59 protein-coding genes and 2 tRNA genes (2 of these 61 cut by a window edge) are annotated in these 55,841 nt (G+C 59.6%); 18 read left to right on the top strand and 43 right to left on the bottom strand.

What is annotated here, in order from left to right:
• The 3 genes in view from BP869_RS11795 to BP869_RS11785 are tightly spaced (each overlapping or abutting the next) and all read right to left on the bottom strand, a layout consistent with a single transcriptional unit that may run on beyond the window.
• Positions 1–114, bottom strand: partial view of a sugar phosphate isomerase/epimerase gene (locus BP869_RS11795; protein WP_342679894.1) — the start only. The gene continues 621 nt to the left of window position 1, outside the view; only the first 114 of its 735 coding nucleotides appear in the window; its start codon is at positions 112–114; its stop codon lies beyond the left edge, outside the window.
• Positions 111–1,379, bottom strand: coding sequence for a heme ABC transporter ATP-binding protein (locus tag BP869_RS11790; RefSeq protein WP_342679893.1), 1,269 nt, complete (start codon positions 1,377–1,379; stop codon positions 111–113). Before BP869_RS11790 ends, BP869_RS11795 begins: the two co-directional genes overlap by 4 nt.
• Positions 1,376–2,302, bottom strand: a complete 927-nt coding sequence (locus BP869_RS11785) for a FecCD family ABC transporter permease (protein WP_342679891.1) — start codon at positions 2,300–2,302, stop codon at positions 1,376–1,378. The genes BP869_RS11790 and BP869_RS11785 overlap by 4 nt, the downstream gene beginning before the upstream one ends.
• A 503-nt stretch (positions 2,303–2,805) precedes the next feature.
• On the opposite strand from BP869_RS11785, the gene BP869_RS11780 reads away from it, so the two are divergent.
• The 8 genes from BP869_RS11780 (at position 2,806) to BP869_RS11745 (ending at position 13,570) form a co-directional block, all read left to right on the top strand.
• On the top strand, positions 2,806–5,007 hold the full coding sequence (locus BP869_RS11780) for a PQQ-binding-like beta-propeller repeat protein (RefSeq protein ID WP_342679889.1): 2,202 nt from the start codon (positions 2,806–2,808) through the stop codon (positions 5,005–5,007).
• Positions 4,992–6,587, top strand: coding sequence for a DUF4430 domain-containing protein (locus BP869_RS11775; protein ID WP_342679887.1), 1,596 nt, complete (start codon positions 4,992–4,994; stop codon positions 6,585–6,587). Before BP869_RS11780 ends, BP869_RS11775 begins: the two co-directional genes overlap by 16 nt.
• 1 nt (position 6,588) lies before the next feature.
• Entirely contained in the window at positions 6,589–8,559 is a 1,971-nt protein-coding gene (locus tag BP869_RS11770; protein WP_342679885.1) for a helical backbone metal receptor, read from the top strand.
• A complete protein-coding gene (locus BP869_RS11765; protein ID WP_342679883.1) occupies positions 8,556–9,629 on the top strand; it encodes a WD40 repeat domain-containing protein in 1,074 nt (357 codons plus the stop codon). The genes BP869_RS11770 and BP869_RS11765 overlap by 4 nt, the downstream gene beginning before the upstream one ends.
• A 39-nt stretch (positions 9,630–9,668) precedes the next feature.
• Complete coding sequence (locus tag BP869_RS11760; RefSeq protein WP_342679881.1) at positions 9,669–9,854, top strand: hypothetical protein; 186 nt, start codon at positions 9,669–9,671, stop codon at positions 9,852–9,854.
• 81 nt (positions 9,855–9,935) lie between these two features.
• On the top strand, positions 9,936–10,499 hold the full coding sequence (locus BP869_RS11755; protein WP_342679879.1) for a LemA family protein: 564 nt from the start codon (positions 9,936–9,938) through the stop codon (positions 10,497–10,499).
• Positions 10,500–10,510: 11 nt separating this feature from the next.
• The gene (locus BP869_RS11750; RefSeq protein ID WP_342679877.1) at positions 10,511–12,328 is read left to right on the top strand and encodes a DUF2207 domain-containing protein; all 1,818 of its coding nucleotides are present in this window, start codon (positions 10,511–10,513) and stop codon (positions 12,326–12,328) included.
• 261 nt (positions 12,329–12,589) lie between these two features.
• Positions 12,590–13,570, top strand: a complete 981-nt coding sequence (locus BP869_RS11745; protein WP_342679875.1) for a flavodoxin domain-containing protein — start codon at positions 12,590–12,592, stop codon at positions 13,568–13,570.
• On the opposite strand, the gene BP869_RS11740 is transcribed toward BP869_RS11745, so the two are convergent.
• Complete coding sequence (locus BP869_RS11740; protein WP_342679873.1) at positions 13,509–14,105, bottom strand: phosphoribosylanthranilate isomerase; 597 nt, start codon at positions 14,103–14,105, stop codon at positions 13,509–13,511. The two genes, BP869_RS11745 and BP869_RS11740, sit on opposite strands and share 62 nt — an antisense overlap.
• 76 nt (positions 14,106–14,181) lie before the next feature.
• Here BP869_RS11740 and BP869_RS11735 point away from each other — a divergent pair, with 76 nt between their 5' ends.
• Both BP869_RS11735 and ftsA read left to right on the top strand, forming a co-directional pair.
• A complete protein-coding gene (locus tag BP869_RS11735; RefSeq protein WP_342679872.1) occupies positions 14,182–14,541 on the top strand; it encodes an NUDIX domain-containing protein in 360 nt (119 codons plus the stop codon).
• Between the two features lie 462 nt (positions 14,542–15,003).
• Complete coding sequence (gene ftsA, locus BP869_RS11730; protein ID WP_342679869.1) at positions 15,004–16,353, top strand: coenzyme F390 synthetase; 1,350 nt, start codon at positions 15,004–15,006, stop codon at positions 16,351–16,353.
• A gap of 192 nt (positions 16,354–16,545) precedes the next feature.
• Here the strand turns inward: ftsA and BP869_RS11725 are convergent, their stop codons facing one another.
• Positions 16,546–16,965, bottom strand: a complete 420-nt coding sequence (locus BP869_RS11725; protein ID WP_342679867.1) for a hypothetical protein — start codon at positions 16,963–16,965, stop codon at positions 16,546–16,548.
• Between the two features lie 71 nt (positions 16,966–17,036).
• Here BP869_RS11725 and BP869_RS11720 point away from each other — a divergent pair, with 71 nt between their 5' ends.
• The gene (locus BP869_RS11720) at positions 17,037–17,306 is read left to right on the top strand and encodes a YwbE family protein (protein ID WP_394339042.1); all 270 of its coding nucleotides are present in this window, start codon (positions 17,037–17,039) and stop codon (positions 17,304–17,306) included.
• Here BP869_RS11720 and BP869_RS11715 read toward each other — a convergent pair.
• Complete coding sequence (locus BP869_RS11715) at positions 17,235–18,161, bottom strand: AEC family transporter (RefSeq protein WP_342679863.1); 927 nt, start codon at positions 18,159–18,161, stop codon at positions 17,235–17,237. The two genes, BP869_RS11720 and BP869_RS11715, sit on opposite strands and share 72 nt — an antisense overlap.
• Positions 18,162–18,420: 259 nt before the next feature.
• Here BP869_RS11715 and BP869_RS11710 point away from each other — a divergent pair, with 259 nt between their 5' ends.
• Positions 18,421–18,657 (top strand): hypothetical protein, encoded by a 237-nt coding sequence (locus BP869_RS11710; RefSeq protein WP_342679861.1) that lies wholly within the window; start codon positions 18,421–18,423, stop codon positions 18,655–18,657.
• An 846-nt stretch (positions 18,658–19,503) separates the two neighbouring features.
• Here BP869_RS11710 and cmk read toward each other — a convergent pair.
• From cmk to BP869_RS11570, 28 genes are all read right to left on the bottom strand, one after another.
• On the bottom strand, positions 19,504–20,031 hold the full coding sequence (gene cmk / locus BP869_RS11705; protein ID WP_342679859.1) for a (d)CMP kinase: 528 nt from the start codon (positions 20,029–20,031) through the stop codon (positions 19,504–19,506).
• On the bottom strand, positions 20,032–20,625 hold the full coding sequence (locus BP869_RS11700; protein WP_342679857.1) for a DUF106 domain-containing protein: 594 nt from the start codon (positions 20,623–20,625) through the stop codon (positions 20,032–20,034).
• A 2-nt stretch (positions 20,626–20,627) separates the two neighbouring features.
• Positions 20,628–21,200 carry an adenylate kinase gene (locus BP869_RS11695; RefSeq protein ID WP_342679855.1) on the bottom strand — a complete coding sequence of 191 codons (573 nt, stop codon included), beginning with the start codon at positions 21,198–21,200 and terminating at the stop codon, positions 20,628–20,630.
• Entirely contained in the window at positions 21,201–22,634 is a 1,434-nt protein-coding gene (gene secY, locus BP869_RS11690; RefSeq protein WP_342679853.1) for a preprotein translocase subunit SecY, read from the bottom strand. It abuts the gene before it with no gap.
• A 23-nt stretch (positions 22,635–22,657) separates the two neighbouring features.
• Positions 22,658–23,083, bottom strand: a complete 426-nt coding sequence (locus tag BP869_RS11685; protein WP_067052896.1) for an uL15m family ribosomal protein — start codon at positions 23,081–23,083, stop codon at positions 22,658–22,660.
• Between the two features lie 5 nt (positions 23,084–23,088).
• Positions 23,089–23,550, bottom strand: coding sequence for a 50S ribosomal protein L30 (locus BP869_RS11680; RefSeq protein WP_067048256.1), 462 nt, complete (start codon positions 23,548–23,550; stop codon positions 23,089–23,091).
• A complete protein-coding gene (locus BP869_RS11675; protein ID WP_300164631.1) occupies positions 23,550–24,167 on the bottom strand; it encodes a 30S ribosomal protein S5 in 618 nt (205 codons plus the stop codon). Before BP869_RS11675 ends, BP869_RS11680 begins: the two co-directional genes overlap by 1 nt.
• A 1-nt stretch (position 24,168) precedes the next feature.
• Positions 24,169–24,696, bottom strand: a complete 528-nt coding sequence (locus BP869_RS11670; protein ID WP_342679849.1) for a 50S ribosomal protein L18 — start codon at positions 24,694–24,696, stop codon at positions 24,169–24,171.
• Between the two features lies 1 nt (position 24,697).
• Entirely contained in the window at positions 24,698–25,150 is a 453-nt protein-coding gene (locus tag BP869_RS11665; RefSeq protein ID WP_300164638.1) for a 50S ribosomal protein L19e, read from the bottom strand.
• Positions 25,147–25,587, bottom strand: coding sequence for a 50S ribosomal protein L32e (locus tag BP869_RS11660; RefSeq protein ID WP_342679848.1), 441 nt, complete (start codon positions 25,585–25,587; stop codon positions 25,147–25,149). Before BP869_RS11660 ends, BP869_RS11665 begins: the two co-directional genes overlap by 4 nt.
• Positions 25,587–26,111, bottom strand: a complete 525-nt coding sequence (locus BP869_RS11655; protein WP_067048243.1) for a 50S ribosomal protein L6 — start codon at positions 26,109–26,111, stop codon at positions 25,587–25,589. Before BP869_RS11655 ends, BP869_RS11660 begins: the two co-directional genes overlap by 1 nt.
• 9 nt (positions 26,112–26,120) lie before the next feature.
• Positions 26,121–26,513, bottom strand: coding sequence for a 30S ribosomal protein S8 (locus BP869_RS11650; RefSeq protein WP_067048239.1), 393 nt, complete (start codon positions 26,511–26,513; stop codon positions 26,121–26,123).
• A gap of 10 nt (positions 26,514–26,523) precedes the next feature.
• On the bottom strand, positions 26,524–26,682 hold the full coding sequence (locus tag BP869_RS11645) for a 30S ribosomal protein S14 (RefSeq protein ID WP_342679846.1): 159 nt from the start codon (positions 26,680–26,682) through the stop codon (positions 26,524–26,526).
• On the bottom strand, positions 26,682–27,191 hold the full coding sequence (locus tag BP869_RS11640; RefSeq protein WP_342679844.1) for a 50S ribosomal protein L5: 510 nt from the start codon (positions 27,189–27,191) through the stop codon (positions 26,682–26,684). Before BP869_RS11640 ends, BP869_RS11645 begins: the two co-directional genes overlap by 1 nt.
• Positions 27,191–27,913, bottom strand: a complete 723-nt coding sequence (locus BP869_RS11635) for a 30S ribosomal protein S4e (protein WP_342679842.1) — start codon at positions 27,911–27,913, stop codon at positions 27,191–27,193. The genes BP869_RS11640 and BP869_RS11635 overlap by 1 nt, the downstream gene beginning before the upstream one ends.
• On the bottom strand, positions 27,914–28,279 hold the full coding sequence (gene rplX / locus BP869_RS11630) for a 50S ribosomal protein L24 (RefSeq protein WP_067048227.1): 366 nt from the start codon (positions 28,277–28,279) through the stop codon (positions 27,914–27,916).
• Between the two features lie 11 nt (positions 28,280–28,290).
• Entirely contained in the window at positions 28,291–28,689 is a 399-nt protein-coding gene (locus BP869_RS11625) for a 50S ribosomal protein L14 (RefSeq protein ID WP_342679839.1), read from the bottom strand.
• Position 28,690: 1 nt separating this feature from the next.
• A complete protein-coding gene (locus BP869_RS11620; protein WP_067048220.1) occupies positions 28,691–29,011 on the bottom strand; it encodes a 30S ribosomal protein S17 in 321 nt (106 codons plus the stop codon).
• Between the two features lie 10 nt (positions 29,012–29,021).
• On the bottom strand, positions 29,022–29,297 hold the full coding sequence (locus tag BP869_RS11615; protein ID WP_300164663.1) for a ribonuclease P protein component 1: 276 nt from the start codon (positions 29,295–29,297) through the stop codon (positions 29,022–29,024).
• Positions 29,294–29,506 (bottom strand): 50S ribosomal protein L29, encoded by a 213-nt coding sequence (gene rpmC / locus BP869_RS11610; RefSeq protein ID WP_067048215.1) that lies wholly within the window; start codon positions 29,504–29,506, stop codon positions 29,294–29,296. The genes BP869_RS11615 and rpmC overlap by 4 nt, the downstream gene beginning before the upstream one ends.
• A complete protein-coding gene (locus tag BP869_RS11605; RefSeq protein ID WP_067048213.1) occupies positions 29,506–30,222 on the bottom strand; it encodes a 30S ribosomal protein S3 in 717 nt (238 codons plus the stop codon). Before BP869_RS11605 ends, rpmC begins: the two co-directional genes overlap by 1 nt.
• A gap of 1 nt (position 30,223) precedes the next feature.
• Complete coding sequence (locus BP869_RS11600; protein WP_067048209.1) at positions 30,224–30,685, bottom strand: 50S ribosomal protein L22; 462 nt, start codon at positions 30,683–30,685, stop codon at positions 30,224–30,226.
• 5 nt (positions 30,686–30,690) lie between these two features.
• The gene (locus tag BP869_RS11595; RefSeq protein WP_342679833.1) at positions 30,691–31,104 is read right to left on the bottom strand and encodes a 30S ribosomal protein S19; all 414 of its coding nucleotides are present in this window, start codon (positions 31,102–31,104) and stop codon (positions 30,691–30,693) included.
• Between the two features lie 9 nt (positions 31,105–31,113).
• Positions 31,114–31,830, bottom strand: a complete 717-nt coding sequence (locus BP869_RS11590; protein ID WP_342679831.1) for a 50S ribosomal protein L2 — start codon at positions 31,828–31,830, stop codon at positions 31,114–31,116.
• A 10-nt stretch (positions 31,831–31,840) separates the two neighbouring features.
• Positions 31,841–32,089, bottom strand: a complete 249-nt coding sequence (locus BP869_RS11585) for a 50S ribosomal protein L23 (RefSeq protein ID WP_342679829.1) — start codon at positions 32,087–32,089, stop codon at positions 31,841–31,843.
• Between the two features lie 2 nt (positions 32,090–32,091).
• Complete coding sequence (gene rpl4p, locus BP869_RS11580) at positions 32,092–32,835, bottom strand: 50S ribosomal protein L4 (protein ID WP_342679827.1); 744 nt, start codon at positions 32,833–32,835, stop codon at positions 32,092–32,094.
• A 7-nt stretch (positions 32,836–32,842) separates the two neighbouring features.
• Positions 32,843–33,856 carry a 50S ribosomal protein L3 gene (locus tag BP869_RS11575; RefSeq protein WP_342679825.1) on the bottom strand — a complete coding sequence of 338 codons (1,014 nt, stop codon included), beginning with the start codon at positions 33,854–33,856 and terminating at the stop codon, positions 32,843–32,845.
• Between the two features lie 579 nt (positions 33,857–34,435).
• Entirely contained in the window at positions 34,436–34,840 is a 405-nt protein-coding gene (locus BP869_RS11570) for a Tfx family DNA-binding protein (RefSeq protein ID WP_342679823.1), read from the bottom strand.
• A 133-nt stretch (positions 34,841–34,973) separates the two neighbouring features.
• Between BP869_RS11570 and BP869_RS11565 the strand changes: the two genes are divergently transcribed.
• Positions 34,974–35,816 (top strand): F420-dependent methylenetetrahydromethanopterin dehydrogenase, encoded by an 843-nt coding sequence (locus BP869_RS11565; protein ID WP_067048183.1) that lies wholly within the window; start codon positions 34,974–34,976, stop codon positions 35,814–35,816.
• Positions 35,817–36,194: 378 nt separating this feature from the next.
• Here the strand turns inward: BP869_RS11565 and BP869_RS11560 are convergent, their stop codons facing one another.
• Positions 36,195–37,115 (bottom strand): galactose-1-phosphate uridylyltransferase, encoded by a 921-nt coding sequence (locus BP869_RS11560; protein WP_067048179.1) that lies wholly within the window; start codon positions 37,113–37,115, stop codon positions 36,195–36,197.
• A gap of 126 nt (positions 37,116–37,241) precedes the next feature.
• Positions 37,242–38,231, bottom strand: a complete 990-nt coding sequence (locus BP869_RS11555) for a 5,10-methylenetetrahydromethanopterin reductase (protein WP_342679818.1) — start codon at positions 38,229–38,231, stop codon at positions 37,242–37,244.
• 391 nt (positions 38,232–38,622) lie between these two features.
• On the opposite strand from BP869_RS11555, the gene BP869_RS11550 reads away from it, so the two are divergent.
• Positions 38,623–40,470, top strand: coding sequence for a tubulin/FtsZ family protein (locus BP869_RS11550; protein ID WP_342679816.1), 1,848 nt, complete (start codon positions 38,623–38,625; stop codon positions 40,468–40,470).
• On the opposite strand, the gene BP869_RS11545 is transcribed toward BP869_RS11550, so the two are convergent.
• Together BP869_RS11545 and BP869_RS11540 are read right to left on the bottom strand one after the other, a co-directional pair.
• Complete coding sequence (locus BP869_RS11545) at positions 40,463–41,416, bottom strand: DUF128 domain-containing protein (protein WP_342679814.1); 954 nt, start codon at positions 41,414–41,416, stop codon at positions 40,463–40,465. The genes BP869_RS11550 and BP869_RS11545 overlap by 8 nt on opposite strands.
• Positions 41,413–41,850, bottom strand: coding sequence for a dCTP deaminase (locus BP869_RS11540; RefSeq protein WP_342679812.1), 438 nt, complete (start codon positions 41,848–41,850; stop codon positions 41,413–41,415). The genes BP869_RS11545 and BP869_RS11540 overlap by 4 nt, the downstream gene beginning before the upstream one ends.
• Positions 41,851–41,985: 135 nt before the next feature.
• Here BP869_RS11540 and BP869_RS11535 point away from each other — a divergent pair.
• Positions 41,986–42,057: transfer RNA gene (locus BP869_RS11535), tRNA-Arg, on the top strand.
• A 23-nt stretch (positions 42,058–42,080) separates the two neighbouring features.
• On the opposite strand, the gene BP869_RS11530 is transcribed toward BP869_RS11535, so the two are convergent.
• The 5 genes from BP869_RS11530 to BP869_RS11510 form a co-directional block, all read right to left on the bottom strand.
• Positions 42,081–45,149, bottom strand: coding sequence for an Ig-like domain-containing protein (locus BP869_RS11530; protein WP_342679811.1), 3,069 nt, complete (start codon positions 45,147–45,149; stop codon positions 42,081–42,083).
• A 233-nt stretch (positions 45,150–45,382) separates the two neighbouring features.
• Positions 45,383–48,394 (bottom strand): Ig-like domain-containing protein, encoded by a 3,012-nt coding sequence (locus BP869_RS11525; RefSeq protein WP_342679810.1) that lies wholly within the window; start codon positions 48,392–48,394, stop codon positions 45,383–45,385.
• 238 nt (positions 48,395–48,632) lie between these two features.
• Positions 48,633–50,042 carry a carboxypeptidase regulatory-like domain-containing protein gene (locus BP869_RS11520; protein WP_342679809.1) on the bottom strand — a complete coding sequence of 470 codons (1,410 nt, stop codon included), beginning with the start codon at positions 50,040–50,042 and terminating at the stop codon, positions 48,633–48,635.
• Complete coding sequence (locus BP869_RS11515; protein WP_342679808.1) at positions 50,032–51,579, bottom strand: AMP phosphorylase; 1,548 nt, start codon at positions 51,577–51,579, stop codon at positions 50,032–50,034. Before BP869_RS11515 ends, BP869_RS11520 begins: the two co-directional genes overlap by 11 nt.
• Before the next feature lie 119 nt (positions 51,580–51,698).
• Entirely contained in the window at positions 51,699–54,080 is a 2,382-nt protein-coding gene (locus tag BP869_RS11510) for an MEMAR_RS02690 family S-layer glycoprotein (protein ID WP_342679807.1), read from the bottom strand.
• A gap of 318 nt (positions 54,081–54,398) precedes the next feature.
• Here BP869_RS11510 and BP869_RS11505 point away from each other — a divergent pair, with 318 nt between their 5' ends.
• From BP869_RS11505 to BP869_RS11495, 3 genes are all read left to right on the top strand, one after another.
• Positions 54,399–55,124, top strand: coding sequence for a thymidylate synthase (locus BP869_RS11505; RefSeq protein ID WP_342679806.1), 726 nt, complete (start codon positions 54,399–54,401; stop codon positions 55,122–55,124).
• Positions 55,125–55,174: 50 nt separating this feature from the next.
• Positions 55,175–55,247, top strand: a tRNA-Gln gene (locus BP869_RS11500).
• 46 nt (positions 55,248–55,293) lie between these two features.
• A protein-coding gene (locus BP869_RS11495; RefSeq protein ID WP_342679805.1) for a TIM barrel protein crosses the window boundary here: on the top strand, positions 55,294–55,841 show its 5' portion. 283 nt of this gene lie beyond the right edge of the window; only the first 548 of its 831 coding nucleotides appear in the window; the start codon lies at positions 55,294–55,296; its stop codon lies off the right edge, out of view.

Below are 55,841 nucleotides of genomic sequence, written 5' to 3'. Positions count from 1 at the left end.
TGAGGAGTCGGAAAGAATTTCGACGAGGGGGACGGCACGGGCAAGAGTCTCCAGAGCCTCGCCGAGGGGTCTGTCCATCAGGCAGTACGTCGAGGCACCGACAGGGACGGTCATTCCCGGGCCGCCACCAGGTCTCCCAGTTTTTCGAGGAGTTCGGGCACGCTCCTGACCATCAAGGCGCCGTCCCGGCAGAGGGTCATGAAGATGGAGGTCGCCTCGCCCCCCGTATAGTCACGCACAGAAAAGGGCGTCCCCGAAGCGGAGAGCACGAAGATGGGAAGGCCCTGCCGTCCGGTGAGGGCCCTGAGATTGGCGATATTCCCGGGCCCCACCGGCATCTCGGTGACGACGACGGCGTCGGCGGTCCTGAGGATATCGGCAAGGGACGCAAGGGAAGCAGACGAGACGGGGGCGAAGGGGGATTCCTTCACGACGTCGATGCCGAGGGCCTCGGCGGCGATACAGTCTGAGTCGTTGGCCGAAAGAACGCCTGCCGTAAGATGATGTCCCCGGGCGGAGAGGGCGTACATCGTCTCGGCCCCGGTGGCCCCGCCGCAGACGACATGGATGTGCAGACCGCCGCCATCCCCGGTCAGGGCAGGTTCATACCGCGGGACGAGGTACGGCCGGCCGGTGAGGGGATGCGTCCTGACCATCATCCCGACCCCGAAGACCCTGCGGATGGTCTCGTCGGTGAGCACCTCTGCCGGTACACCGGCGGCGACGACCCGGCCCTTCTCCATCAGGACGATCCTGTCGCAGAAGCAGGCCGCAAGGTTGAGGTCGTGGAAGACGCCGATGACCGTGACACGGGGGGTCAGTTCCCTGATGATGGAGAGGATCTCGATCTGGTGGCTGATGTCGAGGTGGGAGGTGGGTTCGTCGAGGAGGAGGACCTTCGGTTGCTGGGCGAGGGCGCGGGCGATGAGCACCCGCTGGCGTTCGCCCCCGCTGATCTCGGTGATGAGACGGTCGGCAAGGTGGGCGGTGTTGGTCTGCTCCATCGCCTCCCGGCAGATCAGATAGTCCTCCTCTTTCATCGAGGAGAGAGGGCCGAGATAGGGGTGGCGGCCCATCTGCACGATCTCCTCGACGGTGAATGCGAAGGTGATGCCAGTCTCCTGCGGGACGGCGCCGACCCGCGTGGCAAGTTCCCTGATGGAATATTCCGATATCTCTTTCTGCTCGATAGAGACTGTCCCGGCTGCGGGTTTGAGGATCCGGGAGAGAGCACGCAGAAAGGTGGTCTTCCCTGAACCGTTCGGCCCCAGGATCCCGATGAAGGACCCCTCGGTCACGGCGAGCGAGACCGCCTGCAGCACCGGGGTGTCGCCATAGGCGACGCCAAGGTCCTCGGTTCTGACCATTATCTCTGTCATGTCCGTGTCCTGCTCCGTAAGAGATAGATGAAGAAGGGTGCGCCAAAGAGCGACGTGACGATACCGACCGGGATCTCGCTCGGCATGGTGCGGGCGAGGGTGTCTGCCCAGAGGAGGAGAATGGCGCCGGCCATCATGGAGGCGGGGACGAGGATCCGGTGGTCGGGGCCGACAAGAAGGCGCATCACGTGCGGTGTGATGAGCCCGATAAAGCCTATGGAGCCGGCGACTGAGACGGCGATCCCGGTGATGAAGGAAGAGAGGAGGAGGAGGACGACCTTCAGCCTCTCGACATCGACGCCGAGGTGGACCGCATCTTCCTCACCGAGGGAGATGACGTTCAGGTCGCGTGCAAAGACGAAGAGGATGAGGCACGCTGCAGGGATGGAAAGGGCCAGCCAGACATTGCTCCACGAGATATTCCAGAAACCGCCCATCAGCCATAACATGATCTGGTGCAGGCTGCTCCCGGAAAGATACATGATAAAGGAGAGTATGGCGGAGAGGAACATCGACATCGCAATCCCGGAGAGGAGGAGGGTCTCCACCGCAACCCGGCCGTCCCGGCGGGAGATGAGGAAGACGATGGCGGTGGACGCGGTGGCACCGATAAACGCGAAGACCGGCAGGCCCACACCCGCAAAGAAGACGATCGCTATGGCAGCGCCGAGAGCGCCGCCAGAAGAGGTGCCGATAATATAGGGGTCGGCCATCGAGTTCTTGAAGAGGCCCTGCATTGCCGTACCGGCAACGGCAAGGCCGGCACCGACAAGGAGGGCGGCCAGCACCCGCGGCAGGCGCACGTCAAAGAGGAGCATGGAGACGGTTTCAGGGTCCATCTGGAGGAGGGCAAAACCGCTCGCCCCGATTGCGGTGGACAGGACGATACTCAGGAGAAGGAAAAAGAATAGGGGAATCAGCATCGTCCAGTTCTTTCTTTGCATGAAGCAGTCATCAAATTATGTTATCTTAAAGCAAATAAATTTACTCAAGTGACGGCGGCACGCCCTGTCATCAACCGGGCATATGCACCAGCGGTCCTGCACGTCTCGGTTTTGTCTCTCCCATACGATGGCATCAGCCAATACTCTCAGATATGAGTCAAGATGTCATGGTACCTCATACGCGAAGAGTGAGAGTCGTTTTATCTTCTCTGTCTGGCCTGAAAAAAACGTCCACATCCCGTGCATATCCAGCATTCACTATTTTTCTGCCTCCTGTATCCTGGAAAACCCGTCTCCTCTGCCTGAAGTCTGTATCCCGGTGAGCATAAGGGGCGTACACTCGTTGGTGCCGCGTAAAACAAAATATATTTGATATAAGACCACGATATTTTATAAATTTGTTTTGACATAATACAGTTAAAATGGATGAGGTCGGAATGGTTGATAATTTCTATGGTATAGGGATATGCTGCATATTCCTGATGATACTGGCCGCGCCCGCGGCCGCTGCAGAGTTCACCGGTTGGGAGGGGACAGTCACCCTCGACCCGGCGACAAACGTCACCGTCAGTGGCCATGAGGCATGGGGAGACTCGGCACTTGCCGCACTGGATGCAGCAGCAGCAGCATACGGGGAGTACTCCTACAATGCGTCATGCGGTGCATGGGGACACTACCTCACAGACATCGGCGGCATCGAAGGCACCTGGATCTTTCTGGTCAACGGCGAGCAGGCAAACCTCGGCATAGGGAACTACCGCTGTCTGGACGGTGACCTCATCACTCTCTACAACGGTACATGGGGCGGAGCACCAGATTATGCATCGTCACCCCTGAGTGAGTCGAACGCAGTCGTCAACATCACCACACAGATCCCCTACATCCCAGGCCCGCAGCCGACCGGCGAGTATCCGATGTTCCATTCCTGTGCATCACGGGACGGTTGTGTCAGTGGCGAAGGGCCGGAAACAGCGGGTAACGTCCAGGAGATCTCCCTCAACGGCCCGGCCTATGCGTCCCCGGTCATCGATAACGGTCGTGTGTATATCACCGCGTCGATGGGAGATGTCTACTGCATCAATGCCACGACCATGGCGGTCGAATGGCACACCCCCCTCGACGATGGGGGAGGGTACTCCACCGCAGCCGTATCAGGCGACCGCCTCTATGTCGGGTCATACGGAGGTTCCCTCTATGCGCTGAGCCTTGACGGACATGTCCTGTGGCACAAAAACCTGGAGAACGACGGGCAGTACTGGGGACTCGCATCCTCTCCTCTCATCTATGACGGCCAGGTCTATGTCATCTCCCGGTCAGACGGAACCCTCCACGTCTTCAACCCCGGGGGTACCGAAATCTGGAATGTCACGACCGGTCACGCCATCGACGATCCTGTTGGATACTATGCCTCTCCCTCGGCAGACAACGGACGCGTCTTCTTCCAGGCGTATAACGGGACAGACCATGCCCTCTTCTGCGTGGATGTCACCACCCGGACAAAAGTATGGGAATGCCCGGTCGACGGGCCCATCATGTCGATGGCGACCACCATCAGTGATGGCACCGCCTACATCACAACGCGAACCACCCTCTCCGCGATCGCCTGTTCCGACGGGACCCTGCAGTGGAGCGTGCCCTTTGGAGGCAATGCACTCTGTACACCGGCTGTGAAAGGGGATTCGCTCTATGCAGGATCATCCACTGCCCTGTATTGTCTTAGCACCGTCGATGGGTCTGAAAAGTGGTCTTTCCCCGCAAACGGCGAGGTCAAATCGTCTCCCGTGGTGACCAACTCCACCGTCTACTTCGCGACCAACGTGGCCGAGGGCACGGTCTACGCGGCTGATGCCGCCACCGGCACCGAGATGTGGCACCACACGCTCCGTCCGCCAGAAGGAAAATTCTACAACATTATGTCATCGCCGGCAATCGCCAGAGGAAATCTCTACATTGGCGGTGATGATGGGAAACTTCACATCTTCGCACCAGAGGGGGAAGGGTCTTTCACAGGCTGGGAGGGAACAGTCACCCTCAATCCAGGAACAAACGTCACCGTTAGCGACCATGAGGCGTGGGGAGACTCGGCGTTTGCCGCACTGGACGCAGCCTCGAAATCCGGGACGTTCACCTACAATGCATCATACGGCGCATGGGGGCACTATCTCACCGACATCGGCGGCATCGAAGGTAGCTGGATCTTCCTGGTCAATGGAGAGCAGGCATCCCTCGGCATAGGGAACTACCGTTGCACAGACGGCGACCTGATCACCCTCTACAATGGCACCTGGGGCGGAGCACCTGACTACGCACCGTCACCCCTGAGTGAGTCGGACGCGGTCGTCAACATCACCGTCCTGGTGCCCGATCTCTCTGTTTCGCTGGAAAGCGGACAATCGGCCCCGCGAGGCAAATGGATACAGGTGAATGCCACGTTTCACACAAATACCGACGGTTGGTACATTGTCACCGCCAGCGGCATCAATGATAAGGGAGAATCCCTGGCAGGAACAACAACCGTTAGATTGTCAGCAGGGGAAACTCTGGAGGACATTCCCGTCCTTGTAGCCGTGCCTTTACAGGCAGAAACCGGCACGTACACCCTTCGTGCTGGCGTCTACCGCCTCGGGGATTACCCACAGAACTGCATCTCTCAGAGTGGGGGTATCGAATGCATCGTGACATGATGAAGGTTCTTTTCCTCCTCCTTCTCCTGCTCGCAGCACCCGGAACAGCGCTCACCATGGACGTCTCAGGGTCGTCACCGGACTCGGCCGTCATGATCACCCTGGATACAGAGGCAGACGTGACCTTCCAGATGAACGGTGGAACGCCATATTATGCACATGGAACGACGGTGAAGTTCATCCCCCACACCACCGGTACCCTCACCATCACCGCCACTGCAGGCGGTGAGACCACCACACGGTCGGTCGCCATCACGAAGAGCGGAGGAGGAGGCGGTGGCGACAGCGGTGACGACGATTCGATCGTCTGGAGAGACGTGACCCTTGGATCGGGCACCTTCAACGTGACCGCAGAGAGCGGGAAGCCCTATACCGTCGACCGCAGGACCGCTCTCGGTACGCTCGACGCCTCCGACACCTCATATACAGTGAAAGACACATGGTACGCCGCCTACGGCACCCTGTACCTCACCTCCGTCAATGGCAGAGCAGGAGAGGGGATGGCCGGGTGGATGTACCAGGTCAACGGAGTCTCCCCGGCCGTCGGTGCCAATTCCTACCATGTGAATAACGGTGACAAAGTCGTCTTCTACTACAGCGAAAGCATGAGCGACACCCCGGCGACATCAAAAGACACCATCTATCTCAGGGTGGTCTTCGGGAGCGGGAGTTCGGACAGCGGGAGTTCGGACAGCGGGAGTTCGGGTGCCGCCAGCAGGGGCACGACGCCCGGCCTCGGGCCGGCCACAGGGCCGGGGATATCACTCGGCCTCCCGGCAGGCGTTTCCATCACCACCGAGGGGGGCAGGTCGCGGATCACGGTCAATACGAGTGCCGGACAGAAAGGCGTGCGGGTGACGGTACGGGGGGACCGCATCATCATCGAGCGCCCCGGCCTCCTGATGACCGTGCTGACCGGCGACATCATGGAGAAGAACGGTATCGCAAACGGCTTTATCAAGAGCGTCACAGCGGAACTGGACCCGGTCACCGGGGCGATCGAGGGGGTCGGGGATGTCAGGGGAAGGATCAACCTCTTGCTCAGGGGACTGCCTGCCGAGGCAGGGGTGAACGTGACCTATGAACCCGGACTCGCGCCGGCGGCACAGTCGGCGATTGCCCTGCTCGCAGTCGATGAGGAAAAGGCCATTCGTGCGGTGGCCTGTGTGATGCACGTGGAGAAGACCGGCATCGCCAATGGTGAGGACATCCTCGGCGCCACCATCAGGATCTCCGTCCCCCCTGCATGGGTGGAGGCGCACGGGGGCGCCGGTGCCGTGAGGATCGCACATTGTGCCGACAACGGGACGGTCACATTCCTGGAGACGCGGCCGGCCGTGACGGACAGTGCAGGCAACCTGATCTTTGAGGCAGACTCCCCGGAGGGGCTATCCGGGTTCGCACTCCTCACCCTCGGTGAAAGAGAGGCAACGATGAACACGACAGACGCCGCCGCACCTTCCACAGAGGCACCGCCTGAAACGACCGCACCACAAAAGGCGCCTCTCAGCACCCTCGCCATCGTTTCCGGTGTCCTTATCGGATGTACAGCGTACGTGATCAGGAAAAGGGATGACTGAAATGAGACTGACACTTCCTATCCTTATCCTTCTCTGCACCGCCTGCTGCGCCCTCGGTGCCGCCTACCCGACGGACGCAACGGACCCGGCCATCCAGAAGAGCATGGACTATATCAGATCCTGCCAGCAGGCCGACGGCGGGTTCGCCGAACCGGGGAGAGAGACAAACCCGGGTACCTCGTGGTTTGCCGTGATGGCGATCGTCGCCAGCGGCGAGGACCCACATGCATGGACAGTGAACGGCACATCGGCGGTCGACTACTGGAAAAATTCCGACGAGGCCGCGCAACCCGAAGGAACGGCCGAACTCGGGAAGATGGTGACACTGATCGCCGCCGCAGGCGACGACCCGCACGCCTTCGGTGGGCACGACCATCTCGCCGACCTGAAGGGGCGGATGAAACCCGACGGTCAGTTCGGCGATTTCGTCTACACCACCTACTGGGGCCTGCTCGGCCTTGCCGCCACGGGCGAAGAGACAGAAAAAACCGCCACCTGGCTGAAGAAGCAGCAGAACGAGGACGGCGGCTACGGCTGGATGCCCGGTGCCGAGAGCGATTCGGACGATACCGCAGCTGTGGTCATGGCGCTCATAGCGGCGGGCGAACCGAAGAACTCCCCTGCCGTTGCAAAGGCCCTCGACTATCTCAGGCAGCACCAGATGGACGACGGCGGTTTCAACTACGGCGGTTCGTCCTCGTCGAACGCAGCATCCGCGGCATGGGTGGTCCAGGCCGCCACCGCCGCGGGCGAAGACCCATCGAAGTGGTCGAAGAACGGCAAAGACGCAGTCTCCTATCTCCAGAGTCTCCAGCAGCCCGACGGATCCTTCACATGGACGGCATATACCGCAGAGAACCCCTGTGGTATGACGGCACGGGCTATCCCGGCCCTGCTTGGAAGGCCCTATCCCATCCTCCCTGGCCAGGAGGCGCCTTCCCTCTTCACTCCGGCGGAGGCCGCAATGACAGAGGCCGTCACGACACCGACAGCACAGACGACTCCGGCCGCAGCCTCGTCTTTGTGGCAGCCGGTGACCCTCACCGACGACTTCGGGGAGAGGGTTGTCATCGCGCAGGAGCCCAGGCGCATCGTCTCCCTTGCCCCGGCAAACACCGAGATCCTCTTTGCCCTCGGTCTCGGCGACCGGGTGGTCGGCGTGACCGATTACTGCAACTATCCTGCCGAGGCAGAGGATAAACCAAAGGTCGGCGGGTTCTCCACCGTGAACATCGAACGGGTGGTGGCGGCAAAGCCCGACCTTGTCCTTGCGGCATACGGCAACACCGAGGAAGTTGTCAACCACCTCAGGGACCTGGGCCTGACTGTCGTCGCCCTCAACCCCGACTCCATGCAGGGGACGCTCCGCGACATCACCCTCGCCGGAGAGGCGACAGGACGCACAGCAGAGGCGGCCGACCTGAAGAAATCCATGCAGACACGGATCGATGCCGTGACCGCAGCCGTCGGGACGACCACCGAGCGCCCGAGCGTGATGCATGCCGTCTGGTACGACCCCATCTGGGTGAGCGGCAATGCCACCTTCCAGAACGAGCTCATCACCCTTGCCGGCGGGAAGAATGCATTTTCCGATGTTGAAGGCTGGCAGATCGTCACCCTCGAACGATTCATCACCACCAATCCCGACATCGTCCTGGTGAACTCGGGGACAGGAATGGGAGAGAGCGGAAACAATCTTATTTACCGGTACTTCATGGACGAGCCCCGCTTTGCAAAGATGAAGGCCATCAAGGATGATAAAGTGTATATTGTCAGTTCAGACATCATCGACCGCGGCGGTCCGCGGATCGTCGACGCCCTCGAAGAGGTCGCCGCCGACATTCACCCCGAACTCTTCCCGACAGCGTCGGCGGCCGCATCCGCCACCGCCGCACCGTCACCAGGATTCGGCGCCGTCGCCGGTATGATCTCACTCCTCGGGGCCTGCATTCTTCTCCGGAGGACGGGATGAGAACGCCACAGTTGCTCCTCGTCGTCATCCTCTTTTTTTCCATGACAGCGGCTCCTGCACATGCCGGGCCGTCCTTTGAACCCATATGGGAAAAAACATCTGCAGATACCGTCAAAGACGTCGCCATCTCGGCAGACGGATCGACAGTTGCCGTCCTTACCGACTCCACTCTTTCCTGCTGCTCTGTCGGCGGCGCACTGCTCTGGGAGGTACCTGGCAGCCACGCCCGGACTGTCGGGATATCAGGGGACGGTTCTCTTGTTGTCACCGGTGGGGAAGACCTCAGGGCATATGATGGCACCGGCAGCAGGATCTTCAGGCACGCGAACGGTTATTTTGCCCTCGGTGTCGGCGTTTCCCCGGACGGTTCCTGCATTGCCGGGGGCTTTGACAATGAAAGCCTGGTGCTCTTCAGGGAAAACGCCACCGGGGTCTTTCTGCCGCCATGGTCGGTTCAGACCGACGATGACATCGTCACTCTGGACCTCGCCGACAACGCCACATCTATCGTGGCAGGAGCGAAAAACGGGATGGTGCTGAGATACGCGGGCAACGGAAAGGTGCTGTGGCGCTATGACACCGGAAGCAGCAGTCTCTCCTGCTCGGTCACAGGCGACGGGTCATATATCGCCGTTGGTGCCGACCACGGCGTGGCCTCCTGCATCAACAGGAACGGCAATCTTCTCTGGACAACGGTTTCAGGAGACAGACTCCCGGGAGTTGGGATTGCAGAGGAGGGGACCCTGATCGCCGTGGGCGGCGAGGGGATCGTCCTCCGCTCGCCAGGGGGCGAGATCATCGGCACTGTCGTCGACACTCCGGCGCATGCCCTTGCGATCTCCGGCAACGGAAAGAGGATCGTGGCAGCAGGCGAAGGAAAAAGAGTGACTCTCTATCAGGCCCGGGAGGAGATGCCTGCCAGAGAAACCGCGACCACGCCGACAGCACCTGCCCTGACCGCCCCCGATGAGACGAGACCGGCAGAGTCAGAGGCTGCCCGCTCCCCTCTCGGGGCGTTTTCTGTCATCATATCTCTTTTCGCCGCGATGTACGCCATGCGGCGGGACTGATATTTTATATCAGAACCCGCCAGAGCGCGGGTCCCCCCCATGGGCCGGGCAGTTCCTGACGCAGACGGCGCAGCGCTCACGTCAATGACCGGCCGCGCCGCCACAAGCCTGCCGACGATCTTCACACCAGAGGTCGGCAGGGAGGGACGCAACGAGACGGGGGGCCGGACAAAGACCCTGACGCCCACCCCGTCAAGAGGGGCTGCCGGGCAGAGAGGAGGGTGAGGGTGACAGAGACACGCATGCCGGACCATCTGACATATATCTTCATATCCCGGGAAAGCGACCTTTCAGCAAGGTGAATATATGGATTTTGGTACTATCATCCTCATCGCCGTCATCGCGATCGTCCTGATCGTCATTGTCGGCTGGTTTATCAGCATCTACAACAGGTTCATGAACCTAAAGAACTCGGGCGAGGCGACCCTCGGCCAGATCCGCGTTGCCATGAAGAAGAGGCTCGACCAGATCGAGCAACTCCTCGGCTCGGTGAAGAGTTACGCCTCCTTCGAGAAGGAAACCCTCACACAGGTCACCGCGATGCGGGCAGGCGTCGGCAAGGCCGACCCCGGCGACCTCAACGAGGTCGAGAAGCAGTCCAGGTCGATCATCGGCAGGCTCTTTGCCGTCGCCGAGGCCTACCCCGACCTCAAGACCCAGGCGACCGTCTCTGAACTGATGTCCTCCATCAGGAATATCGAGGACGAGATCGCCCGCCAGCGCTACACCTACAACAACATCGCCCAGCAGCTCAACACGATGACCGAGACGATCCCCTCAAACATCGTCGCCTCCCTCATCCACATGAAGAAACTCGAGTACCTGGAGTTCGAGGAAGAGATCGAGAAGGCGCCGAAGATCGAGTTCTGAGGTGACAGAGGTTGAGTGAAAACAGGCAGATCGCTGCCCTCGTCCTCATCACCCTTTTTGTTGGTGTTCTCGCCGCCGGTGCCGCAGTCGTCCTGCCCTCTCTCCTCAAAGGCGACCTCGTCGTCGACGACTACCAGGCGACCCTCTTCGAGAATGGTACCCTGATAGAGAGATACACCTACGAGGTGAGTGCGGACGGAGAGTACAGAATGCTCTTCCGGTACTTCGACGACCCCCTCCTCTTCTATGACGGATCTATGCCGCACATCAGGTACGTCGGCATGGACGTACCCGCGGGGGTCATCGGCTACGCGAAGGACAAATCAGGCGGGATCACCGTAACCCCGGGTGCATCGGAGTCTGAGAAGGAGTTCATCAGGAACGCGGCAAACCCGAACGAGGTCGGCATCTATAACCCCGGGTACTTCGACGCAGGGACGTACACCGTCGAATACACCTTTCAGGTCAGGCCGCCGGTCGAGTACGACAGCACCGCCACCCACATGAACATCAAACTCGTGAGAGAGCACATCCCGTACCGCCACCTCTCGATCACCCTCCCTGACTGGCAGGGGATCGAGGCCGTGTACGCCTATCCTCCAGGCCTCGCGGTGGAGCAGGACGGCAACACCGTGACGATCACAGGGACAGCCGCAGGGAACGACCCCGTCGCGGTGGAACTCCTCCTGCCTGCCGGTGCGAAGGATCGGATCGACGGCTTCCCGCGGCAGGTGGACGATGTCAGGGGACAGACCGAGTCCGGCGCGTTCTGGTACAACCTCCCGTACCAGGCGGCGTCAGGGCTGCACACCCTTGCCGTCCTGCTGGTCCTCGCGCTCCCCCTCGTCTTCTTCTGGCTGTACCGCCGGTACGGCCAGGAGAACGGCTACACTGTCCCCGAGTACCTCAGTGTCACGCCGAACACCTCCCTCAAGCCCTGGCAGGTAAACCTCCTCTTCAAGGGCGACGTGAACGAGTTCGACGAGAACGGTTTCTATGCGACCGTGCTCGACCTCCACAGGAAGGGCGCGGTGACGGTCAAGGAGAAAACAGACGGGAAGGGCGTGCTGATCACCGTCAACAGGACAAGTTCGGACGACAGGTACGAGCAGAGAGTGCTCACCTATCTTTCCAACCTCACGAAAGGCGGGACCTTCGACAGCGCCACTCTCGAAGCCCTCTCGGCAAGGGCCGCACACGACAGGACGGTGGAGACGACGCTTACCCAGTTCCAGAGCAGCCTGAAGGCCCTCCAGAGCAGCGTGGACACCTCGCTCTCCGGGAAATATGCGGTGGACGGCCGGGGCTTTGTCGCCCCGCTCCTCTTCCCCGGCCTTCTCGTCCTCGGCCTTGGTATCCTGATCATCGTCCTCGCTCCGGCGACGGAGTACATCGCCATCCCTGCGATCCTCCTCGCGGTGGCGGCCGTCGTCCAGGTGATCATCGCCCTCGTCTTCCCCTCCACTCTCTTCGGTCACTGGAAGGACGACCACTACAAGGAAAAACTGGAGTGGGACGCCTTCGCCCATTTCCTCTCCGACCTCGCGCAGATCAGGAAGTACACCCCTGAAGACGTCTCGATGTGGGGCGAGTGGCTGGTCTACGGCACCGCCCTCGGCGTCGGCGACAAGGTCGAGGAGGCGATGAAGGGCCTGAACATCAGCTTTGAAGAGGCGGGCATGCCCCTCTATTCCAATATGCACCTTGCCTTCATTCCGATCGTCGCCTTCTCCCCGCCGTCAAGCGGCGGTGGCGGAGGCGGTTTCGGCGGTGGAGGCGGCTTTGGCGGAGGCGGAGGTTTCGGCGGAGGTGGCGTCGGCGGGAGATAAAATCCCGACGGCCACACTATCTTTTTTTGACTCTGAGAATTTTCAACTCTGAACCTTATGTATTCTTGACGAACCCCTCATTCGGATAGGGGGAGGGAGGGCAATCACCCTCTTCAGAAGCCGTTTTCGTTCTTCCCTGACCCGAGAACGTATCATTACGGAGAGCCGAGAGAGAAATAACGGCGGATTCACCCGGGTCTCTGTCCGGGGTCCGGCCCCGATCACCAGATATTTAATAGTATGCATGCCAGAGGGGAGCACATGCAGCGGACATGTGTCATCTACGAGAGCAAGTACGGGGCGACAAAGGAGATTGCCGGGGCGATCGCACTTGTCCTCGGGCCGGCACGGACCTGCAGGCCCGATGAATTCACGGGCGACCTCATGTCCTTCGACCTCTTCGTGATCGGCACGCCCATCTACAACGGCGACATCGCCCCCTCGATCCGGCGCTTTGTCGAGACCAATGCAGGCTGGCTGAAGAAAAAGCCGGTCGCCCTCTTCTGCACCTGCCTGAACATCCCGAAGGGCCGGGCCTACCTTGCCGAGCTCAGGGACCATCTCGGGAGGGAGGTGCCTGCCGTCGCCTTCGGCGGCCGTCTCGATACCGCACGACTCGACAGGGACGACCTGACCGCCCTCACCCTCTATGCCCGGAAGACCGGATTCGTCCTCGAAGACCGCGACCTCACAGACATGGGGGCGGTCGCCGCCTTTGCCCTGGCCCTGCGGGAGAAGAACGAGTGCCTGGAGGGCCGGGTGCCTGAGGAGGAACTCCTCGCCGGGATCGAGACCTTCCTCCGGGCCCACCGGACCGGTGTCCTCGCGACCGGCCACGGGGACCGGGTGAGGGCGACACCTATCGACTATCTCTATGCCAACGGCATGGTCTACATCTACAGCGAAGGGGGGGAGAAGTTCGCCCACCTCATCCAGAACCCCGCGGCCGCCCTCGCCATCTACAATGACGATACCTCACCGGAGGAGATCAGGGGGCTCCAACTCATGGGCCGGGCCGATGTCCTCAGGCCGGAGAGCCCGGGTCACAGGGAGGCCCTCACTCTCAGGGGCATCGACATGGAGAGGCTTGCAGGCCTCACAATCGAGATGAACGTCATCAGGATCACGCCCCTCAAGGCCGAGTACCTCAATGCCGTATTCAAAAAAGAAGGGTGCGCGATCAGGCAGGTCTACCGTTTTCCTCAGGCGAAAAGCCGCGTGCCGCTGCCACAAATGCCCTGATCAGGGCAGGATCCTTTACGCCCGGTTCCTGCTCCACCCCAGAACAGACGTCCACGGCATAGGGGCGGAGGGCCTCCACCGCGGCCCTGACATTCCGGGGACCGAGCCCTCCCGCGAGGACCACCGGCACATTGCTCGCCCGCATGACCGCACGCACCGCCGACGCGTCGAAGGGCCTGCCTGTCCCGCAACTCCTGTCCACGATATAGGCATCGGCACGGGGCGGGAGGGGGACGCCTTCGACCACCCTGATCACCCGTGCACCCGCAGCCGGCGGCACCTCATGGGGATAGGAGACCTGCACGGCCGTCGGGTGGAGGGCAAGCACCCGGTCGAGGTCGGCCGGAGACGTCGTGTGGGTCACCACCACCCGCGCCGTAAAGGGGCCGAGCGCGGCGAAGATCTCCTCCGCCTTCTCCGGGCCGATGGAACGGGGCGAGTCGGAGTACATCACCACGCCAACGGCATCGGCACCCGCCTCTTCGGCCACGAGGGCGTCCTCCACGCGCGTCACCCCGCAGATCTTCACTCTCACGTAAGGTTGGTTTCGCCTCAGGTCATGCATCTCTATCAGAACCTCTTTGCATCGATGAGGCCATAACCCTTCTTCGATGGCAGGCGCATACGACCGGCGGAGGGGGACGGCAATCATCGAGAATCGAAGAGGGATCCTCGTTGTTACTCATGGTGACGGAGGGGTCTATCTCCTCCCTGGCGGAGGTGCAAGAGAGGATGAACTCCAGATCATAGCTGCGATCAGGGAGTTAAAGGAGGAAACAGGACTCTATCCCATCGAAGTAAGATATCTCTTCACCCATCTCAAAGCAAAAGTCTTTGGGATGAAGGTGAAAGGGACGCCGCGACCGTGCAATGAGATCAAAAAGATTGGATGGTACCAACCGGGGAGTCACATCAATGTCTCCAGGAACACCCGGGCAATCATCGACAGATACCTTCGGATGAAGGAATGAATTGCTTTGTATAATCGGGTGCGATTCGAGAGCATGCCTCGGGCATACCACATGAAATGTTTTTCATGGAAAACCATCCTGCTCGGGTCGATGCATCCCCTGATCCCCCGGGGGTGTCTCTAGTGCCGGGGGACTACCTCGAAGACCTCCGGTCTTCTCGACTCCCTTCGGTCGTCCCCGCTCAGGATAGGGACGGGATCCCCTTTTCGGGATATCCTGCTCGCTCTTCCCGGGGCATATCCTAATTTCGGGGATCCAGTGGCTGCGAACGGGGTGAGCACAAGAACACAGAAAATCGAAGATTTTCTTGACAGGGAAATGCTTTGCATTTCCCGTGAATCTCTGATGTTCGGCGTTATTCCCCGGGTCTCGATTGCGGGGAAGGCAGGGGATCCCCGCTTCCCCTCCAGAAGTGATTCTCCATAACCGAACAAATATAATCCCCCACACCTCCTCCAGCACATGGCCCCGGAGCTGTACTGGAACGAGAAGATCGAGACGATGGAGCGCGGCGACCTCGACGCCCTCATCGACGAGAGGGTGAAGTACACCGTGCGCTACGCCGCGGAACACTCCCCCTTCTACAGGAGGTGGTTCGCCGAACACCGGATCGACCCGGCGTCCGTCACCTCCCACGAAGACCTTCTCGAACTCCCGATCGTCGGGGGCAACACCATCCGGGAGAACCAGCCGCCGACCACGCCCGACTTCGCCTTCCTCTCCGTCAAGAATAAGGACGTCTTCACCGTCCACGAGACGACCGGCACGAGCGGCATCCCCAAGTCCTTCTTTCTCACCTGGGAAGACTGGGAACGCTACGCCGAGAAGTACGCCCGCGCCTTCACGATGGAGGGGCTTGTCCCCGGCGACCGCCTCGTCGTCTGCGCGTCCTATGGCATGAACATCGGGGCGAACACGATGACCCTCGCCGCACACCTGGTGGGCCTCTCTGTCGTCCCCGAGGGGAAGTGCACCTTCCCTGTCAGGGTGATCCGGCACTACCGGCCGACGGTCATCGTCGGGAGCGTCTTCAAACTTCTCAGGCTCGCGCGGAGACTCAGGGCGGACGGCATCGACCCCGCGGAGTCGGGAGTGCGCCGCCTCATCATCGGCGGGGAGGGCTTTGCAGAGGAGTCTCGGGTCTACCTGGAGAAGGTCTGGGGCTCTGAGGCCTACAACACCTACGGCTCGACCGAAGGGACGATGTGCGGCGAGTGCAGCGTGAAGCAGGGCCTTCACTGCCCCGAAGACCTCGTCCATGTCGACCTCTACGACCCGGCGATGGGCCGTTTCGTGAAGGACGGCGAGGACGGGCGGCTTGTCCTGACCACCCTCCTCCCGCCCGGCGGGAAGGCCGGCACCCTCCTCCTCAATTACGACACCGAAGATTGGAGCAGGGTTGTCACCAGGGAGAGGTGCGCGTGCGGCAGGACACACCTGAAGGTCCTGCCCCCCTGGCGCGAGGCCGAAACCGTGGTCATCCAGGGCTGCGCGGTCAACAGGATCGAAATCGAGCGCGCCGTCTTTCAGCCTGACAACCTGAACAGCATCACCGGGGAGTACGAGGCCTTCGTGTACGGCGACGAGGACGAGACAGTCCTCAGGGTGAGCATGGAGTGCGACGACCCCGCCCATGCAGACCGGAAAAAAATAGAACAGGCCTTTATCGCCGCACTCTTCTCGGACAGACCCGACCTGCGGGAAGCCTATGAGGAGGAGAGGTTCAGGGTCATCTTCAACTTCACCCCGCCCGGCGGCCTGGAACTCGCCGCAGTGAAAGGGCGGCCGAAGAGACTCGTGGACAGGCGATGAAAGAAGCTTGTTGACTCGCTCACAAAGTTAAAGAGATAGATTTAATAGGCGGGGCGACGACGGGATAATTGCCGGAGTTTGAGGCGCACCATAGGGCAGCATCAACTTCAGGCTCAGTTTCTGGCACTGAAACTCCCCTTTTTTTAAGGGGAGAAAAGAATTGTTCATCCCGAAAAAGGGATTGTAAGAGAATCACGCTTTTTCAAGGACCGGCTTGCCCTCAGATGTCCAGAGGTTGCTCCTCGACCAGATCACCGCGCCGTTCCTGACAGCGTAGGAGTTGAGATAGAAGAGTTCGACGCTCCCGGTGTCTGCAGGGGCCGCGATGTTCTGCGGGACGACAAGAACCGCCTTGCTCACCGGCATCCCCTGCTCCGCACTGCGCGCCGCCATCGCCCTGACGCGGCCGAACTCAGCAGCGCCGACCGTCGATGCGATCCTGACACTTACCAGAATCCGCTCCATTTTCCCGGGCCGCCTCTGGACCAGCATATACGCGGGAGCATCGCCAACCCCGGCGCAGCGCTCAAGGCGCCAGCCCTCTTCGGCTCTGTACACTTTCTTGAGGTCGCGCTCAACAGTATTATAAACAGCCTCTTTACATGCACCCATTATAAATCCACTCTCAGTACCTATTCCCCTGACAACATTAAAAGCGTTATTCAATGAATCTGAGTACTCCCATGAACGGACAACACAGAAAAGATATACGCCCCGGAATCCTCGTTGATATCGTCCTCAAAGCGGACCAGAGGACAGGAAAGAGGACCCGCGGCATCGTTGCGGAGATCCTCACCAACTCGGCCTTTCACCCCCACGGGATCAAGGTGCGGCTGAAGGACGGGAAGGTAGGGAGGGTCCAGGAGATTATCTCTGGACCCTCAGACGACCAGCACGGCAATGCAGGGTATGGTCAGGGTACAGAAGAGGGTCGAGATAAAGACCCCCTGTGACGCAAGACGTGTGTTCGCCTCGTACTCCTCGGCAAGAATAGCCGCATTCGCGGCCGCCGGCATCGCTGCCATGATCACCGGCACCCCCAGCAGATAGGGGTCGGAGATGAAGGGCGAGAGCACCGCCCACACGATGAGGGGGAGGAGGAGGAGGCGGGCCGCCGTGACCACATAGACCCGCCACCCTGCAAAGATCTCGGACGGTGCGATCCTCGCGAGCATCGCACCGATGACGATCATCGAGAGAGGAGTCGTCAGGGACCCGAGGGCCGAGATCGCCCCCTCAACCGGCACCGGCAGTTTCACCGAGAGCAGGAAGAAGAGGAAGCCTATAAAGACGGCGATAATACCCGGGTTCAGGAGGATCTTCGGGTCGAACCTGGCACCGGCACCGTTCTTGTATCGAGTGAGCATGAGGATCCCGATCGAGAAGACCAGCAGGTTGAAGGGAAGGTTGAAGATCGCCGTGTAAAAGAGCGCATCTTTTCCGAAGATAGCATCGATGACAGGGAAACCCATGAACGCCGTGTTCGAGAACATCAGCAGAAAGCCATAAACTCCCTTTTCTTCCTCAGAAGACCCGAGCATTTTGGGGAGGTACCAGGCGACGACCAGGGAGATCGCATAGAAGACCACCGAGATCAGGAGCATCCCCTCGCAGGCCGAGAGAAGGTCAGCACTGAAGGGCACCATCATCGATGAGATTATCAGGGCCGGAAGGGCGACCCGGACGAGGAAACTGCATGCCCCGCTCGTCGTATGGTCGTCGAACACACCCATTCTCCGGGCCGCATATCCGGTCAGGATGAGAAGGAAAAGGATTACAATCTGATTGAAGACACTAACAAAGTCCATTATTCGCCTCTCTGCCACCGGGAGCCATCATTATCAGATGCGCCCGACATAGACAGCGTATTCCGGGATACCTGCCCTCATGGTTCTTCCAGATGATCAGGAAAAAGAAGAATGAGGGCGAGGCATACCGTGGTGCAGTGTCCATAACTATTTTTTCTGTTCCCATATACCATTTGCGCCCACAGGGAAGGTTCAATTGAAGAGATTAACTGCAACAGATTATATATGCACTGACGTTGACAGATCTCTGGTGATTGCTATGCACCATTATGACGATGAAACCATCCTCCAACTTTATCTCTCCATCAAGGACAGTAACGAACCAATGGTGAACGAGGTCCAGCGCGACGCTGTCGACCTCCTCACCGGGATGGCACAGAACGGAAACACCGAAGCGTTCAGGGCCCTGGAAGACCTTGCCGGCGCACCCATGGTCCACCCGCTCCTGCGCGAACAGATCCGTTCCGTGATCGGCACCCCGGTCCGGGCCAGATAAAAAAAATTACCCCACACAGACCCATACACCCCCGGAGAGGGAGACACCTCTCCACACTCTGACTCACCTCTTGCCCGCGCCCTTCATGGGCGACGGGCACATCCAGTATCCTGACGCTTTTTTCACGGCACACCCGTAGAGGGATACCCCTCTGTTTCAAGGAAGGTGTGCGGGGAAAATGTCTTGCATTTTCCCTCTCAGCGAATCTTTGACTCTGTGTATTTACCCTCTCAGGATTGTTTCAGGGGATGGATACTAACTGACAAGAAGGAAATTGCCAGCCCACCACCGATCCTAATGGCAGGGTGCAAGCGTCAGCGAACTTGAGAACACAGGATACCGAAGATTTTCCTGTGCGTGCATATCTTTGATGTGCCACGGACCGCAGGTTTTCAAGGGCAGCCCCCGGAAAGAAGCACCAACCCACCGCCTTCTCCATACAGGTCACCGGGGGACTACCTCGAAGACCTGATGGTCTTCTCGACTCACTCCGGTCGTCACTCGAAAATCAAAGATTTTCTCGAACTCGCTGACGCTCGTTCCCCCGGACCCCAAACTCAAGATTGGGCTGGGGAAGGATAAACCCGGTAATCAGAAGCGTTCTGCCTTTCACCCCCTATCCTCTGGGGGGTGCGAGCGAAGCGAGCATGAAAAAGCCTTGGACTTTCGAGAGCGAAGGGCGGCACCCTCCCTGAAAAGGCCCAGATCAGGATTTTCCCAGACAACCACACTCTCGGTGGTGAGGAGCGAGACAGAAAATAAAGGGCACAACCAGAAAAAACCAACCGGGCAGAAAAAAAACCGTGTTACAGTCCTGCCCCCTCAGACAGGACGCACACAAAAAGTTCAGGAACGGAGAGTGGCGATCGCCGCGTCGACGATCGCACCAAGACCCTCGACATCCCAGCGCTCAGAACTGAGCACAATATCATATACCGACAGATCATTGATATCTATATTATAATAGCCCAGATATCGCTTCCGTTCGCATTCCTGCCTTTCCTCAGTATGCTCCCGGGCATGTGTCTCGTCCTCGCTGTCCCGGGACGATATCCTCTTCGTCCGACAGTCCAGCGAAGCGCTCAGCCAGATACGGAGATCCGCATTCGAGACCATCCAGCCGGACAACCTCCCCTCAGCGATGATGTTGTCCTCGCCTTCTGCAGTCTCCTTCTGGCGTGCATCAATAAGTTTGTCTACGGCAGCGTCAGACTCCGCAAGTTTTCCGAAATCGGCAAGGGACATCTCCCGTTCCTTCGCAAGAGACCGGAACATCTCCCCGGCCGAAATTACCCGTAATTCATGTTTTTGTGCAAGATATTTTGCAAGGGACGTCGTGCCGCTCCCCGGCGGCCCGCTGATTGTCATGCGCATTTAGAGCCCTCCGATATTGAGCGCTTTCCGGATCACCTGGCTGATCGTCAGGGAGCAGATCATATACCACAGCATCCAGAGAGGGATGAACCAGAGAAGAATATCCTGGAAAGTGAGCATCCCGACAAAAGGAAGCACCATCGTCTGGGAAATATGGGGGATACGGTACAGGAGCCAGAAGAAGATCGGCACCGACAGGAGGAGAATATAGGCCATCGGCTGGAACTGCTGCTTCGAGATCTCCATCTGGTCCTGCATCATCCGGTCCCTCTTCGCCTCCAGTTTCTTCAGCTTCTTCTCATCCCCACCCAGTTGAGCCTCCCGGAAATCCTTCTGGAACTCCCGCATCGTCTCCTGGACACGCTGCATCTTCTCGTAATCGATCGTATATTTCTGGATCAGCGACGAATACAGGGCCGTGATCGCGGAAAGGATCATAATCAGCACAAAGAACGGGATAGTTTCCACAAGAGGCCCGAATATCAGGTCCATCGCCCCGCCCACACCGTCCCGCACCTCAGGGATGCCATAGGAGAGCATCAGCAGGAAGGTGAACAGGATTGCAATCGTGCCGCCATGATCCTTGAGCGCCATTGTCACCTCAGAACAGTAACCATCGCGTCGATGGCGTGGTCGAGAAGGAAGTTCTCGTTCCTCACGATCTGGACCGTGCACCCGGTCATCATTGCATATGCCGCAGCGAAGGCGCGGTTCATCTGCTGGTGCTCGACGATAGACCGACTACCCTCAGCATCACGCTTGCGACTCTCGTCGCCTATCCTCCGCAACAGGATCTGGTCCTCGTCGGTCTCGACGAGCACGATGGTGTCGGGGTGGAGCTCGGTGAGCACCCACTCGGGCAGGCCCGGAAGATATCCGGCCGGGGTCTTCACCGAGGCATGGGTATCAACGATAATATTCCCTTCCATCGCACCGATACGCTGTGCGGCAAGTTTCTGCAGTTTTTTCTGGATGTCCTTGTCAAGGGTCCGCATCTGGTCGCGGTCCTCGACAAAACCCTCGGCCTTCGCCGTATCAAACATGCAGCTGCCAAAATTGACAGCCTTGTAGGGGATGTTCTCCTCTGCAAGGCGCTTCATTGACGCTTCGATAACCGTGGTCTTCCCGACGCCGGGAACCCCGGTAATCACAACTCTCTTTCCGGACATTTACTCTCTCCCAAAGAACTGGCGCATGAACGGATACATCTCCATGATCTGTTCACTTGCCACCTCCTCATAGAGGCGGTACGTGATGCTCACCGTCAGCAGCAGCCCTGTACCAGTAACTGCGCCTATCACACCAAAGAGGTTTGCAAATACACTCAGAAGGCCGACCAGCACACCGCCGATGACCGTCACGCGCGGAATGTACCGGTCAAGGTACCGCTCCAGCACCTGAGTGTTCCGGCGGTAGCCCGGAATCTGCATACCCGACATCTGGATCTGCCGTGCAACACGGCTCGAGTCGAGACCGGCCGTCTTGACCCAGAACAGGGCGAAGATAGCACCGCCGACGATCATAAACGTCGTATCGATCCCGAGACGGAGGAGCACCTCCCAGGGGGCATGACCGAGGTCGTGCACCCACCACATCCAGTCCTGCGGACCATTCACCGGGGCAAGGAAGTACATCAACCCGCTCACCGGTGTCTGGCCGTCAAACGTCCCGAAGATCGTGATCCCGATATTGGAGAGGAACATTCCGAACATCTGGACGTTCGCCTGGAGCACACGGACCAGGATCATCGGCAGGACACTTGCATAGATGAGCTTCACCGGGAAACGGGCGCGAGCGCCCCTGACACGTGCATGAGCGAGAGGGATCTCGATCCTCGTCGACTCCACATAGACGACGATGAGGAAGATTGCAATCGTCGTCACGAAGGCGAGCATGTCAGTCCCGAAGTACTGGAGATAATTCCCGCCTGAAAGGCCGATAGCAAAGAGCCTGGGGAAGAAACCTACCGGATAGGGGTCAGCAACCGCTTCCCAGTTGAGGAAACCGTTGATCAGGCTCTGTGAGATCCCGGCGACGATGAAGAGACCGACACCCGAACCAAGGCCCCACTTCGTGACCACCTCATCCATGAGGAAGATCAGGACACCGCCCAGACAGATCTGGAGGAATATCAGGAGCGAGACCGCAAACGCGCTCCCTCCGAAGAGCGCCTGCGCTATCTCAAGGTCCGGGCGCATAAACCCGCCAAAGAGGTTCGGCGCAGCCTCAAGGACGATCATGACAAGGATGAGCAGCTTCTGAAGCCCCATGTACATGACCTGTCCGCGTGTCTCCGAGGTATCGATCGGGATCAGGTCGGCACCCTTGAGCAGCTGGAGCACGATGGACGCCGTGACGATCGGCCCGATACCAAGGTGCACAATGGACCCGCTTTCACCGGCAAGAAGAGCCCGGAAGTACAGGAATGCATCCTGCGAACTGGGGTCGAGGCCGAAGACAGGTATGTTTGTCAGGAAAAAGTACAGCAGCAAGATCGCAACAGTCCACAACAACTTGTTCTTGAAGTGGACATGACCCTCAGGAGACTTCACCGCAGGCATTGCCGCGAGCAAAGGCTCCATTCTATCCAGCAGATTCCCCATGGTTCCACCAAAAAATGAGGGGCTCACTCGGTCAGAGCCTGACCGCCAGCCGCCTCAATCTTTTCTCTTGCCTGTGCGGAAAACGCCAGTGCCGTCAGTTTCAGGGCATGGGTAACCTGTCCGCCGCCGAGCACCTTCTCGACACCGATGTCACAGAGGTCGATCGCAATAAGATCGCCCTCCTGCTCGGCAATGCCGGCCTGGACAAGGAACTCGGCCACCTGGTCGATCTCCCCGATGTCCAGCACCTCGACATTCTCCCGGATCTGGTTCACAAAGCCGTTCTTGCCGTTGTGAACCTGACCCGCAAGGAGGAAGTGGCTCCAGCGGTGGTCCCTGTGTCCTGCCCGACCCCTGCCACCGCGGTTACCTGCACCACGGCGGTTCTTGTGCGTGCCGCCGCCGCAGGTCCTGGACCCGCGGAACTTTGAGCGTGTGTTCGTGGGCATCGCATTCACCTCATCCTGTAGAGGAGGTCGTTGATCTCCTCACCGTAGTTTCCGAGCGCACCGCCCTGCTGGAAGGTGCGCTTGATCGTCTTGAAACCCTTTCTGGGGGGGTGGAGACGGAGGACCGGCTTCAACTCCGGAATGTCCTGCACCGTTGCCTCGCCCCGGCAGAGAGCAGCCGCGAAATCTTCGATACCGGCAAACGTCGAGTGCTCCCTGACATACTCGTCGGTGAGCTTCACGTTCCCGGTCAGGCGTCCGCGGGTCGAGAGAACCGTTGAAACGGTCTTCCCGTCCACCTCGCCATATGCGACATAGTCCTTGACTTTCCGGATCATACCGAGGTATGCCGGGGTGTCAGGGACGAAGACACAGTGGTTGATGTGGTGGAGACGGAGCATCTTAAGAGTGTCCTTGATATCCCAACGGGTGTTGACCACGCCGCGGACCTGCACAACTGCAAACATTACTCCGAACCTCCGGACCTGATCATGGTGGTGGCTTTCAGCGCGTGGAAGGTCGCCTTTGCATAGTTAATGGTCGTCCGGGTGTTGCCGCTCGTGGACGCCCAGACATCCTTCACGCCTGCAAGGCCGAGAACCTTCTTGCCGACTTCACCGGTCACAAGGCCGATACCCTGCGGTGCCGGCATCAGGGTAACGCGGACACTGCCCGCCTTACCATGAACCTGCATCGGGATGGAGTGGGCGGTGTTGCAGCCGCACTCCCAGCTCCCGCACCCGCGGCGGACCTTGATGATATTGGTCTTTGCGTTATCAATTGCCTTCCGGATCGCATTGCCGACCTGGGCATCCTTTGCCTGCCCGAAGCCGATGTATCCGTTGTGGTTCCCGACGATGACCACGGCCCTGAACTTGACACGCCGCCCTGAGTCGGTCATCCTCTGAACCATGGAAATGTCGATGACCTCGTCCTCAAGATCAGGCAGGAACGTGTCCACGATCTGGTGCTCGCGGATGGGCTTGCCACTCTCAAGCACCTCGTCGATGCTTGCGATCTCGCCGGCGGCGACCGCCTGGCCGAGGCCGGTCAACGGAACCCAGGGTGCCTCTTCGTACGCCATGTCACTCCAGCTCCTTCATGATGGCCTTCGCCACTTCTTCAACATTCTCTACAAGATTCCCGGACTTTTCAGGAGCGTATTCTGCGATGACCGCACCGCTGGTCCGCTCGTCGTCGGGGAGAATCGTCTCACCGTGCGGCACCTCAAGTCCGGCCTCGACCGCACCCTTCAGTGCGGCAAAGACACGGGCCCCCTTCTGTGCCCGTGCAAGCCCGATATCCAGGACTGCCTCGTCGTATCCGGCTGCAAGAGCCTTCCTCGCAAAGAGCATCCCGGTCAGGTATGCCGCCGGGGTGCTCGAAGTCGAGCCCTGGTACCCCAGTTCGACAAGTTCCTTCGAGTATGCCGACACAAGCGTCCGGTCACCCTCAACTTCAGGAACGACGAGCTGAATGATGACCTGGCGGTTGGTCTTGCGGACGACCATACGGGGGGTGTCGGAGAGGAGGAGTTTCAGCCGAGCGTAGTAGTCGGTCCGGCCCTCCTTTCTCCTTCGGAACGGAACAAAGTATCGTGCTCCGGTCGCCATTTTATTCTATCCTCCCTTTCATCATTTCAACATGGGTCTTCAGGTGCGCCCGGCTCCTGAACTGGCCGCCTGCTGCCCGCCGGTACAGTCTCCGGTAGGTGTGGCGGTCAACAGTGCCGTCTTCCCGCATCTCGCGGAGCGACGACCTGATCGCCCGAATTCTCTGGATCCACTGTCTCTTGGAGGGTGTGCGTGCGCCTGCCGTGCCCTTCCGGTTGCCGTAGCCCTTCTGGTGACCGTACGAACGGTTTGCCGTCCGTGCACGGACACGACCGCGGCTGTTGCCCTTGACGGTTGCCGCCTTGACAACGCCTTCTTCAGCGAGTTTTCTGATCTCCTCGCGGGAGATCGCACCTTCGATGTCGGTGAGACGGGCCGGGTCGAACCAGACACGGTTAACACCGCACTTCAGGACAGCGGCGGCGATCCGCTTCTGCGTCGAAAGGTCGCTCATTCTGCCTTCGCCTCCTCCTCTTCACCTGCATCCGCTTCTGCCGCCACCGGGGTCAGATCCTTCGCATTAAGAACCTTGATCCCGGCTTCCATGGCCTTCTGCTGGATAGCTGCGCGCTTCTTCATTCCGACACTGCCAGCGATCCTCACTGCCTCGAATTCGGGTTCGACACCCTCAAGGTCGGCAGGGGTGTAGGCGAGCACTTCATAGTAGCCGCTCGGGTGCATATACCGCACGGCGAGCGGTGCGTTGTAACCCGCCTGGGGCTGTGCGCCCTTCGCCTTATACTGCCTCCGCTGCTTGCTGGTGAGGCCGCGGGGTCTCCTCCAGGAGTCCTTCAGCTTCGCTTTAGCGTGAAGGCACTGGCGCTGGAACGTACACCCCTTTCTCTGGGAGCGAACGCGAATTAGCCGATTCTTATCGTCCACCATCTCCATCACGCCTTCTGCACAATGTATATTCCGTCCTGGAAGACCCGCGAGTCACGGTTGCGGACCTTGGTCGCCCGCTCGATCATCGCTGCAGTCGATCCGACGACGTCCTTGTCGATCCCGGTGAGGGTCAGTTCGTCGTTTCCGACCTTGACAGACACGCCCGGGAGGATCTTTGCATATCTCGCCTGCTTTTCGCCAAGGAAGTTGTTGACCTCGACGATATCGCCCTTGAGCTTGATCTGGATAGGGAAGTGGGCGTAGACCACTTTCATCCTGTACTCATAGCCGTTGATGACCCCTTCAAACATGTTCTGGACATGTGCTGCGTGGGTCCCGACCATGGCAATGATCCGCTTCCGGCTCGATTCGGTGGTGATGACAACCTCGCCGTCCTCGATGACGACGGTGACACCCGGATAGCGGAGGTCGCGCACAAGCTCGCCCTTCGCACCCTTCACGGTGAAGATGGTCCCGGCAAGCGTTGCCGTAACCCCGTCCGGGATTGTTACTCTTCTCTCAACAACCATTGTCATCCCTCAGTACACGAACCCCAGAAGTTCACCGCCGATACCGGCGCGACGGGCCTGCTCGTGTGACATGACGCCCTGCGAGGTCGACATGATCAGGATGCCAAAGCCCTTTGCCGGGAGATACCGGTTTTCCCACTTTTCCATTTCCTCAAGGGCCGTGGAGAAGCGGGGGGTGACCGCACCACACTTGTTGATCCTGCCGACCAGTCCGATCCTGAACTGGCCGCCGCGGCCGTCCTCGACGTACTCGAACTCGCCGATGTAGCCGGATTCCTGCATGATCCCGAGCATGGCACCGACGAGTTTGCTTGCGGGCTCGACGATGACTGAGGACTTGCCGCCGTCACTGGCGTTCTTGATGGCGCTCATCGTATCTGCTATCGAATTCAATCGTGCCATTTTTTCCACCTCAGTTCATCTTCTTAAAGCCCATCTTCGACGCCCACTCACGGAAGCACTGCCGGCAGAACATGATGTTGTACCTGCTGACAAGGCCTTGCTTCCGGCCACAGATCTGGCACTTGTTTGCGCCGCGTCCGAATTTCTTCTTACTTTCCTCGTCTGCCATCACTGCACCTCCATTCCGTAGTGCTCCTGCACAAAGGTCATCGCCTCTTCACGGGAGACACGCTGGCCTGAGGGGAGCTTACGCGATGCGACGCGCCTGCGGGCGATCCGGACACCGGGCTTCTCAAGGACGACATTGACGTCCATGCCATAGATGCCGATCTGCGGGTCATAGGACTGACCCGGGAAATCGGTGTGCTCTTCGATACCAAAGGAGAAGTTGCCCCCCTTGTCGAAGGCGCGGCCCGCGATCTTCTTCTCGATGATCCCGAAAGCGGTCTCGACGAAGTCAACAGCCTTCTTGCCTCTCAGGGTCACCTTCGTACCGATAGGTGCGCCCTTCCTGACTCCGAAAGCCGGCTGGGTCATCTTCGCAATGGAGCGGACCGGTTTTCCGCCGGTGATCTCCGTGAGGATGGTCTCGCCCTTGACGAGCCGGTCACCACTTTCGCCGACGCCCATGTGGACGACAACTTTGGCGATGTGAAGTTCCTGCATCGGGTTCGTCATCAGGCCTCAATCCCCCATTCAGCAACTGCAGAGGTCTCGCGACCGATCATGAAGACGTTCTCTTCGATCGTCTCGAATGCAACCGCATTCTCGTCCTCAAGGGCGATGCGGTTCGGCGTGCTGCCCGGGGAGACCCGGATCTCGGTGATCTTGCCGATCCTGCCGGAGTGCTGACCGCCGATGACCATCGCCATGTTGCCGACGGCGAAGGGGTAGTGGTCGACGATCGTGAAGCGCTCTTCGCCCTCGAGGGTGAGGACGATCGAGTCCTTCGGCTTGTAGGTGTTGTCGGCAAGGACATTTGCACCGTACAGGAGGTTCAGCTGGACCTTTCCACCCTTGACGGTGGTCTTGTCCGCGATCTTGCAGAGCCGGGTCTTTGCGGCTTCGGCGTCGATCTCGATCGAGACCAGGCGGCCGGCCTTGTTCATCAGGATCCGGTAGTGCTTGTCCATCTTCGGGATGGAGATGATATCAAAGATCCCGAGGCCGATCTTCGGGTTGGTGACTGCCTTGCCGTTGACGATGATCTGGCGCTGGCCGAGGATCCGCTTGACCTCTTTCATGTTGCCGGCAAGCCCCATCTTGTCACGGAGCCAGACGGCGACCGGGAGAGCACCGGAACGGTGCGGGCCCGGACAGGTCTTGGTGATGAACGTCTCCTCTTTCTTTGCGATCTGCCAGGACGTCGGCGCTGTCAGTCTCTTCAGGTGATATGACATTTACTTCCTCTCCTCCAGCTTCGCCACCCGGCGCGGGTCTTTGGTGTTCAGCTTTGTCACCATGACATTCGAGGCGTTCACCGGCCGCGGGACTTCGGTCCCATCGGTCTTGGTGACCGTCACGCCATGGACCTGGAGGGCTCCAGTCTTCGCGTGCACGCTGTCAACGACACCTTCGGTCCCCGCGTGGTCGCCGCGGAGCACCTTCACGGTGTCACCGGTGACGACGCGGACGGTGCGCTTCTTGTACACCTCACGCAGTTCCTTCGCAAGGGGTGCCGAGAGGAACATGCTCATCTGGTGTGAGGGTGCGTTGTAGCGCGCCTTGCGCTGCTTCCTGGGCTGCTTACTTGCAATCCGTACCATTACACAACACCTCACACGATGATCGTTGCCGTCGAGCCGATCTTCGGGAAACGCTCGGCGACCTCACGGGCGACCGGACCCTTGATATCGGTGCCCTTCGGTTCGCCGCGTTCGTCGACGATCACGACGGCATTGTCATCAAATCCAACACGCAGGCCACTTGGCCGGCGTATCTCCTTTCTCTGTCTGATGACGACTGCCTTGAGGAGCTTGCGCCGCATGTCGGGCGTGCCCTTCTTGACTGAAACAGTCGCCACATCGCCGACACCGAGCTTCGGCTGTCTCCTCCGAACACCGTGGTAGCCATCGACCGAGACGATCTCGACGACGCGTGCACCGGTGTTGTCGGCACAGACGAGCTTGGTTCCGGTTGCGACCGAGCGCGGGATCTTGGACAACTTGGCCTTCATCTCAGATCACCTCGACCACGACGAAGTTGGTTGTCTTGGAAAGGGGCCTGCACTCGGCGATCTTTACCGTATCGCCCACCGCAAGGGTGAGGCACGGGGGCAGGTGGGCGTGGTACTTGGAGGACCTCTTCTCGTAACGGTTGTACTTCCGCACATAGTGGAGGTACTCACGTCCGACGACCACCGTCCCATTCATACGGTCGCTCACGACCTTGCCGGTGATCACCTGGCCGTGCACCGGCAGGGTGCCGTGAAACGGACAATTTACGTCGCTGCATTCCTTCTCAGGAACAGGGACGTTTAACCCAATATCTCTCGCCATTCTCTATCCTCTATCTCTTGTTGCGCATGCTGATCCGTTTTTCAGGTCGTGCCACAAGGGCAGACCCGTCCACTTCGGCGCGAACTCCCCCGGGGAGGGTGAAGAGAAAGACACAGCCTTTCTTCTCCACCCTTTTGGTTCCCGACGGGGTGAGGATCACCAGCATATTGCGAGTCTCATCCATAATCGGGCCGGAGATCCCTACATATGCGGGGTTCCCGGCCTTCACCACAGAGACTGCAAGCCCGATCAGTTCGTGCCAGAGGAGGGTCTGCGCTGTGATCATGCCTGTTTACCGGCCCCCCGTGCGTTCTGCTCGGTCTGGATGCGGGCGATGGTCCGCCGCACCTCGCGGATGTGCCCCGGGTTTTCCGGGGCGCCGCCCGCACTGACCTTGCCGCGGCCCTGCATCAGATCGAGCTGCAGCTTTGAGAGCTGCTCGGCCAGCTCCACGTCGGAGAGCTGGTGGACCTCATGTGCCCGGAAGATCGCCATTACTGTTCCTCCTTAAATTCGGCTTCAGGAGCCTCGGGGAACTCAGCAAGTTCTGCATCGACGTCGTCGCCGAGATCGGCGAGTGCTTCGACCTCTTCTGCCGCGGCCTTCGGAACGACCTTCGGCTCAAGGACTTCGAAACTGTCGGGGAGCTTGGCGTCGCCCGGAACGATCATGACCCGGACACCGATGATGCCAAGTTTCTTGATCGCAACGGCGTAGCCCTTCTCGACGATCGTTTCTGAGGGTTCACCGCAGTGCTTGATGTAGCCCTGAATAAACTTCTGGACACGGGAACGAGCACCGGTCAGCTTGCCGGCGAGGATGACCTCGCAACCAAGTGCACCGGAATCCATGATCCGGCGGATGGTGCTCTGCCCGGCCTTCCTGAAGTACCAGCCACGCTCAAGGGCGGTGGCAAGGCGTTCGGCCATGATCTGAGCGTTCAGGCTCGGGTTTGCCACCTGCTGGACTTCGACCTGCGGGGACTCAATGTTGAAGTTGGTGGCAAGGTCCTGGGTGAGCTGGCGTACCAGCTTGCCGCCCTTGCCGATGACGATACCCGGCTTCTCGGCGAAGATGGTGATCTGCGTGCCGAGAGGGGTGCGGACGATGTCCATGCCGCCGTAGCCGGCGCGCTTCAGTTCTCGGGCGAGGAACTGCTCGATACGGGCCCTGGTGACACCTTCACTGACGAATTTCCGCTCAATTGCCATCTTACTCCACCTCCCTGAGGATCAGTTCGATGTTGACGCTCTCGCGTATCTTCGGCGTTGCCCTGCCCATTGCACGGGGGAAGACACCGCGCGTGCTACGGCCGCGGTTGGCCATGGCATGGATGATGACGAGTTTTCTGGCGTCAAGCCCGGCATACTCGCCGTTCTTCTGTGCCGCCTTGATCAGGGTGATGAACTCGCCGGCTGCCTTGACCGGGTACCGGCCGGCGTCCCAGCCGACAAGACCCTTCTTGTGCGCCACGTCCATGTTGAAGCGCTTGAACGGGATCGCCTTCTTCTTCGCGACGACGGCCTCGAGGTACTCGAGGGCCGCATCCGCCTTCATGCCCCTGATAAAGTGGGCAATCTCAATGGAGTGCTTCGGAGAGACGGAAACCTCGTTCGCTTTGGAGCGGGCGAGGTTTTCACCCTCGATCTGCATTGAATATCCGATTCGTGCCATTGCCATCACTTCAGGGGTACGTACTTGGAGGACCTGGTCGCACCGATACCGGCCGTGCCGTGGGATACTCTCCTTCTGGTGAGCGAGAACTCACCGAGGTAGTGGAATACCGACTCTGGCTGGAGTTCGACGGCGACAAATTCCTTGCCGTTGTGGATCTCAATCGTCTTTCCGATCATCTCGGGCATGATGATCATGTCGCGCAGGTGCGTGCGGATACCCTCGTCGCCTGCCCGCACCTTCGCAAGGAGGCCCTCATGGTCCCGTGCAAGCCCGCGGTTAACCTTCCGGCGTGCCCTGGCCGGCATGAGGGGGACAAGCTCGCTTGTTCCCATCTGCTGGAGCTGCTCGATCGTGTAGCCCCGGTAGGTGAATTCCTCACGCCGTCTTGGCAGCCGCTTCTGCGTTTTCTTTGCCATTCAATCCCCTCACTTCTTTGTCCTGCCAGTCCTGCGGGCAGCGATACTTCCGACCTTGCGTCCCGGAGATGTGCCGCGAGCAACCGTCTTTGGTCTGCCACAGTGCTGGTGACCACCGCCACCAAACGGGTGGTCGATGACGTTCATCTTCAGGCCGGACGACCTGGGCCACTTCTGGGCCTGCGACTTCATCTTATGATATTTGTTACCGGCCTTGACGAAGGGCTTCTCGCTGCGGCCGCCGCCGGCAACGATGCCGATAGTGGCCATGCACAGTTCGTTAAACCACTTCTGCTTGCCGCTCGGCATCTGCACGGCGACCCTGCCGCCGGACTTTGCCGCGAGCATTGCCTGGACACCGCTCGCACGGACGAACTTGCCGCCGTCGCTCGGCCGGGCTTCGATATTACAGACGAAGGCACCGATCGGGATGTCTCTCAGGGAGAGGGTGTTGCCGTTCTGGATCTTGGCTTCGGCACCCCATGCGACCTCGTCGCCGATACCCATGCCCTCGGTAACGAGCATGTACATCTTCTTCCCTTCAGCGAGTTCGACGAGGGCGATCGGGGCGTGACGTGCCGGGTCGTGCTCGATGTCGAGGATCCGTCCGTTCACGTTCTCGGTGCACCCGCACGCGTGCTTCAGCTCGGCCTTGTACTTGTGAGACGGTGCCCGGTAGGTTGGGCCTCCGCGACCGCGGTTCTGCTGGATAATTCTATGTCCCATCTCCACCACCTTACATGACGCCGAGCCGGCTGAGGATCTCCTCGGCGGCCTTTTCACTCTCAAATCCGACGATAGCCTTCTTCTGGCCCTTCATCGTCATGACGGTCCGCACAGAGGCAACCTTCTGGTCGAAGGTCTTCTCTATGGCGCGCCTGATATCGTCCTTGGAGGCGTTGTTGTGCACGAGAACCTGGATCTTGTTCTCGTTCTCGAGCATCATCATCGCCTTTTCCGTAACATACGGATTTCTGAGCACCATATTTAGTCCTCCATCCTCTTGAGAGCGCTTTCGGACCAGATGGTCAGGCGACCGGCATGGGTACCCGGCGCGAGCATTTCGACGTCGAGGTCGTAGATGCTGACGGCTTCAACACCGGCAAGGTTCTGCGCTGCACGCAGGGGTTCGTCACCGGTGACGATCAGGACACTCTTGCGGCTCTTGTACCGGCGGCCACGCGTCTTGCCGCGGCCTGCACGGACCTTCTTGCTGTCCTTTGCACGCTCGACATCGGCGTAGACTCCGAGCACGGAGAGGGCTTTGATGACGTCGGCAGTCTTTTCGATTGCCTCGAAACTCTCATCCACGACGAACGGGGCTTCACCGTCAAAGAGGTGACCACGCATCTCAACGAGGTCGGAGATCGCGGTTGCGGCGATTGCCGACCGCAGGGCCATCCACTTCTCCTGCTTGTTGATCTTCAGCGCGAGGATCTTCGCGACGACTGGCGGGTGTGCTGCACGGCCACCCTTGGCCTGCGGGACCTTTGCTGCTCTCGAACCGTTCTTGAGACGGGGCACATGCGATACGCCGCGTCCTGATCCCCAGCCGACCGCGGAACTCCTGATGCCGGCAAGCGGGTCGGTGCCATGGGGCTGGAACCGCTTGCTCTGGATAGAGAGCACGGCCCTCTTGATGAGGTCGGGCCGGTAATATTCGTCGAAGACAGACGGGAGTTCGATTTCACGGACGACGGAACCGTCGATTGATCTGACATTTGCTTTCATCCGCTCTTCACCCCTGCTTGCTCTCAAGGCTGACATAGTTCACAGACGGTGCCCTGACAGCGTGTTCGCCCTGCCGGATCGCCGGGCGGATGCGCACGAGACGCTTGACCGGACCCGGGATCGAACCCTTGATCATGACATACGGGTTCTTGACGAAGCCGTAGTGGAGGAAACCACCTTCCGGCACGACTTCGGAACCGTCGGTGCCGACTTTGAGGATCCGCTTGTTGAATTCGGTCCTCTGCTGGTAGCCCATCTGACCCATCTGCGGGACCTGCCACCGGACGTGGTGCGGGTTCCAGGGGCCGAGGTTGCCGATGTGGCGCTTCTTGCCGCCACGGGAGTGCTTCCTCTTCCTGACCATGATGCCCCAGCGCTTGACCGGGCCCTCGGTGCCCTTACCCTTGGTAACGGCGGTGACGTCGACATACTGCCCTTCGCTGACGAGGGTCAGGGGGTCGACCTCTTTGCCGAGGAGTGATGTGGCGAGGGCGAGGCGCTCTGCCATGGAGCCACCGTCGATCCGGGCTTCCATCAGTTCGGGAGCCTTCTTGGGGATACTGGTGACTGCGGCGGGCTGCGTGTACACGAGGGCGAAGATCTCGGTGACCTTGCCTGTGGCGACGCCGTCCTGGATCGCCTTGAGTACGGCCTCACGGTCGTGTTCCTTCGGCATGGTGATCCGCTTCGCAAGGGCGGGGTCGAGTTCCTCGGCCCAGGCCTCGGTCAGCGGGTGCCGACCATAGCTGTCAGTGGCGTATGCGCGCACGGCGGCGACCTTCACCTTCGGCACCTCGACGATGGTGACGGGGACCATGATCTCCCGTCCCTCAGTCGGGCTGCTCTTGTGGTCATCCACCATGATGACGTGCGTCATACCTACTTTATACCCTGCAATACCCTGCAGCATGGGCTCGCCATCGTGCCTGGGCCAGGCCTGGTACTTCGGTACCTGGCTCTTTGCCCGCTTGCGCGGGCTGTAGGCAAGCGAACCCCTGCGTGGTCTGTGTACGTTCGGCATGTTCTAATCAATCCTCTGCGTTTGGTTCTCTCCGAGATTCCCAGGTTTCCGCCAGGACTGTACAAACACTTGCGAACGGGACCACAACGCCCGTATCCCCGGGGGGATGACGATCAGGCACGCTCTCCGCACAACAGGTATTGCTCCTGCTGTGGTGGTGTCGGGAGTGATGTGCCGCGTGTGGTCTCCAGTGTGGAGATCATTCTGGTGTGCACCAGAATACCTCGTCTCGCGAAGAGATCCTGATCTTGTGCACGCCGGCATATGCCGGCAGGGCTCGTCTGCACTGACGGAGGCCCGGCGCACGGATCAGATCCAGCGTCTGTCTTCTCCTTGGGACTGCTCTAGTCCTTCTCGGTTATGCCCCCTGGAGGGGCAGCCGGGGCATCATGCCCGTCCCCTGTCGGGGGGACCGGCAGTATTATCCGCCAAACGGTTACAGAATGGCCACTCTACCACCATGTGGCCATTATTCTGTGCCCGGTTGCGCAGGATACCATCGTCTCCGGTTCTCTAATTATTCCCCGGAAACGAATATAAATCTTCCCGTATTCTCCGGGACGTGGGGAGGTCCAGGGGTCAGCCAAAGAAGAGGTCGCCCTCTCTATTGATGTAAACCTCGACGTCCTCGCGGACGTACCTGGCCCTGAACCGGCTCGGGTTGGAGTCGTGGATCCTGTTGATCAGTTCGAGGGTGTTGTACTTCACCTTGATCCCGAGTTTTTCGGCTTCCTGGAAGATGAGGGTGGTCGCTTCGATGAGGTCGGTACCGGATTTGATGGTGCAGAGATGTTCGGAGTCGAGGGTATAGAGAAACTCAAGCGTTTCTTTTGCCCTTTCGATGTTTTCATACGCCGCTTTTTCGATGGTGCAGACGTTTGCCTTCGAGGTCTGGATGATGTCGGCGACCTGCTGCTGGGTGAGGCCGGTCTTGCGGTACCGGAGTACTTCCTTCTGTCTGTCGGTGAGGAGCCCCTGTTTCATTGGATATAACTTAACATACTATGACTTAAACACTATCATTTAACATCGCACGACCGGAACAGACAGGCTTTCACAATCTTTATATCAGATTTCGCCGATACTATGTCTGTTCTCTAATTTGAGAGGTGTATAGATGGTAGTTAAAGTAGGAATTGCAAAACTGGGCAACATTGCCAGCGGCGTGATGGCAGAACTGCTCCTTGATGAGCGTGCAGACCGTGAAGACATGCAGACCTTTATGGCCACCTCCGGCACCAAGCTCCAGCCCGAGGACATCGACCGTGTCGTCAGCACCATGAAGGCGTGGGTCCCTGACTTTTGCATTGTCGTTTCCCCGAACGGTGTCCTTCCGGGTCCGAAAGGTGCCCGCGAGTCCCTCGCTGAGGCAGGTATTCCGTGCATTGTCATCACCGACGACATCACCACGAAGAAGGACGACTTCGCCGCACTCAAGGAGAGCGCCTTCGGTTACATCATCATGAAGGCCGACTCCATGATCGGTGCCCGCCGCGAGTTCCTCGACCCCATCGAGATGGCTGACTACAACGGCAACCTCGTCAAGGTCCTCGCCCTTACCGGCGCGTTCCGCAAGCTCCAGATGGAGCTTGACAAGGTCATCGACCAGGTCAAGGAAGGCAAGAAGGGTGCAGACCTCGTCCTCCCGAAGGTTGTCATGAACTCCGACAAGGCGGTCGACGGCGAGTTCTCGAACCCGTACGCCCTCGCAAAGGCCCGCGCAGCCTACGAGATCGCTCAGGCGGTCGCCGGCGTCAACGTCAAGGGCTGCTTCATGACGAAGGGATTCGAGAACTACGTCCCGATCGTCTGCTCTGCCCACGAAATGATGCGCCAGGCCGCAGTCCTCTGCGACGAGGCGCGCGAGATGGAGAAGGCCACCGACGCTGTGATCCGCAAGCCGCACAAGAAGGACGGCGTCATCGTCTCCAAGACCACACTCATCTCCAAGCCCGAGTGAATACTCACAAAATCTTTTTTCTCCTTTTTTTCGCGGCCAGACGGGTGACCGGAGGGTCGGCGCGCAGGGACCAGGGGGCAGGACATTTCTCTCTATCGAGATCGAGGTCTAACACAGGATATCAGAGATATCCTGTTCGAGCAGATCTCCGAACTGCCACGGACGGCAGATCTTCGAGTAGTTCCTCAGTGAAGAGCGCCGACCTACTGCCTTCCCCACAATCTGAGCCGGGGGACTGCATCGAAAGTCTTCGACTTTCTCAAACTCGCTGACACTCGCACCTCGAAGACCTGATGGTCTTCTCATGCTCCCTTCGGTCGCAGCCCCCGGATATCTCGAAAGCCAGAGGGTTTTGCGCCTCGCCGTCGGGCATCCCCCTCAGCACCCATTCTCCCGGAAGTACCGGCCGAACTCCTCGGGGAGGGTCATCACCACCGGCTCGAAGTGGAGGCGTTCCATGAAGGCCGAGTCTGTCATTGAAGACGGGTTCGGGTTGAGCCGCGCGATGATGGAGCAGACGGCGGAGAAAGAGTCGGCATCGTCGGGTGTCCCGCAGTACAGGGCCATATTGAAGGCGCGCGTGCCGAGGGAGCGATAACAGTCGATGACCCGCAGGATCCCCCGCGCCAGAGGGCGGATGCAGGGCCCGATATCGGCGGGGGAGGAGGCCGGCAGGATGCCCCGCACCTCGCGCTCTCCAATCGGCACGGCACTTGCAAACCAGGGGAACGCGTCTTCAAAGAGGAAACGATCGGTGGCGGCCTCCTCTTCGATGAAGTCGGCCCAGTACGACCGGCCGTGCTCCCGACAGTATGCCCGGCTCGCCGCGAGGTACCGGCCCTGGAGGGAGGTGGGGCAGGGGTCGGCGATGCCCTGGAGATGGGGGTGGGCGATGCTCGCACCGGCAGAGGGGAGATAATTCCAGTTCAGCGACATGTAACCTCCCCGTCCCTTCACCCCGTCCAGCAGGCCAGAGAGGGCATCGGCGACCTGGTCGACGGTAAAGCGCTCGACGGTATGGGCACGGGTGATGACGGTCACGAGGTGCCAGTCGGCAAAAGGGTAGAGGTTCGGAAAGGTGACACTCTCGCCCCGGAGGATCCGGGTGCCGTCGGTAAAGGTGGGGGTCTCGCGTTCCACACGATCAGGACAGAAGGGACAGTCTCCAGAAGGCGCACCGGCATAGGGCAGGTCGAGGTTCCGGCCGATCCGCTCGGGGGAGATGCGCGACGCGATTCCGGTCAGGGCCTCCCGGCGGACCTGAATCCTGCCACCCGCATACTCGTCGACGGAAAACATACCTCCATCCTCCGGTAGGGGTGAGGACGTGATAAAAGCACCTCTTTGAGGCGTTAGCGGTGGATGGAAAATGGAGGATAGGGATATCCCCCAAAAAATATTGCTGCAGGAGACCTGCAGTCGGGTTCAGACAACGTACTTGCCGAGGAGGCGGATCGAGTTGGTCATGTCGGGGCCGAGCGGGGACCCGAAGATGATCTGGGTGACACCGGCCGCCTTGAGGTCGTCGCACTTCTGCCTGACCATGTCCGGGGTACCGGCGATGGTGAAGGCGTCGATCTCGGCGTCGCCGACGAGGCCGCCGACCGCCTTGAAGTCAAAGCGTCCGAGGGCGTCCTTGATCTTGGCGACGTTGTTCAGGTCAAGTCCGTGGCGCTGGAGAAGTGCCGGCGGGGAGCCCGCGGCGATGAAGGCGGCGACGATCTTTGCGGCGTTGCGGGCCTTCTTCTCGTTCTGGTCGATGGACATGGCGGTGTACGCACCGACATCGTGCTTCTTCCGGCCTGCGGCTTCCTGAGCCTTCTTGATGATCGGGATGGCGATCTCGAAGTCCTTCGGGTTGGAGGCGTTGATCAGGGAACCTTCGCCCATCTCACCGGCGAGCTCGAGCATCTTGGGGCCCTGAGCACCGATGTAGACGGGGATACCCTTCTTGCCGGGGAGCTGGACGCCGGTGAGCTTGGCACCGTCGTAGTCGAAGAACTCCATCTCACCGGTCTTCTTGATCTCCTCACCGCTGCAGAGGCGGCGGATCTGGGTGACACCCTCTCTCAGGCGGGCGACCGGCTTTCCACCTGCGATCGCGAGCTTCGGAAGGGTCGAAAGGTCGCCGGGGCCGATACCGAGGACTGCACGGCCGTCGGAGATCTCGTCCAGCGTGCACATGAAGGATGCAATGGCCGCCGGGGTGTCGGTGAAGGTGTTCATGATACCCGGGCCCATCTTGATCGAGTCGGTGTTCGCGGCGATCATGGCGAGGGTCGGGTAGCAGTGACGGTTGTTATAGTGGTTGGTGATCCACGCGTAGTCGATGTCCTTGGACTCGGCAAGCTTGACGTAGTTCACGACCTGCTTGACGTTAATGTTGCCTGGCACAAATTCAATTCCATAACTCAAGGCATTTCACCTCAGAGAGAGTAGTTATCGCACAAAGATAAAAGTATTATCATTTGCCCTGAGAAGAGAGGGAAATAAACCCTTCTTACCAGAGATTGGGGTATCAAACGGATATAGTGCCTCAACTGTTTCCTTATCGCGGAGGAGCGGGCGAAATGCCAAAAGAGAAGTATTTATGATCATCAGCACAAATACCCAAGAGAGTACGCAACCGGAACCCGGCCGCCGTCCGCGAATGATCCGGGGGCACGCATCAGGCATCCATTCTTTTTCCAGAAAGGTGCGATGCAGAGGGGGGGAAAACGTGTTCCCGGTATGCGGGTCAGGCACAGGGCAGACCGACCGGTGACGGAGGGTGCCGCCCGCCCGAAACGGGGTGGAGAGAGAATACATGCGGGTCTTGGCAATAGGACTGGGGGGTGCAGGCAGCAGGATCGTGGACAGGCTCTACGATCACGACCGGAGGAGCAAGGTCCTCTGCATGAACGCACTCGTGATCGATTACGACTCCAATACGCTTATCCAGCTTGAGCACCTTCCCGAGGAGTCCAAGTTATTCTTCCCGCCGATCGATCCGTCCTTCACTTTCGATGTCGAGACGGTCGTCGACATCGAAGAGGTGATGACCTGCATCCAGAAGGTGGACACCGTCGAGATCGATGCCATCATGGTGATCACGGGTCTTGGGGGGACAATGATCGATACCCTCCCTCAGATCATCCCGCAGTTACGCCAGTCCTTCGTCGAGCCGATATTTGCTGTGGTCACCCTGCCGTGCAGGGATGAGGGAATAAAACGGGCCGCCAAGGCCGCAGACGATCTGGAAATGATCGCCGGATTGGTGGACGGCACGATCGTCTTCGACAACGAGACCTGGGCGGGACGGATCCGCTCTGGGGACGAGTCGGGCCGGACCGGGTTATCGTCGAAGATCGCAGGAAGGAGGGGCTCCTTCATGAACCCCCGCATGATGTACTCCCTGCTGAACGACGAGGTCGCCCGGAGGATCGGGCTCCTTCTGCGTGCAGGGGAGTTCAATGAAACAGGCCTTGATGTGGGCGAACTCGTCCTTGACGCCGGGGAGGTGCTCAACACCCTTAGTGGTATGGGGATCGTGGCCGTCGGCTACGCTGCCGAGCGTCTCCCCCTCGGCCCTCTCGAATTTCTGACACGGTGGAGCTCGGCCCGCAATTATATGGAGGGGTCCAAGAAGAGGGCGGCAAGGATCGTCTCCCTCGCAAAGAAAGCGGTATATGAGGAAATATCCGTGCCGTGCGACCTCACGAGTGCCGAAAAGGCGCTGGTCCTCATTGCCGGGCCTGACAGAGAGCTGAGCATCAGGGGATTTGTCACGGTCAGGAAGTGGATCGACCGGAGCATCGCCGGCCTTGAGATGCGTTCGGGTGACTACCCGATCAAAAACACCCGCTTCGTCGGGATCATCATCGTGCTGTCAGGCGTGCATAATGTACCCCGGATCGACGAGTTGAAGGTCCACAGGGAAGAGTACAGGCAGGAACTGGAGGAAGAAGCGGCCAGGGAAGCGGCGGTCGAGGCCAGGGGGCAGAGGCCCGCGGACTTCGATGAAGATGCTGAAGCGGAGGCAGCTTTTTTCACGGGGTACTCCGGAAAAGATCCTCTTGCACCGGGAGGAGGTGGGATGGAGATGACCGAAGAAAAGGACGACATGATCGCGATCGCGGGACAGAAGAGGAAGAAGGAAAGAGAAGACGGGAAACTCCGGATCCACCTCTCCAGCGATCATCTGAAAAAAACCGGAGGCGACGAGGGGGCCGTGGTGGTGCCCGGCGCGAAGAAACAGACTCCCGGGGATATGACCAGGATGACCTCGGTCGGTCTTCCCCAGGCTCCGAAGGACTCCGCTCTCGGGATCGGGGGGACGTTTTCTGCCGTGAAAAAACCGAAGGAGATCGAGGAGACCGGTTTCAGGGTCGAGGCGATCCCGGCGGCAAAGGACGATGTCCTCTCCGGTGAGAAGGTCAGCCTGAAATGGGTCGTGAAGAAGGCGAAGGACGACCTCCTGGGGAAGGATGCGGTGCTCCTGAATGATCCGGGCACCCGGCCGATCGACGATGTCCTGAGGGGCGGGATGCACCTGGCCCCGAAGCAGACGCCGAAGGAGATCGAGCCCGGGCGTGGAAAGATCACGGGCCCGGAGACCAAAAAACAGGACGAGGAAGAAGAAGAGAGTCAGGACAGCATCGACTGGATCACATAGACGTGATCCGGGAGAAGGGGATGTTCCCGGCCCCGATTTCGGTCCTGATGGAACAACCCTCCTCGACGGCATGGGCGATGAGGTTCATGCCGGAAAACGAGGCGATGGAGAGGCGATACGGGTCTCTCTGAAGGTTAAAGATCTTTTCTCCGGTCGTGAGAGGGAAAACGAACCCGACCGACCGCATGGTCGCGACGATCTCCTCCACTTTGTCCTGTGCGGGGAGGGGTACCTGCCTGATGTTGGCAAGGGCGATGCCGTCGCCGGCCGTGACATAGGCGTGGACCGAGGTGAGGCCGGCGGCGATGAAGAGCTGGAGGGGGTCGATGCTTGTGCCGCGATACGCGAGGAGGTCGAGGAACTGCGTCGGTTCGTCCTTGCTGATTGCGATCCTGCCGCCGTATTTCATCTCGACGGGGATGCCCTGTCTCTGGAAGACGCCGTCCATCGTGACCGAGCAGACGGTCATGAAGCCTGTATGGCCGGCGGGTATGCGGGGGTCACTGTTGGTGATGCCGTAGGCGTCGAAGAACCCACACCCTGCGGCGATGACGGCGTCGAAGGCTTTCCTGACCCGGTCGACTTCGGCGTCAGGGACGATGGAAAGGTTGTAGGCGACGTCGCCGGTGCCGCTCCGGGGGTCGAAGGTCGTCCTGACGGCGAGTCTTTCGAGTTTGGAGATGACGAAGCCGATGCGTTCGCCGACGAGGGCGTTCTCTATCTCGGCGATGCCGCTCTGCGTGAGGATACGCCCCCGGTTTCCGATCTTCTCGGTAAAGCCCATCTCGTCGAGGGAGCGGAGGTAGTACTGGACGGCACGGTCGGAGAGGACAAAGCCATGCTCGGCCATGAGTTCGGAGAGGCGTTTCGCCCCCATCGGCTCGGGGTGTTCCTTGAGGAGCCTGAGGATTTCGATGCACTTCCTCTCTGTCCTGATCCCGCTCATCGTGCCCTGACCACCCCGGTGCTGTCCTGGTACCGTCCATTGTAGGTGCCTGCGCCGTCGCCGACGTCATGGAGGATCATCTGGACGACGCGGTCGCCGACCGCAAGCTGGACCGGTTCCTCGCCCATGTTCGTGAGGCAGAGGGTGAGCTGGCCCCGGAAGCCGGGGTCGACGAAGCCACCGCCGAGGAGGAGGCCGCGGCGCGCGTAGCTGGACCGGCACCTGAGGGTGGCGGCGACGTCCGCCGGGATCTCCACGTGCTCAAGGCTCGGGACGAGGGTGCACTTTCCGGGAGGGAGGGAGATGTCGGCGCCTGCCCGGAGGTCGTACGAGGCGGGCTGGAGGGAGGCGTCGCCGAAGGGGGTGATGACAAGCCGCGTCTCTGTATTGTCTGCTCCGAGGCGGGACCGGATCTCAGCGGAAGAGAGGATCATATTCTATAGGGATGGTTCTCGAAAATGCTTAATAACTTGTGATATGATATATACCACTGTACAATTCATCCATTTCCTTCTAAATCGGGAGTTTTGCGGCCCGTGAATGGACGACGCCGACGCTCCGGTTGCTCTGGACCCATGGGGTAGAGGACATCCTTCTGGGCTTCGAACCCAGGGACGCGGGTTCGATTCCCGCTGGGTCCGTTTTTGAGATTTTCAAAAAAAGATTATTGCAGTCTGATCTTCGCATTGGTGGCGTTGCCGATGAAGAAAGATACTGACGTTTCATTTCCTGCTGGTGGCGCATCGGGGGCGGTGGCCCTGACCCGTATCCAGTACTGCGCCGCCGGACGGTCACGGACATCAAGCACTGCCACTTCCTGCTTCAGGCCATGTGTCCGTTTCTCCGGGTCCATTTTCTCGAAGAGGATCCACGTTTTTTTCCCGTCGATGGAATAGAAGAGTTTCTGCGTGGCCGTCTGGTTGCCGGTGTAGTTGAGGTTCCATTTCATCCGCAGGAAATCGGTGATCGGGCCCGACTCAACACGGGAGGGTTCACCGACCCAGAGGTACGAAGCGTTAATGCCAGTATTGTTCAGGCCGGGGAGAGCGGTGATAAAGGTTCTCGGAAGGTCGAGGGTTTCAGTACCGTTGTCGAAGGAGATCGTCGACCCCTGACCAAAGATGTTGATGTTCCCGTCCCTGAGCACTGTGAGGGTGTAGGTGGCTGTCCAGGTCTGGTTCAGGTGGATGGTGCCGATGTTGAAGTGGAGGTTGTGGTCGTCGTTCCAGTCGGTAGTCTGGTCCTCCGTGTAGGGGTACGATGGATTATGGGGAGGGACATACGGAGGTGTCGTGTTGTCGATCCAGGTGTCGATATAGGTGGATTTTCCGGGGATGTGGAGGTAGGTAAAGACCGCGTCACCGTCTATAATCTCGTTGTTCACCTCGACGTCCTTGAAGGAGATGTCCATCTTGGTGTTCACGCCGGCCTCGGTCTTGAGTTCGCCGGCGATGGCCGTATAGATGGCACCGATGTTGGCGGCACTTCCATCATAGTATTTCCCACCCGTGGACTCGGCAAGTTTTTTCAGGGTCTTTTTGCCGTCAGCTGAGATGGTGTCCGCATACCCGATTGAGTATATCTTAATATTGTGATTTTTGGCATAGACAGAGAGATCCTGCTCTTCATCGGAGAGGTCAGTAAAACGATAATACTTCTGGGTGAGATCCCCAAAATCCTCGGGATCGTCTGAAACCCAAACATCTTCATAATGCCAATGCTCTCCATCCCAAACCCTTTTTTTGCCCCAATAACCGCCAGCATCGCCCCGTGCCAGGGGGTCGCCATACCAGTTGTAGTCCCCATCCGAAAGGACGATGATCGCTTTGATGGCATCTGGATCAGGATTTGAACTTCCAGAATCAGTAAGTTCTTTTATTGACTTATACAGTCCCGCACGCATGGGCGTTCCAGAGTCCGGGACAATATTGTCGAGTTCTGTTTTCACCGAAGGGAGAGCATCGGTGAGCAGCAGGTCGACGGTCGCATAGTCGAGATATCGTTTGGGAGTATGGTAAGCGTTGTCGATATATCTGTCAGGATTATCAAAAGAAGATTCTCCAGGTTTATTGATCCGATACCATGAACCTGTATTTCTCCCGAAGGTGACGAGCCCCACCTTATCCTTCGTGGTCATCCTGTCGACAAACTTCTTTGCCGCCTCCCTCACCGAGTGCATGCGATCGGGATCATCCTCAAGCATACTCCCCGACCGGTCGATCGCCAGTATCACGTTGATCGGGTCGGGCTGGAGGGCGTAGCCATCTCCCCTGAGACAGACGGTGACGTTCACCGTCTGGTTCACTGTGACGGTCTCATTGTCGACCGCAGTGGAGACCGAGAGGTAGGGATAGTTCTTCCAGGTGAGAGTGAGGTCTTCAACGTCGTCACCCCACCGGGCTATGACTTTGCAGGTGCCGGTTGCCGAAGTTTTATTTTTGCGGTCTTGAACAAAGGCCCCGGGCCTGAAATGCACAATCGCAGATTCATTATATTTCGTGACCGCCGACGTCTCCACCAGTTCGGGTGGTGCCGTAGCAGTATACCCTTCCGTATCGATATTGGAGAGTGAAAACGTGACCGTCTGCCCCTTGACAGGGTTGCCCTTCACATCCACGACCTTCGCCCTGATCTCGGCGGTCATGTCGTCCTTCACATCGCGGCTCGGCATGGTCTGCGGAGAGGCGGTGAGGATCATGTCTACAGGATCTGTACTCGTGAACTCGACAGTCTGCGAACAGGTCACCGAAGAGTTGTCCGCCGAGGTTGCCGTGATCGTCACCTTCCCGATCTTATCCTTCGGCCCGTAGGTGAACATGACCAGACCGTCGTTATTGGAACGGAGAGTCTTCTCCTCACCGGGGAGGGAGGTACTCACATGGACCGAACGGTTGACCGAGGGGTTACCGTCGGCATCCATCAGGGTGCAGGTGATGGTGAACGTACTCTTGCCGTCTGCATAAACCCATGGGAAGGGTGTGCCGTCTGGAGAGACAGCACAGGTGATCGAAGCGGGAGGGGCGTCACTGAGGCCGTAGAAGGTGAAATACGTATCAGAGATTGGAGATGGCAGGTTTACGAATACGATGTTCTCCCCGGCTTTTCTCCCGAGTCTGAGGGTCACCGTCACATTTCCGTCCCCATCCACCGGGCAGACAGCGGTATCGCCGGTTACACTGCCGTTGACAAGGAAGACAGCGGAGTCTCCCGGAGACCCGACAGAGAAGGTGACTGACTCGGCATCCCTACCGGTCGCCGACTCCCACCGGTTATCGATGCGGTTGCCGTAGTAGTCCACCAGTGCAAGGACGATCGGCACCTCTGATCCCACCGTCGCCTCACTCCTGTAGTCCGTGAGGGCGAGTTTGTACGGCGCCGCATGGTCGACCTTCTGGACGACCGTGTTCTCCGCCACCACCGCACCGGTTGCATTCAGCGTCTTTCCCGTGATCGTCGCGTCCCCGCTCTTCTCCCCTACAGTGAACGTCGCCGTCTTCAGTCCACCGGCGGTGAAATCCAGCGTGGACGGCGTGACCGTACCCATTGCGGGATCGCAGGAGAGCACGACCGTCGTCGCACCGGTCGCCGTCACCGTGACCGTCGAGGTGCCCCCGCTGCCAGCGACAAGCCAGTCTTTATCGGTATTAAGAGAAATCTGTGTATCCGCAGCGGCCGATGCCGAACAGAGCATCAGGACGCCGAGCAACATGATCCAGGAATATGATATCTGCATATCCTCGCCACCGTGGATCCATAAAATATTCCATGCAAGATTAATGTTCCGGTATAATGTAGATACTGATATGCCACAGATATATTCAGAAGAGATCCATAGATTTTAAAACGTAAAATAAAACACAATAAAATGATTAAACGGAAAAATATAGAATTTTTTTAATTATTAGTACAAACAGGCCGCGATGGAGGAGACAGTCCCGGCAAAAATGATCGGAAAAAAAGAAAGGGTTATTCCAGCCTGATCTTGTTGGACTGGATGTCGCCCACCTGGATCTCACCGGGGTAGTACTCTATGCAGTCGGGGGCGTCGGGCGCCGTCGCATGGACACGGATCTTGTACCAGCCGACGGCAAGGGAGCGGACATCGAGGCTCGCCTGCTCGTCATACTCCCCCGTAGACCGGGGCACCATCGTCAGGAAGGGAGTCCAGGTCTTCCCCCTGTCGGTGGAGTAGGAGAGACGCTGGGTGGCCGTATAGTTGCCTGTGTAGTTCAGGTGCCACCCCACCTTCAGGAAGTCGGTGACCGGCCTGGAACCGATCTGGTAGGGGATGCCGAGGTCCAGAGTCGCGTTCTTGACACCTGTTTTGTTCAGGTCGGGAATGGCGGTGATGAACGTGTCGGGAAGGGTGAGAGTCTCGGCACCGCCATTGAAAGAGATCGTCGAACCCGAACCGAAGACATTGATGTTCCCACCGCTGAGCACCTTGAGAGTGTATGAGGTCGTCCAGGTCTGGTTCAGTTTGACCGTCCCGATATCGAAGTGGAGGCTCCGGTCGTCCTCCCAGTCGGTCGTCTGGTCCTCGGTGTGGAGGGGGATGACCTGATAGTGGCCACTCTCGTTCTCGATCCAGCTCGCGATGTTCGTCGAGACGCCGGGGATATACTGGTAGGCGAAGACGTCATCGCCCGGCACAGGGGCGTCGTTCACCTGGACGTTCTCGAAGGAGAGGTCCATCATGGTGTCGACGCCGGCCTCGGTCTTGAGGTCGCCGGCGATCCGTTTGTAGATCTCGGCGAGTTCGTCGCCGCCGGGGGCGTGCTCGTAGAACCCACCCGTCGAGGTGGACATGGTCGTCATCGTCTCGGTGACCGTGCTGCTCGGGTCGTAGGCAAAGGTGATGGCGTACAGTTTCACGTCGTTGGAAGAGGCGAACCTCGACATGTTCTGGTTGGTCGATTCACCGTCGATGCAGTACTGATAGTCGGCGTAATAACCGCCCGACCATGTCCGTACATATTTCTGCCCGGTCAGGAGAGTGCCGCCGAGGCCGTCATAATACCGGTAGTGGTCGGGCTCAAGGTTGCTGCCGCTGAACGTATAGGCCCACGACGAGCTCTCAGGGTAGCCGGTACCATGGCCGATGGGGCTGCCGTCATAGTTCCAGTCGCCGTCGGTCATGATGATTATCGCCTTCACCGCCCCGGGCCGCCCCTGTTGTTGCTGCATCCGTACGGCCTCGTAGATGGCCCGCCGCAGCTGGGTGGCACCATTCGGCTGAAGGGACTGGAGGCGACTCTTCACCGACGCGAAGTCATCGGTCAGATAATTGTCCAGCGTCGTGGACGAAGAGAAGGAGACGAGGCCGACGCGGTCGCGGCCCGGGTTCATCTGGTCGATGAAAGTGGACGCAGCGGCCTTCGCACTCGTGATCCGGACGTTTCCCGAACTGTCCGTCCGGGCCATGCTTCCCGAACGGTCGACGACGAGCACCACGTCGATCGGGTCGGGCTGCAACGCCCAGCCATCGCCCTTGAGGGCGAGGGTGACGTTCACCGTCCCATTCACCTCGACGGTCTCGGGATCGACAGATGTGGAGACCGAGAGATAGGGGTAGTTCTTCCAGGTGAGAGAGAGGGTGTGGCTGACGTCACCCCACACGGCGGCGACGTCGCATGTCCCCGTGGCCGTGCCGCTGTAGGCGGGGTCATTGTGATCGCGGGTGAAGGCGCCCGGCCGGAAATGGACGACGGCATAACCGTTCTTATCCGTGGTCGCCGACGTCTCCACCAGTTCAGGGGATGCAGTGGCAGTATAGCCGGCCGTATTGATACTGGAAAGGGAAAAGGTGACCATTTCCCCCTCGACAGGGTTGCCTTTCTCGTCCAGGACCTTCGCCCTGACCTCGGCAGTCATGTCATCTTTCACGTCCCGGCTTGGCATGGACTGGGGATTTGCCGAAAGAACCATGTTCACCGGGGCGGTACTCGTGAACTCGACTGTCTGCGAGCAGGTCACAGAGAGGTCGTCCGCCGAGGTCGCCGTGATCGTCACGACGCGGATGGAATCCCGCGGCCCATAGGTGAACATGACCTGGCCGTCGGAGTTCGAGGTCAGGGTCGTCGGTTTGTCGTCTTCATCGTCGGTGACCACAGTGATCGATCGGGCCCCGGCAGGGTTGCCATGGGTGTCCTTCAGGGTATAGGTGAGGGTGAATGTGCTCCTACCGTCGGCAGGGACCCAGGGGATGGGGTCGGCGTACGGTGCGACAGAGCACGCGATCGAGGCTGGGACGGCATTGCCGAGGCCATAGATAGTGAGTGTGGTGGCGGCGACTGTGCCCGGGAAGGAGACGTATATGATGTTCTCGCCGGCCGTCTGGTCGGCCCTGAAGTCGGCCCTCACGTCCCCGTTCCCGTCCACAGGGAGGACAACATCATCACGGTAGCCACTGCCGTCGGATATTCCGGCCAGACCACCCGGCGACCCGACCTGGAAGCGGACGGTCTCTGCCTCCTTGCGGGCGTCGACGCGGTTGCCGTACCGGTCCTCCATGGCAAGGACGATCGGCGTCGTGGACCCGACGGTGATCTCGCTCTCGTACTCGAGGGCTGCAAGTTTGTACGGGGCGGCGTGGTCTATCATCTGGTCGCAGGACGACGAAACGGTCTGGAGAACATCGTTTTCGTCACGGTACTCGGACGTTGCCGTGATCGTCGCCGTGCCGCTCCGCGTCCCGGCCCTGAATGTCGCCGTGGCGGTGCCGTCAGCACCTGTCGTCAGCGTGGACGGGGACACCGTACCCTGTGCGGGATCACAGGAGAGGACGATGCTCTGCCCTGCACGAGGTACCCCTCCGTCGTCGGTCACCATCACCGTGACCGCCGAAGTGCCGTCACCACCGGCGACAAGCCATGCAGTGTCGGCCTGAAGGTGCATCTGGGGCTCCGCGGCAGCGGTTCCGGCACAGAAGAGGAACAGCACGCCAAAAAGGAGTATTCCGAAACGTTGTATCGACATATCTTCTCCCTCAGGTATGTACAGACCTGATCCCCATATAAAACAGGACGATTCATATTATCTTGAAAATATCACCTAATATTCAAAAAAATAGATTAATATTGCCATAATTAAGATGATCAAAAGAAATGCAGGATTAAGAAATCGAAAATAATATAATTCACTACCTGCAGTTACCTGAGCAGGTGCAGGGACACCAATAAATGCTCCAGAACACTCAAAAATAAGATAATAGGGTTTAGAAACCGCCACGCCGCCCGGGCCTGTGATTGCGGCGGGCAGGCCTCTCTATCTTCCCGGCCACGGCCACACCGGCGACCGCCACCAGGACAAGGATGACCGCGACCACACCAATGATGCCGAGGGGAAGGCCGGAAGGCTGCATCGTGAGGGAGCAGGACTCACCCAGAGAACCGATCGGGACCTGCTGCACCAGATATGTGAGTTTGTAGCCGTCCAGCGTCCCAGAAATATTGTAACTGCCGGGCGCAAGGTCGAGTTTCAGGATCCCGTCCGCCCCGGTGACGCCCCGGGCCGCCCCATCCACGCCAATTGCCACACCGGCAAGGGCTTTGTGGTCGGGACTCCCGACGATGACCGCAACAGGAACAGAGACAGGCACCAGTTCGGCGACAAGGTCGGTCTTCTGGTCACGGGAGTTGCACGACCCCTGCCAGGAGACATAGCCGGGAGCTCTGACCTCGATGGCATGCGTGCCCGCCACCACCGACTCAAGGCTGAACCGTCCGTAATTATCAGTCACACCGACGTCTTTACCGTCGACGGAGACGCTCGCACCGGCCAGCGGGGCCTTCGCGGCGTCATAGACCGAGATGAAGACCGGGTACGTGGACTTCGAGAGGAAGATGTCGGTGCGGACAGCATTCTCCTGGAGAGACACCTCCTGACGGTAGTCGCTGTACGCCGGGTGGGTCACCTCCACGAGGTACCGCCTGTCCGTATCCACGACCGTGGTGACGAAACCGTCGCTGCCTGTTGTCCCCCGCACCGTCCCGCCGACCTTCACCGTGGCATTGACGACCGGAAGATGGTCCTTGGCATCAAGCACCCGAAAGGCGAACCTGCCCTCGGGATAGAGCCAGAACTGGACGGGTTCGGCCTCGTCGTCGACCTCTATATCCCGCTGCAGCAGGTCATACCCCTTTGCCTCGACCTCGACAGAATAGTCCTCGTTCGCCTTCACCTCGAAGGTGGCAAGACCTGTCGAATCTGTCTTTTCAGAGTCTCTCTCACCGTCTTCCTTGCTGGTGATCTCAACCCAGACGCCCGAGACCGGGAGGAAGGTGTCGGCGTCATAGACGGTGATCTTCAGGTCAAGAGAACTCCGGTCCATCCGCACGGTCACCGAGGTGTCGTCGGCGTCGATGCGTTCAGTCCAGTCCTTGTAGCCGGACTTTGTCACCTTCAGGTCATAGCGGGAGGACTCCGAGTGCCTGTAGGACACTTCGCCGCGCGAGTTCGTGGTGCCTTCGTCGCTGCCGTCGACATAGACCGTCGCCCCTTTGAGGGCGGCGCCGTCGTCCGCGTCCTTCACCGTCACATCGACGAGGGTGGACGCCTGCACGGCAGTGCCGCAGAGGAGGAGAGCAAGGACGGCAATAACCAGGAAACGTAGTTTACATACCATGGAATTCACCTCTAGGTCCCCAGTGTCTCCCGGGGACGCGGTCGAGGAGCATCCCCTCGACAACGACCGGCATCAACTGGCGACCGACTTCGAGCGCCTTCTGGAGGCGCCACTTCCGGTCGGCATAGACTGTCAGGATAGGTTCGCCGACCCGAACCTGTGTCCCCTTCTTTGCATGGACAGAGACCCCGGCGCCCGGATCCTGCGGTGCGCCCGCGGCCCGGGCAAGGCTGATGAGGGCCTTGTTGTTCAGTTCGACCACATACCCGCTCGTCGGGGCATTGACCACGAACTGGAACTCGCCGGGAGTGATCTCCGCGGCAGTCACATCAGGGTTGCCGCCCTGCACCCTTATGATCTCCTTCATCTTTGCAAGGGCCTTTCCCGAGGCAAGGACCTCCTGGGCCGTTGCATAGCCCTGGCCAGGCGCCGCCTTCCCCGACATCTCCAGGAGGATGCTGGCAAGGGAGAGACTCTTCTGGATGAGAGAATTCGGCTCAGTCGCACCTTCGAGGACGGAGAGCGCCTCCTTCACTTCGAGTTTCGGGCCAATGGTGTGGCCGACAAGGGACTCGCCATAGGTGAGGGCGCACTCCACACGCATGCCCAGGCGTTCGCCGAGGTCGATGAACTCACGCGCCATTTTTCTCCCCTCCTCGACAGTCGAGACCTTGGTGTGCTCGCCGACCGGGATGTCGATTGCGACAAGGTTCGCGCCGACGGCGAACTTCTTCGCCATCACCGAGGCGAGCATCTGGCCCCGTGCATCGATCTTGAAGGGGTACTCGACGGCGATGAACCGGTCGTCGGCCGGGGCGATGTTCGTCGCCCCGCCCCAGACGATCACCGCACCAACCTTCTCGGTCATCTGCTGGACCTCGGCGGCGGTGAACTCCACAGGGGCGAGCACCTCCATGAGGTCGGCCGTGCCGGCGGCGCCTGTGATCGCCCGCGAACTTGTCTTCGGGATCTTCAGGCCGGCGGCGGCGACGATCGGGACGACAAGGAGGGTGATCTTGTTGCCCGGCACCCCGCCGATCGAGTGCTTGTCCACGATCGGATACGAGGGGAAGTGGAGGTGCTCGCCCGTGTCCACCATCGCCCGGGTGAGGTATTCCACCTCGTCCATGTCCAGGGGATTGGTGTAGGTGGAGACGATGTAGGCGGTGAGTTCGCTCGGGGAGAGTACGTCGCCGACGACGTCCCTGATGATAGCGTAGGTCTCTTCCTTGGAGAGACGCTGGCCGTCCATCTTCTTCCTGATGTAGTCGAGAGAGGCAGGACGGTCGGCCGCACGCACCTCGACCTCGGCGCCGTCAAGGACATCGATCTGCTGCTGGGTCTGCCGGTAGACGCCGATAACGCCCTGGTCTATGAGGGAGGCGGTGGTGTCGACAAAGGCGGAGACCGACTCGCCGGTGACCCGGTTTTTTACCTCGACCCGGTCGCCGTCCCGCACGCTGACCTCCCGTGCGTCGGCGGCATGGAGGAGGACACCGCGATGGGCGATGTCGATCAGCCTGGTTACGAGTTTCATGGATAATGATGCTCCTGTCTTCTTTAAAGGGTATCGGCATTCCTGCCAGAAAAATGCGCCGGAATTGAACAGAGACGAAGGCGAAAGGATCAGAGGAGAGACGCAAAAAAAAGGGGGGATTAGTTCCTGCGCATGACAAGGAACGCAACTGCACCGAGGCCAATCAGGGAGATCAGCGCGCCGAAGCCGGGCTGAGTCGGGGTGGTGGCCGGGACGGTGGTGGTTGCAGTTCCAGTCGGCGGGACAGTGGTCACGCTCTGGGTCGGCTGGACCGGAGTGGTCGGGACGCCTTCAACGATGTTGAAGGTCGTGCTCGTGCTGGCGTCGGAGACGTCGATGCCTTCAACCTTGACCTGATACTGGTCAGGCTTGTAGTTGGTTGCATCAACCTCGTAGGACCACTTGTTGGTGTCAGTGCCCTCGACGACCTTCACGGTGCCGGATCTGCCGCTGAAGCCGGAAGACTCGGTCTTCTTGGTCGCGCCGAAAGCCACAGACTGAATGTCAACGTTCAGTTCGTCGCCGACAGCGAGGTTAGTGGTGCCGGTGATGGTGAACTTCTCACCGACGGCCTTGTCGCCGATGCTGTCGATCCTGATCCAGGCTTCCTGAACCGAGAAGGTGAGCTTGGTGTAGGTGTCGTCGACATTGGACGAGTCCATCGCGTTGATGAGCGCGGTCGCCGCGTCGGAGGCCTGCAGGTTCTTCAGGTTGACATCAGTCTGACCCGGAGCCACCAGGACCTGGTCGGTGGTATCCCAGTAGACATCGTTACCCGGTCCGGTCTTGGCCATCGGGTGCTGGAGGATGACGAAGTACTGGCCGGCTGCGAGGTTGTCGGTGTCCTCGAGCTTGTACTCGAAGGTGCCGTCGTCCTCGACAGACTCAGAGGCCTGGGGGTTGTTGGAGTCCTGACCGTAGAAGTTCTTGCCGAAGATCCAGACATAGATGTTGGACGGCTTGCCTTCCGCGGTACCGGTGATCTTCAGGTCGTCACCCTTCGCGAGGGTGTTGACGTTGGTGGCACCGGTGATGAAGCCCTTTCTCAGGTTGACGGACATGGTCGCGTACTCGACACCGGAGAGGTTGCCCTTTGCACGGGGCTGAGTAGCGGCGTAAACCGTGTAACTGCCCTCACTGAGGACACCGCCCTCGATATCGCCGGTGTTCCAGGTGTATGCCCAGGTGTCGTCGGACTCGACAGACTCCTCAACAAAGCCTGCGATACCAGCGCTGGACTTCTTGCTGACGTCCACGAGGCTCACGCCATTGCCGTCACCCAGGTTGGGGCCGACGAGGAAGAGGTAGACCTTCTTGCCTTCGGTGTTGGTACCGGAGAGCTTGATCTCCTCACCGAAGTAGTAGGCGCCCGCACCCTCGGCGGTAATGGTGACTGCACCCTTCTCGACCTTCACCTTGACATCGTCGTCCTTGGGGTTGGTCGTCTTGTTCTCCATCACCTTGAAGGTGTACGTCTTGTCTTCAGTATCGGCGGTGGTCCTGAACTCGACAGTCCGGGTGCCGTCGGCCTTGGTCATGACAGACGCGTTGGTGCCCGGAGCGCTGGCCATTTCATTGGTCAGGTCAAGCATCCCGGCGCTAGCAGGGCTGACACCGGGCTGGTTGGGGGCGAGGAGCGGGTACTTGTAGTCCGCAACGCCGGCATCCTTGATGTACAGGAAGTACTCCTTCTTGCTGTCACCGGTGACAGTCACGGTGAAGGACTTGCCCCTGACAACGCTTTCTTTGCTGGCAGCGATGGAGAGCTTGTCGGTCGTGAGGCTGAAGCTGACAATCTTGGAGTCTTCTGCATACTGGTCAAAGCCGGTCGGCATTGCCCACTTCGCCACTGCCTCGTACTTGCCGGCGTCGAGATCCTCAGCAGAGAGATCGATAGGGCCAGTGTACTGGTTGGATGAGGTGAGTTCGATGCCACCGAGGTCAACGCCACCGAGCGTCTTGACGGTACCGCCGGTCGGGGTGGTGACCTCGATGTTGACCGTGGCATAGTTAGCAGGAGTGCCATTCACAACGCTACCGCCGACCTTAGGGGCGATCAGCTGGAAGGCAATCTTCGCGTTCGAGGTCACGGTCTTGCCTGCGATCGAGTCGGAGTGCGAATCGGCAAGAACGGGCTTGATCTCGACTGTCGGCTTCTCGATGTAGACATACTTCCCGCTCGACGCATCGGTTACGAAGTAACGACCGTATTTGCCATTGATAGTCGCTGCGACGTCCTCCAAAAGGCTGAAATCATTGGAGTTGGCGACCGTGAGGGTCGTGTCGAAACCAACACTGGTGTCATCGTTCGTATAGTGAACAAGCGTCGTGAACGGTGTGTCGTCATTGATTGACGACAGGTTCAGGTTCTCTTCATACAGAAAGATGGTGTCTCCGCTGTTGATCTGGGTCGCAGTCCTCGCGGCGGCCGGCATGACAAGCATGGCGGCGGCTACAAGGAAGACGGCGGCAACGACCATCATCTTAGATGTACTCTTCATGCAATTCCTCCTTTAACGTAAACGTGGTGAGCACAACAAACCTAGTTCGACACGCGTCGAATACGGGTTCACCATGCCCAATACTCCGATTGCCGGAATATACGACATTATTAGTGTAACACTTAATATATCCTTTGTGGTTGCACGGGACGGGTGACGCCTGTCAGACGCCCTGAACAGGCCGTAATTTCAAATTCTTTGCGAATCCTCAGGAATCGCATCATCGGGCCCGCAAAAGCCAACCGCTCCACACGCAATGCAGGCAGGTCAGGGAGCAAAGACACAATCTTCAGTAACCCTGCCTGCCTACTCTTCTCCATGAGAGTGATCAGGGCCCCCACCCTGGGGCGGGCGCATGAACTGGTGGTGAAGATGATCCTGGAAAAAGGATACGTGCTCGATACCGAGGACGGCGAGGCGACGGTGGAGTTCGAGGAGACGGCGATCACCGTCGAGGATCCCTTCACCGAACCGATGGCGAGCGGGCACTCGCGTTTTCAGCGCCGGTTCCTGGACTCCTATGCCAACGCCCTTCTCCACGGGTCCGACGCGGTCTTCGAGTACGACTATCACAGCCGTCTCTGCGACTGGGGGCAGGGCCTGGCGAAGGAGGGAGCCGACGTCCATGCCGACCAGATCGGGTACATCATACAGAAACTCAGGGAGGCCCCGGAGAGCAGGCGTGCCGTCGCCGTCACCTGGAACCCGCCGGTGGACGAGGAGCTGCATGACTGCCCCTGCCTCCAGTTGATCCAGTGCGTGGTGCGGGACGGAAAACTCCTGATGAAGGTGGTCTTCAGGAGCAACGACATGCTCTCCGCGGCCGGGGCGAATATGTTCGCGCTCGCGCACCTCCAGAAGATGATCGCGGACGCACTCGGCCTCCCCTGCGGGGCCTACACCCACATCTCCCTGGTGCCGCACATCTACTTCGTCAGGGACAGCAACGACATCACTCCGTTCTGCAATAAAGGCACGGAAATATCTCCGATACCCGAGGTCTGCCGGGCCTGCGGGAAGTGCCCCCGGGCACGGTCGGTCTGAACCAGACCGTCACCTTTTTCTATCCCGAAGAAAAACAGAATAAGGCGCATAGCCCGGTAGTGTAGCGGTCAATCATGGGGGACTCTGGATCCCCCGACAGCAGTTCGAATCTGCTCCGGGCTACTCCTTTTTGAAAACACTCATCCCTGAGCGGATGCCATGATCAGGCATGGAAAGGCCGTACCGCATCGGCGCCGGGGTGCGCTCCGACGATCTAAAGACATTCTCCGCGCTCGCCGCGATGTACAGGGAGGGGCGGATCGATCATGTGCAGGTCCAGATGATCCCCGGGGACGGGGCGGTGTTCAGGCGCGACATTGAGAGGATCGCAGATGCTGGCGTCCCTATCGTCATCCACGCCCCGCACCACGGCCACGGGGTGAACCCCTGCGCACCGGCGGCCTACGACGACAGACCTCCCGCGGAGATCGAGAGGTGGACGGAGGAGGCCCTTGGCCTGACAGCAGAGGCGGCGGATGTCACCGGCGCCAGACACATCGTCCTCCACGCGGGGCGACACCTGCCGGGCAGGAGGGAGGAGGCGGAGGAGACCTTCGCCGCCTTCCTCGACTGTCACTTCGACCCGCGGTTCATCCTCGAAAACCTCCCCGCGGTCTATGCGGGCTACCCCCTCCTCGGAAACACGGGGGAAGAACTCCGTGCCCTTGCCGGCGGCAGGGTCAGGGGGTTCTGCCTGGACTTCGCCCACCTCTTCTG

The organism is Methanofollis sp. UBA420 (genome assembly GCF_002498315.1).
Taxonomy (GTDB): domain Archaea; phylum Halobacteriota; class Methanomicrobia; order Methanomicrobiales; family Methanofollaceae; genus Methanofollis.
Note: the sequence above shows the minus strand (reverse complement) of the source record. Positions and strands in the feature narration are given on the sequence as shown.

Bases quoted from the DNA above. Each gene is read 5' to 3' on its own strand.
- BP869_RS11595 (WP_342679833.1), bottom strand. From the start codon at position 31,104: ATGGCAAAGAAAACGCAGAAGCGGCTGCCAAGACGGCGTGAGGAATTC.
- BP869_RS11755 (WP_342679879.1), top strand. From the start codon at position 9,936: ATGGATTTTGGTACTATCATCCTCATCGCCGTCATCGCGATCGTCCTG.
- secY (WP_342679853.1), bottom strand. From the start codon at position 22,634: ATGGGGAATCTGCTGGATAGAATGGAGCCTTTGCTCGCGGCAATGCCT.
- BP869_RS11570 (WP_342679823.1), bottom strand. From the start codon at position 34,840: ATGAAACAGGGGCTCCTCACCGACAGACAGAAGGAAGTACTCCGGTAC.
- BP869_RS11715 (WP_342679863.1), bottom strand. From the start codon at position 18,161: ATGGACTTTGTTAGTGTCTTCAATCAGATTGTAATCCTTTTCCTTCTC.
- BP869_RS11510 (WP_342679807.1), bottom strand. From the start codon at position 54,080: ATGAAGAGTACATCTAAGATGATGGTCGTTGCCGCCGTCTTCCTTGTA.
- cmk (WP_342679859.1), bottom strand. From the start codon at position 20,031: ATGCGCATGACAATCAGCGGGCCGCCGGGGAGCGGCACGACGTCCCTT.
- BP869_RS11670 (WP_342679849.1), bottom strand. From the start codon at position 24,696: ATGGCGACCGGAGCACGATACTTTGTTCCGTTCCGAAGGAGAAAGGAG.
- BP869_RS11605 (WP_067048213.1), bottom strand. From the start codon at position 30,222: ATGGCAATTGAGCGGAAATTCGTCAGTGAAGGTGTCACCAGGGCCCGT.
- BP869_RS11515 (WP_342679808.1), bottom strand. From the start codon at position 51,579: ATGAAACTCGTAACCAGGCTGATCGACATCGCCCATCGCGGTGTCCTC.
- BP869_RS11560 (WP_067048179.1), bottom strand. From the start codon at position 37,115: ATGTTTTCCGTCGACGAGTATGCGGGTGGCAGGATTCAGGTCCGCCGG.
- BP869_RS11550 (WP_342679816.1), top strand. From the start codon at position 38,623: ATGCGGGTCTTGGCAATAGGACTGGGGGGTGCAGGCAGCAGGATCGTG.
- BP869_RS11770 (WP_342679885.1), top strand. From the start codon at position 6,589: ATGAGACTGACACTTCCTATCCTTATCCTTCTCTGCACCGCCTGCTGC.
- BP869_RS11720 (WP_394339042.1), top strand. From the start codon at position 17,037: ATGAACGGACAACACAGAAAAGATATACGCCCCGGAATCCTCGTTGAT.
- BP869_RS11695 (WP_342679855.1), bottom strand. From the start codon at position 21,200: ATGTCCGGAAAGAGAGTTGTGATTACCGGGGTTCCCGGCGTCGGGAAG.
- BP869_RS11735 (WP_342679872.1), top strand. From the start codon at position 14,182: ATGGCAGGCGCATACGACCGGCGGAGGGGGACGGCAATCATCGAGAAT.
- BP869_RS11745 (WP_342679875.1), top strand. From the start codon at position 12,590: ATGCAGCGGACATGTGTCATCTACGAGAGCAAGTACGGGGCGACAAAG.
- BP869_RS11790 (WP_342679893.1), bottom strand. From the start codon at position 1,379: ATGACAGAGATAATGGTCAGAACCGAGGACCTTGGCGTCGCCTATGGC.
- BP869_RS11645 (WP_342679846.1), bottom strand. From the start codon at position 26,682: ATGGCAGACGAGGAAAGTAAGAAGAAATTCGGACGCGGCGCAAACAAG.
- BP869_RS11760 (WP_342679881.1), top strand. From the start codon at position 9,669: ATGGGCCGGGCAGTTCCTGACGCAGACGGCGCAGCGCTCACGTCAATG.
- BP869_RS11700 (WP_342679857.1), bottom strand. From the start codon at position 20,625: ATGGCGCTCAAGGATCATGGCGGCACGATTGCAATCCTGTTCACCTTC.
- rpmC (WP_067048215.1), bottom strand. From the start codon at position 29,506: ATGGCGATCTTCCGGGCACATGAGGTCCACCAGCTCTCCGACGTGGAG.
- BP869_RS11725 (WP_342679867.1), bottom strand. From the start codon at position 16,965: ATGGGTGCATGTAAAGAGGCTGTTTATAATACTGTTGAGCGCGACCTC.
- BP869_RS11545 (WP_342679814.1), bottom strand. From the start codon at position 41,416: ATGAGCGGGATCAGGACAGAGAGGAAGTGCATCGAAATCCTCAGGCTC.
- BP869_RS11575 (WP_342679825.1), bottom strand. From the start codon at position 33,856: ATGCCGAACGTACACAGACCACGCAGGGGTTCGCTTGCCTACAGCCCG.
- BP869_RS11650 (WP_067048239.1), bottom strand. From the start codon at position 26,513: ATGGCACGATTGAATTCGATAGCAGATACGATGAGCGCCATCAAGAAC.
- rplX (WP_067048227.1), bottom strand. From the start codon at position 28,279: ATGGTACGGATTGCAAGTAAGCAGCCCAGGAAGCAGCGCAAGGCGCGC.
- BP869_RS11625 (WP_342679839.1), bottom strand. From the start codon at position 28,689: ATGAAGGCCAAGTTGTCCAAGATCCCGCGCTCGGTCGCAACCGGAACC.
- BP869_RS11530 (WP_342679811.1), bottom strand. From the start codon at position 45,149: ATGCAGATATCATATTCCTGGATCATGTTGCTCGGCGTCCTGATGCTC.
- BP869_RS11615 (WP_300164663.1), bottom strand. From the start codon at position 29,297: ATGATCACAGCGCAGACCCTCCTCTGGCACGAACTGATCGGGCTTGCA.
- BP869_RS11775 (WP_342679887.1), top strand. From the start codon at position 4,992: ATGCATCGTGACATGATGAAGGTTCTTTTCCTCCTCCTTCTCCTGCTC.
- BP869_RS11710 (WP_342679861.1), top strand. From the start codon at position 18,421: ATGCACCATTATGACGATGAAACCATCCTCCAACTTTATCTCTCCATC.
- BP869_RS11685 (WP_067052896.1), bottom strand. From the start codon at position 23,083: ATGCCCACGAACACACGCTCAAAGTTCCGCGGGTCCAGGACCTGCGGC.
- BP869_RS11785 (WP_342679891.1), bottom strand. From the start codon at position 2,302: ATGCTGATTCCCCTATTCTTTTTCCTTCTCCTGAGTATCGTCCTGTCC.
- BP869_RS11590 (WP_342679831.1), bottom strand. From the start codon at position 31,830: ATGGGACATAGAATTATCCAGCAGAACCGCGGTCGCGGAGGCCCAACC.
- BP869_RS11600 (WP_067048209.1), bottom strand. From the start codon at position 30,685: ATGGCACGAATCGGATATTCAATGCAGATCGAGGGTGAAAACCTCGCC.
- ftsA (WP_342679869.1), top strand. From the start codon at position 15,004: ATGGCCCCGGAGCTGTACTGGAACGAGAAGATCGAGACGATGGAGCGC.
- BP869_RS11505 (WP_342679806.1), top strand. From the start codon at position 54,399: ATGAGAGTGATCAGGGCCCCCACCCTGGGGCGGGCGCATGAACTGGTG.
- BP869_RS11520 (WP_342679809.1), bottom strand. From the start codon at position 50,042: ATGGTATGTAAACTACGTTTCCTGGTTATTGCCGTCCTTGCTCTCCTC.
- BP869_RS11540 (WP_342679812.1), bottom strand. From the start codon at position 41,850: ATGATCCTCTCTTCCGCTGAGATCCGGTCCCGCCTCGGAGCAGACAAT.
- BP869_RS11635 (WP_342679842.1), bottom strand. From the start codon at position 27,913: ATGTCATATCACCTGAAGAGACTGACAGCGCCGACGTCCTGGCAGATC.
- rpl4p (WP_342679827.1), bottom strand. From the start codon at position 32,835: ATGAAAGCAAATGTCAGATCAATCGACGGTTCCGTCGTCCGTGAAATC.
- BP869_RS11660 (WP_342679848.1), bottom strand. From the start codon at position 25,587: ATGGAGATGGTGGACGATAAGAATCGGCTAATTCGCGTTCGCTCCCAG.
- BP869_RS11585 (WP_342679829.1), bottom strand. From the start codon at position 32,089: ATGGTGCTCAGAAATCCGTATGTTACGGAAAAGGCGATGATGATGCTC.
- BP869_RS11565 (WP_067048183.1), top strand. From the start codon at position 34,974: ATGGTAGTTAAAGTAGGAATTGCAAAACTGGGCAACATTGCCAGCGGC.
- BP869_RS11675 (WP_300164631.1), bottom strand. From the start codon at position 24,167: ATGGCGTACGAAGAGGCACCCTGGGTTCCGTTGACCGGCCTCGGCCAG.
- BP869_RS11680 (WP_067048256.1), bottom strand. From the start codon at position 23,550: ATGTTTGCAGTTGTGCAGGTCCGCGGCGTGGTCAACACCCGTTGGGAT.
- BP869_RS11765 (WP_342679883.1), top strand. From the start codon at position 8,556: ATGAGAACGCCACAGTTGCTCCTCGTCGTCATCCTCTTTTTTTCCATG.
- BP869_RS11620 (WP_067048220.1), bottom strand. From the start codon at position 29,011: ATGGCGAGAGATATTGGGTTAAACGTCCCTGTTCCTGAGAAGGAATGC.
- BP869_RS11525 (WP_342679810.1), bottom strand. From the start codon at position 48,394: ATGTCGATACAACGTTTCGGAATACTCCTTTTTGGCGTGCTGTTCCTC.
- BP869_RS11640 (WP_342679844.1), bottom strand. From the start codon at position 27,191: ATGACGAACCCGATGCAGGAACTTCACATCGCCAAAGTTGTCGTCCAC.
- BP869_RS11780 (WP_342679889.1), top strand. From the start codon at position 2,806: ATGATACTGGCCGCGCCCGCGGCCGCTGCAGAGTTCACCGGTTGGGAG.
- BP869_RS11655 (WP_067048243.1), bottom strand. From the start codon at position 26,111: ATGGTTGTTGAGAGAAGAGTAACAATCCCGGACGGGGTTACGGCAACG.
- BP869_RS11665 (WP_300164638.1), bottom strand. From the start codon at position 25,150: ATGAGCGACCTTTCGACGCAGAAGCGGATCGCCGCCGCTGTCCTGAAG.